Here is a 56,609-nt window from a genome sequence, read left to right as displayed (position 1 = left end):
ATCTCGGCGGCAACGCGGGTGTAGGATGGGGCCCGATCGGGAGGAGGCATCCATGAAGGCCGCGGCCGCGCTGGTGAAGGACATTCGCGAGGAGCTCCGTCGTATCGACGACGAGCTGAGGGCTCACCCTTATCCGGACGCCATCGCGCGGGGCGAGGTCACGCTCGAGGTGCTGAAGGCCTTTCCGGGCCACCAGCACCACGTGGCGCTCAGCGATCTGCGCTCGATGGCGATGATGCTCCAGCGCTTCGCGGACACGCCCTGGCGCGATTTCTGGAGCGGCGTCCTCCAGGGCGAGCTCGCGGCGCCGGGCGGGATCGCCGCCATCGGCCAGAAGCTCGGCATGACGAGCGACGACCTGGATCGGTACGAGGTCACCCCGGAGGGGTTCGCCTACGCGACCCAGATGGCCTGGGCGGCGGCCAACGCCTCCGCGGCCGAGATCGCGTGCGCCCTGCTCATCAACTTCCCTGCCTGGGGGTTCAACTGCGGCAGGATGGCCAGCGCGCTGCGCGACCGGTACGGCTTCGGCCCGGAGCACACCGCCTTTCTGGACGCGTTCGCCGCGCTGCCGTCGTTCGAGGACACCGCGATCGCGATCGTGCAAGACGGGCTGGATCGCGGCGTGGAGCCCCGGGCGATCCGCCGCACGACGAGGCTCTTCCAGGCCTATGAGAAGATGTTCTGGGACGCGATGATGGCGCTCGGGACGCGCAGGACGAGCTCCTAGTTCCACCCTCCAGCAGTCCGGCCATGGATCCGGATAGAGATTTCAACGCAAAGGCGCAAAGGCGCCAAGACGCAAAATAATAATAAATGCATGGATTTTGCGCCTTTGCGCCTTTGCGTTGAATCTCTCCTCTCGCGAGGCAGATCCCTGGCAGGACTTCTGCCCCGCGGTTCCAGCCGCGCGGTCACGACGGAGTCGCGCTAGGCTTGGAATGCCCGGGCGTCGCCCCGTCACCCCGCACGCGGCGCAGCAGCACCTCCACCGGCTCGTGCTTCCGGCCCTCGCCGCGGGCCAGCTCCGCCTCGGTGGGGACCAGCTCGCCCGAGAACGCTCTGGCCAGGATGGCCTGAGGGAGCTTGTCGGCCCGCGCCCTGGCCATGGCCACGCGCTCCTCGATGGTGTCGGCGAGCGCGAAGAGCGCCTGCGCGCGGCGCACGATCTCCGCCTGCTCCTCTGCCGGGGGCAACGGAGCAGGGATGCCGTTGAGCGCCGCCTGCGTGAGCTTCGGCTGCGCGGAGCCGGTCACGTGGTGCTGAAGATCGAGCGAGTTCAGGAGCATCTCGAGGTATTCGAGGGCCACGCCTGCCTTCGGCTGGACGACATGAGCGTGGTTGTTCACCCAGAACCTCCCGCGCGCCGGGAATGCCACCGCGGTGGTCCTGGACAGGAGATTGGCGCCGTCCTCGGCGATGAGCAGGTAGTCTCCGTCGAACAGATACCCGTCGATCGAGTCGATGATCCCTGACGCGCCGTAATACGGATACGGCCCCCGGCGCCGCTCTCGATCGGCGGACTTCACCGGCACCCGGCCGCCATCGTGGTTGTCCACCAGGGCCCCGAACGGGCACACGACCCATGACGCGGGCAGGCGACGCCTCGACCCCTCGTCTCCGTCCGACCCCGGCGCCGCCGGCGCCGCGCCCGGCGCGGTCTCCGCCGGCCCGGCCGCTTGTGGCGCGGCGACCGACGCGCGGAGGTCCTCGGTCAGCCTCCCCGAGCACGCCGCCGCAAGCACGGCCTGCCGGAGCCGCTCGAGGACGAGCGACGCCCTGGCCAGCCGCGCCTTCGCCGCGCTCACCTCGGCGAGCAGCGCCTCGACCTTCGCGACGATGCGGCGCTGCTCGGGGAGGGGAGGCAGGCAGAAGGGGCGCTCGAGCGTCTCGCGCACCTTCACGAACGGCTGCGCGGAGCCGCCCTTCACCCAGAAATCCTCGTTGTTGAGGTGCAGGAACAGGTAGTCGAGATCGATGGCCCGCGGGTCCGGCCAGACCACATAGGTGTTCGCGATCGCCGACCACCGCCCGCGCGCCCTGAACGCCTTGCCGCACCGCGTCCCCACCGCGGAGACGACGAGCGCCTCGCCCTCGTGCTCCCAGCCGTCGCACCACACGTCGGGCCCCGAGGCGCTGAACCCCTGGTAACGCCCGGGCCGCCACGCGGCGTGGAGCTTCCCCTTGATGAGCTTCGAGCTCCCGCTCCGGTGCGCGCAGATCGCCGCGAGCGTCGTCTCCGCCCACCCTTCTGGCAGGCGCCCGCTCACGCCTCCGCCGCCTTCGCCCCGCCCTCGAGCAGCGCGAGCACGCGGTTCAGCGCGATGACCGCCCCCTCGAGCTCCTGGATCGCATCGCTCGCCAGCTCCTCCGGCTCGGGCAGCTCGCCCGCGTCGTCGAGCGACTCCTCCTTGAGCCACTTGAACCCGTCGAGCTTGAACTCCCGCTCCTGGATCTCGCGGAGCTCGAAGCTGCGGAAGCGGCCCTCCCGCGACGCTCCCGCCTCGCGCCGCGCCCGCCCGTCGGGGTCGTCGCCGTAGCACCGCTCGAACTCCGCGAAGTGCGCCGGCGAGAGCGGCCGGCTCTTCTTCGTGATCGAGGGCACGCCCGTCCGCGCGTCGTAGATCCAGACCCGCTCCGTCGCGCGGCCCTTCGTGAAGAAGACGACGTTGGCCTTCACGCCCGGGCTGTACGGCGTGAACGTCCCGCGCGGCAGGCGGAGCACCGTGTGCAGATCGCAGCCCTCGGCGAGGACCTTGAACACCTCGCCCGCCTGGTCCGCGAACAGGCAGTTGTCCGGCAGGACCATCGCCGCCCGGCCGCCGGGCCCGAGGATCGTCAGCGCGTGCTGGATGAAGTTGAGCTGCTTGTTCGCGGTCGCGACCGCGAAGTCCGCGCGGTCGGGCGCCCGGTGCCCGCCCTTGGTGCCGAACGGCGGGTTCGTGAGGACCACGTCGAACCGCTCGCAGGGCGGCGGGGCGTCGATCGAGTCGCCGAGGGCGATCCGCGGCGCGATGCCGTGCAGGTACAGGTTCATGAGGGCGAGCCGGCGCGGCCGCGCGACGAGCTCCTGGCCGAAGAACGCCCCGGCCTTGATCCGGCCCGCCGTCTCCGGATCGAGCGCGCCCCCCGCCTCGGATTCGAGCCACTCCCAGGCGGCGACGAGGAACCCCCCGGTGCCGCACGCCGGGTCGCACACGGCAAAGCCCGGCTTCCCCCGCGGATCGGGCCGCATGCACCGCACGATCGACTGGATCAGCGCGCGCGGCGTGAAGTACTGCCCCGCGCCCTTCTTGCCCTCGGCGGCGGCCTTCTCCAAGAGGCCCTCGTACGCCGCGGCCTTGATGTCCACGCCGAGGCCCGTCCACTCGACCTCGTCGATGAGGTCGACGAGGCGCCCGAGGTTCGCCGGGCTCTTGAAGCGCGGCTGCGAGCCCGCGTAGATCTCGCCGAGGACGCCGGGGGCCGCCTCGAGGGCCCGGAGGACCTCGGCGTACCTGTCGAGCAGCGCTTGCCCGCTCCTCGCGCGCAGCGCCGGCCAGGAGCAGTCCGTCGCCTCGACCGCGCCGAGGGGCGTCGTGCGCTCGACGCGCGAGAGGTCGAGGCCCCGCTCGGCGGCCATCTTCAGGAAGAGCAGGTACGTGATCTGCTCGATGTAGTCCCCGTGGTCGATGCCGTCGTGGCGGAGCGTGTGGCAGAACCCCCAGAGCTTTCCAGCAACGTCGGTCATGCGGCGATGGCCTCTTCGGGTCTCTTCGGGTGTGGACGTCGTCGATGCGCGGGAGGAGCCGCCCTTCGGCGGAGCCGCCTTACCACGGCCGGGCCCCTCGCGGGTCGCCGCGCTCCTCCACGGCGCTGGGACGCGCCGCCGTCGATGTATTACGCTCCCGGCCGTGCCGCGCGCCCTCCCCTCGCTGCTCGCGCTCCTCGCGCCGCTCTCCGGCCTCGCCTGCGCGTCGTCCTCGCTCCCCGACCCGAAGGAGGCGGTGCAGGCCTACGCCGACGCGGCCGCGCGCGGCGACGCCGACGCCATCCACGGGATGCTCAGCGAGCGCAGCCGCACCGCGATGTCGCGCGACGAGGTGCGGCGGCGCGTGGCCGAGGCGCGGGCCGAGCTGGCCGAGCAGGCCAGGAGCGTCACGGCGCCCGGGGTGGTCATCAAGACGCGCGCCCGCGTCCGCTACCCCGACGGCGAGATCGCGACGCTCGAGCTCGACGACCGCGAGCGCGCCTTCCGGATCTCGGCCGCCGACGCGCTGCCCGCGGGCGGCCGCACCCCCGAGCAGGCCCTCGAGCAGCTCCGCCGCGTCCTCGCGCGCCGCAGCTACGCCGGCCTGCTGCGCGTCCTCACGCCGGCCACGCGCAGCGCCATCGAGAGCGACCTCCGCTCGCTCGTCGAGGGGCTCGCCCAGCCCGAGGGCCTCGAGGTCAAGATTGCCGGCGACACCGCGACGGTCCAGATACCTGGCGGGCACGAGGTGAAGCTCCGGCGCGAGGCGGGCGTATGGCGGGTCGAGGACTTCGATTGAACCGGTGGATCGGCCTCGAGGGCGCGCTGCGGCGGCGCCGCCTCGGCGCCGCGGCGCTGGTGCTGGTGTCGGCGCTGCTCCTCTCGGCGATCCCGCGCCCCGTGCGCGCCTTCGGCGAGGAGGGGGCGTGGAACCCGCGGCCGCTGCTCACGGGCAACGCGCGCTGGGAGGGCGTGCGCGCCACGGCGCCGGCGCGCTGGTCGTTCGAGCTGGAGCGCCGGACGAGCGCGCCCGCGCGTCGCAACCCGACCACCGTGCGCGCCGACGACCCCGCGCTGCTCGCCGAGCCGTTCGCGCTCTGGGGCGGCGAGGGCGACCTCCCGCCGCTCACCGAGCGCGAGGTCTTCGGCCTGCGCCGCTTCCTCGCGCTCGGCGGCGTCCTGTTCGTCGACGACTTCTCCCCGGGGAGCGGCGCCTTCGGCCGCGCCGCGCGGCGCGAGCTCGCCCGTGTCCTGCCGGAGGGCTCGCCGATCCCCATCGGCACCGAGAACGTCGTCTTCCGCTCGTTTTACCTGCTCCCGCGCGCCGTCGGCCGCGTCGAGGGGCCGCAGAAGCTCTCGGCGATCGTGCGCGGCGGCATGCCGCAGGTGATCTTCTCCGACCACGATCTCTCCGGCGCGCTGGCCCGCTCCGACGGCGGCGGTCCGAGCGTCGAGGTCACGCCCGGGGGCGAGGCGCAGCGCGAGCGCGCGTTCCGCCTCGCCGTGAACATCGCGATGTACGTGCTCTGCTCGAACTACAAGGACGACCAGGTCCACGCGCCGTTCCTGATGCGCCGCCGCGCCATGGACGACGGGCGGCCCCGCTCCTCGCCCGCGCACCCCGGCGCGCCGTGAGCTGACCATGACGGATCGTCTCACCCCCGCGCCGAAGCCCACCCCCGCGCCGAGGACGGTCTGGCAGGACGACCACTACACGGTCCTCGTCGACGAGCCGCTGGGCATCGTCTGGAACGTGCGCACCAGCAGGCCGTTCGCCTCCGTCGAGGAGCTCGAGGCCGTGAAGGCGACGCTCTGCCGTGTCCTCGATGGGCTCGGCCGTTCGCGGTACGCCCTCCTCGTCGATGTCCGCGCCGCTCCCGGCCGGAACGACCCCTCGTTCGAGGCCGCCCTGGAGCGCATCCGACCGCGCTGGCTGCGCGGGTTCCGCAGGGTCGGCGTGCTCGTGCAGAGCGTCGTCGGCGCGATGCAGATCCAGCGCTACGCCAGGCAGGACGGGATCGAGCGGCTGATCACGACCGACGAGGCCGCGCTCCTCCGGTACCTCACGGAAGCAGGCTGACCGGCGCGCCACCGCGCCATTCGGGCGCGGCGCTCGGACGAGGCGGACCGGGCCGTCCCCGGCGGGATTCAGGACACGCGAGCTACCGCCCCGCGTGACGGAGCGCGTACGCGATGCCGCTCTGCAAGGTGCTCAGCGTCGTGATGCCGGCGAGATCCACGCCGAGCGTGACCAGGGTCTGCGCCACCTCCGGGCGGACGCCGGTGAGCACCACGCGGGTGCCGAGGAGCTGGGCGGCGCGCGCGGTCCGCGTCAGCGCGTTGGCGACGAGCGTGTCGACGGCGCGCACGCCGGTGATGTCCAGGATCGCTGTGTGGGCGCGCTGGCTGCTGATGCCGGCCAGCAGCGTCTCCATGATGAGCTCCGCGCGCGCCCCGTCGATCGCCCCCACCAGCGGCATGGCCACCACCCGGTCTGCGAGCGGGATGAGCGGCGTGGACAGCTCCCGGAGGGCCGCCTGCTGCGCGGCGATGATCGTCTCCTGGAGCGCGGCCCGCTCGGCCTCCGCGCGCCTCAGCGACGTGATCTCGGTCACGATGCCGCCGAGGCCGATCGGCTCGCCCCGCTCGTCGTGGATCGGGAACTTGACGGTGAAATAATGAAGGTGCGTGTCGCCGACCGGAAGGACCTCTTCGAACTGCATGACCTGACCGCCTGCGATCACCTCCCGCTCCTTCTCCGCGAGCATCTCCGCGATCTCGGGCGGTATGGCGCTCTCCAGATCGCCTGCGCCGATGAGCTCGATGACATGCTTCTGCAGGGTCTGCGCATAAGCGCGGTTGGCGAAGACGTAGCGTCCCGCCATGTCCTTGACGAAGATCGAGCTGCGCGCGTTGTCCACGAGCTGAAGGAGCATCTGGTACCGTCCGTGGACGGTCTGCGCTCGCCGCAGCCGGTCGCTCATGTCATCGACGATCGCCGCGATCTCGCGCACGTCGCCTCGCTCGTCGCGCAGCACGGCGTAGGTCCACCGGCAGGCGAGCGGGTGCCCGTCCTTCGTACTGGCCTCGCTCTCAGCCGCGGCGAACCGGCCCTCGGAGCGGGCGAACTCGAACGCCTGCGCCGCCGCTGGCGACACGGGATCCGCGGCGACGAGCTCGGCGAGCTTGCGACCGAGCGCCTCGCTCTCGCTCCAGCCGAAGATGCGCTCGGCGGCCTCGTTCCAGCGCGTCACCGTGCCGTCGGGGCGCCAGTGGATCACCGCCGGCAGCGCCGTCGGCAGCCACTCGGGCGCGCCGTGCGCGCCTTCGCCCGGCGCGGCGCCATCCGGCGCGGCGCCGTCCAGCAGGCGCAGCGGCGCGGCGCCGTCCAGCAGGCGCGGCGACGCGGCGCCGTCCGGCGCGCCTCGCGCCGCCCCGTCCTCCTGAACCGGCGCGCGACCGTCGAACCGGCCTGCCAGCGCCTTCTCCAGCGCCTCGACGCGGGCCCGCAGCGCCGCATTCTCAGCCCTCAGCCGAACCGCTTCCGTCTCACCTAGCTCGTCGCGCACCATGGGCCAGGTAACCGAGCGTACGCGGAGCGCGCGCGGCGTTTCAAGGTTGTTGGCCGCGCTGTCCAGGGTTGTCCGCGGTCGCAGAGACGGCGCTTTGCTGGGACACGCAGCCCCGATGTGCCGGGTGAGCGCCGGGGTGGGACGCCTCGCCTCGATGTACTAGGCTCCGGCCCGTGCCGCGCGCCCTCGACTCGCTGCTCGCGCTGTTGCTCTCCCGCTCCGGCGCCGCCGGCGAGCCTCCCTCTTCTCCCGCATTCCCTCCTGTTCCCGCGCCCCTGGAGCGGCCGTGACACGGAGCCTCGCGCCCTCGGGCGATCTCTCCTCGCCGGTCGTCGCCGTCGCGTGCATCGTCGCAGCGCTGAGCTTCGGGCTGCTCCTGCTCGAGCTCATCCGCGCCCGCGGCCGCGGCGCGACGGCGGGGGGCGGCGCTGCGTCCGCGCGCGCGGCGCTCGGTACGGCGCTCACGGGCGCGCTCGCCGTGCTCGGCCTGCTCGCCGCCATCCTCCGCCCCGTCGCCGTCACCTCGCGCGGCAGCCTCGTGGGCCCGAAGGTCGTGGTGCTGATCGACGGCTCCCGATCCATGGACCTGCCGGGCCTCGCGGGCACCCGCCGCGACAGCGCCGCGCAGGCGCTCGCCGAGCTCGGCAAGCGCGCCGACGTCCGGCTCTCCCGTTACCTCTTCGGCGAGGGCGCGCCGGTCCCGGCCGACGCGCGGACGCCGGACGAGGCCGCCGCCACGACACCGCCGCCGGGCGCGAGCGCCGCGGCGAGCGCGGGCGCCGCGGCGGCGCCGGCCGGGGGCGCGGACGCAGGCGCGGCGGCGCCCGCCGCGGCCCCGCCGCCCGCGCGGGCCCGGGCGCAGCGCCGCTCGGACCTCAGCGCCGCGCTCGAGGCGCTCGCCCGCGCCGCCGACGAGCGCCCGTCGGCGTTCGTCGTCGTCTCCGATGGCCGCCTCGACCGCCCGGGCCCCGACGACACCGCCGCGGCGACGCGGGCCGCCCTCGAGGGGCTCGACGTCCCGGTGCACACCGTCGCGGTGGCGACCGAGTCCGCGCGCGACGCCGGCGTCCGCGCGGTCCGCACCTCGGGCGCCGCGGTCGCGCACCAGCCGCTCTCGCTCCGGATCGACATCGGGTGCAGCGGCGGCCTCGCGTGCGACGCGGTCCCGGTCGTCGCCCGCGAGCTGCGCGAGCAGGGCGCGCCCACGACGCTCGCGACGGGCACGGCGCACGTCGAGGGCGGCGTCGGCACGGTCGAGCTCGGCGTGACGCTCGACCGCGCCGGCACGCGCATCCTCGAGGTGGCGATCGACGCGCCGGACGGCGACGAGCTCCCCGAGAACGACGTCCGGTACATCACCCTCGACGTCGCGCGCGACCGCATCCGGGTGCTCCACGTCGCGGGCCGGCCGACGTACGACGTGCGCGCGCTGCGGATGTGGCTCAAGGCCGACGCCTCGGTCGACGTCGTCGCGTTCTTCATCCTGCGCACGCCGGGCGACGAGGTGAACGCGGCGTCCGACGAGCTCGCGCTGATCCCCTTCCCGGTGGACGAGCTCTTCAGCGTGCACCTGTCCAGCTTCGACGCGGTGGTCCTGCAGGACTTCGACGCCGCGCCGTACGGCCTGACCAAGCACCTGCCGGCGCTGGCCCAGTACGTCGACAAGGGCGGCGGGCTCATCATGGTGGGCGGCCCGAACGCGTTCGTGCAGGGCAACTACGCGCGCACGCGGCTCGCCCGCGTGCTGCCGGTCGATCTCGACATCGGCCGCGCCCCCAAGGTGGACCTCGGCGCCTTCGTGCCGCGCATCACCGCCGCGGGGCGCGCGGCGCCGGTGCTCGCGCCGCTGCTCGCGCTGATCGGCGACGAGATGCCGGAGATGCCGGGCACCAACGTGGTCGGCGATCCGCTCCCCGGAGCGACGGTGCTGATGACGCACCCGACGCGCACGACCGCCTCGGGCGCGCCGATGCCGGTGCTCTCGCTGGGCGAGCACGAGAGCGGCCGGACGATCGCGCTGACCATCGACGGCAGCCACCGCCTGCTCTTCAGCGCTTTCGCCTCGAGCTCCGCCGGCCGCGCGCACGGCGCGTTCTGGGACGCCCTGCTCGGCTGGCTCATGCGCGACCCGCGCTTCGAGCCCGCGTCGATCGAGGCGCGCGGCGGCTGCCTGGCGGGCGAGGAGACGACGCTCGTGCTGCGCCCGCTCGCCGGGCAGGGGGGCGAGGCCCGGGTGACGATCGCGCGCCTCGGCAGCGGCACGGTCGTGCGCACGCTGACGGCCCGCGTCGGCGACGGCGGCGAGCCGGTCGAGCTCGCGGCCGGCCGCTTCGAGCCCGGCGGCTACGCGGCCACGGTGGAGATCGTCCCCGCCGCGGGCGCCGCCGGCGACGTGAAGGGGGCGACAACGCGGCGCGATTTCGCGTGCGAGCGCGGCGGCGATGAGTGGGCCGACCCGCGCCCTGACGTCGCCCGCCTGGAAGAGATCGCCCGCGCGACGGGCGGCGCGTCGGTGCTCCCCGCGGCGGCCGGCTCGTTGCCGCTGCCGGCCGCGACGCAGGTGGCGGCCGAGCGCCACGTCGCGCCGCTCCTGCCCCCGTGGGCCTGGACGCTCGCGGCCGCCGTCGCGCTCGGCGCGCACTGGATCGTGCGCCGGCGCAGCGGCCTCGCGTGAGGCCGGGACGCCCCCCGTCGCGCCGTGCGCTCACGCGCTCACGCGCTCACGCGCTCACGCGCTCACGCGCTCACGCGCTCACGCGCTCACGCGCTCACGCGCTCACGGGCTGCCTGCCTCGCTTCAGGGCAGCCACGGCTTCTCGAGCGGATCTGCCCTGTCGCCGACCGGGACCTTCAGCACCGCGAAGTTGTCCGCGTTCCCGCTGAGGAGCGCGTGGTTCACGATGAGCAGCGTCTTCTTCGCGTCGTTGAAGGCGACGTTGGCGGGGGCGTCGAGGGGAATCTCGTCGCAGGGCGAGCTCTCGATGCGCGACGCCTCGACCCCGTCCTCGTCGAGCACCGAGATCGCGTTGGTGCCGGCGAGCGTGACATAGAGCTTCCCCGACCTCCCGAACGCGAACCCGTCGGGCGCCTGGCCGCCGGCGTACTCGTGGACGAGCTCCAGATCGGCCTCGTCGGGCGCGTCGACGAGGGGGATCCGGTAGATCGACCCCACGCTCGGATCCGCCAGGGAGAAGGTCACCGAGACGTAGACATGTTCGCGCAGCGGATCGAGCCGGATCCCGTTCGCGCCGAACGGCTGGGGTCCTCCTCCGGCGAGCGCCTCGCTCTGGAACCAGATCTCCGGCGCGCCGCCCCCGGGCGCATAACGGAAGATCGTCGCCTGGAACGAGTCGGTCACGTAGGCATAGCCGTCTTCGTCGAAGGCGATGTCGTTCGGGATCGGCGGTAGATCGAAGGGCGTCGGCGAGCACGCCTCTCCGGGCGAGGCCGCCGCGCACGCCGGCAGGTCCGGCAGGGGAGCGCCGTAGCTCTGCTGGACATATCCATGTCCAGCCTTCGTGAAGCGCAGCAGCCCAAGCTGCGTGCTGAGCGCGTAGACCCGCCCCGGGCCGTCGACAGCGATGCAGCTCAGCGCATGCTCGGCCCCGAGCGCCTCGCCCGCGACCGTGATGGTGCTCTTCAGGTCCTCGCTGTTCGTGCCATAGACGAAGATCTTCGACGGACCCGTGCCTGCGGTGCCGAACGTCGCCGGGCCAGACACATAGACGCGATTGCCGTCGACCGCGATCCCCTCAGGGAACCCGGGGTTCGCCGGGGTCCTGGCGAATGTCTGGATCCCGCCCCGCCGGCTCCCCTCTGCCGGAGCCGCGATCAGCGCCGAGGCGGCGGAGAGGAGCACCAGGGCGCCGTGGACAAGCCCCCTTCCGCTGGAGCGCGATAGTTTTGACAGCACAGAATGCAGCATCGAGCCCTCCTGTGTCCGCGAGGCGCGGACCGGGGTTGCTGAAATGAACGGTGTTGGAAGCCAAGGTGCGAGTGGCTCGCCTCATCAAGCTCAAGCTGTGTTCGTGAGGGTGGGAGTATATGCCAATGAGTTAATTGGCTGTCGAGCTAAATCTCCCTGGCTCCTGAAATCCCCACGAGGGAGTCGGCGCGCGCGGTTCGTGCTCGTGAATTGCGTTGTCCTATCGCCTGGTTGCGAGCCTGCGTCCTTGTCGGATTGCGTGTCGCGAGCGCGCGGTGGCGCGCTTGTTGCTCGGTCGTTGATAGCGACAGCTGGCAATCGCGTGGTGCAGGCGGGTGTCGCCCTGTTATCGATTGTGATTGAAGCGCGCGTGGAGCGGTGCATATCGCGCGGCTCGGCTCGGCGCGCCGCGCCGGCGTGAGCCCGCGCGCGCGATGCCATGTCGCCGAGCGGCCCTGCGACGCGCCGATGCGCGCGGCGGGCCGGCGCGATCACGCGCGCGTCGGCGGTCAGGAGATCGGGAGGAGCGGGAGCGCCGCCCCGAGCCTGGCCAGCTTGTCGGGATTGCGCATGATCCAGATGGCGTCGACGCCGGCGGGCGAGACGTCCAGGCCGATCGCGGTCGCGAGGCGCGCCCCCTCGTAGACGAGGAGGGCAGGTCCGCCGTTGACCGACGCGATCCGGGCGGTCGCGCCCGCGCCCTTCTGCCAGAGGCCGATGACGTAGCGCGTGACGCGATCGCGGCCGCTCAGCACCCGGCGCGCCGCGCTGGCCTTACCGCCGGAGTCGGGGGTCACGCTCGCGCCCTCGGCGAGCATCGCGGCGAGCGCGCCGGCGTCGCCGCGCGCCGCGGCCTCGAGGAACGCCTCGAACAGACGCCGTCGCTCGGCCTCGGTCGCGCGGAACCGCGGCTGGCGCGCGGCCACGTGCTCGCGCGCCCGGTGCACGAGCTGCCGGCAGGCCGCAGGCGAGCGGCCGAGCGCCGCCGCGATGGCGTCGAACTCCCAGTCGAACACGTCGCGCAAGATCAGCGCGGCCCGCTCGAGCGGCGACAGGCTCTCGAGCACCACGAGGAACGCCATCGAGATCGACTCGACCCTGTCCATGCGCGCCGCCGGGCTCTCCGCGCCGCCGAGCGCGTCCGCGTACTCCGCCGCGGCCCCGTCGCAGTCGACCAGATCGCCGGTCGGCACGGGCTCGGGGAGCCACGGCCCCACGTACGCCTCGCGCCGCGCGCGCGCCGACTTCAGCACGTCGAGGCAGAGGCGCGTCACGATCGTCGCGAGGTACGCCGCCGGCGCCTCGGGCGCCTCCCCGGCGGCGCGCGCGCGCAGGTAGGCCTCCTGGACCACGTCCTCGGCCTCGGCCGCGCTGCCGAGCATCCGGTAGGCGAGGCCGAACAGCGAGCGCCTGTGCGCCGTGAAGCACGCGGCGCTCACCCCCGCCGCCACGCTCATGTCGCCGCACCGGACGCGAGCCGCCCGCCGCCCGCAGGGTCGAGGGCGCCCTGCGGCCTCGGCGCCGGCCCGGGCGCGCCGCTGCGGTGGGGGCGGAGCTGCTCGAAGCGGAGCACCGCGATCGTGAAGCGGCAGACGAGCTCCTTGGCCCACGCGCCCGCGCGGCCGGTGAGCACGCGCTCGAGCGGCCGGTCCATCGGGTCCACCCGCTGGATGAGCCCGCGCCGCCGGCCGAGGCTGATGCACTGGACGGCGAACGCGAAGCGGAACGGCGCGGGCGGCGCGTCGCCGGCGAGCGCGGCGACGATGCTGTCCGCCGCGTACGCCGCCTGCGGCAGCGCGGTGGCGCACCCCATGCGCAGCGGCGCGCCGTCGCCGCCCCGCGCGGCCGCGGCGTCGCCGGCGCCCCAGATCTCCGGGTGCGCGGGCGCGCGGAGCCGCCCATCGACGGCGAGCCGCCCTCCGGCGACGGTGGCGAGCCCGGAGCTCCCGGCGAGCGCCGCCGGCCGGAAGCCCGCGGCGAGGACGACGATGTCCGCGGCGAGGCGCTCGGGCAGGGCCTGCGGCTCGGCCGCGCCGGCGCCGGGCGCGGCCGCCGCGCCGTCCTTGCGGGCGACGAGGAGGCCGCTCGCGTCGACCCGGGTCGCGCGCGCGCGCTCGACCGTCGCGACGCCGAGCTCGCGGAGCGCCTGGGCGACGTACGCGCGCCCGCGCTCGGACAGCCCCTCGCCGACGCGCCCGCGCGTCGCGAGCGCGACGCGCAGCGCGGGGAACGCCTCGGCGATCTCCGCCGCTGCCTCGATCGCGGTGAGCCCGCCGCCGACCACGACGACGCTGCCGCCGGGGCGCGCGGCGCGCAGGCGATCGCGCAGCGCGCGCGCGCTCGCGGCGTCCGCCACCGAGAGCGCGTGCTCGCCGCCGCCGGGAACGACCTCCGGCGCCGCGGCGCTGCCGGGGGCATACAGGAGCGCGTCGTAGTCGAGCCGCCGCACCGGCGCCGCCGCGTCGTCCGCCGCCGCGGCGCCCTCGACGGCGAGCTCCACCTCGACCGCCCGCGCCGCCGCGTCGATCCTGCGGGCCCGGCCGACCACGAGCTCGATCCCCCGCGCCCCGAGGAGCCGCCCGAGCTCGATCCGGCGCGGCGCCCTGCCGGCGGCGAGCTCGTGCAGCCGGATCCGCTCCACGAAGAGCGGCGACGGGTTCACCAGCGCGACCGAGACCGGCACGCGCCGGCGCGCCGCCTTGCCGGCGATCCGCAGCGCCGCCGCCGCGCCCGCGTATCCGCCGCCGATCACCACGACCCGGGCGCGCCCGGGGCCCTCCGGTCCGCCCTGCTTCCTCTCGTCCATGCGTGCCTCCCGCCCCGGCGATCGGGGCTCGGCGACAAGACGAGAGGGCCGCCCTGCTTGTGACATGGCCCTCGCGAGTCGCGGTCGAGGGGGCGCCTACTGCCGCGCCGGCCAGGCGACGGGCGTCGGCACGAGCCGCGGCTCGATCGTCCCGTTGCCCAGCTCGCCGTTCTTGTTGTCGCCCCAGCAGAGCATCTCGCCGGTGCGCTTCAGCGCGCAGCCATGGTCGTCGCCGAGCGCCAGCTCGACGACGTCGGTCAGCCCGATCGGCTGCGGGGTGAAGCCGGTGTCCTGCGTCCCGGTGCCGAGCTGCCCCTTCGCGTTATCGCCCCACAGGAGCGCCTCGCCGCTGGCCAGCACCGCGCCGGAGTGCCGCGCGCCGAGCGCGAGCCAGCGCACGTCCACGAGCTCGGGGATCTGCCGCGGCACCGCCTCGGTGTTCACGACGCCTGTCCCGAGGCGGTACTGCGCCCCCTTGCCCCAGCAGGACGCCACGCCCTGCGCCGGCGCCGCGCAGGTGTGCAGGGCGCCCGCCGCCGTCAGCGAGACGCCGGTGAGGCCCACCACGGCCGTCGGGGTGGTCTTCGGCTGGAAGCCGCCGACCCCGAGCTGGCCGTCCTGGTTGTGGCCCCAGCAGCTCATCGTGCGCTGGCCCATCCGCTCGATCATGCCCGCGCAGGTGTGCGAGAGCCCGGCGCTCACCGAGGCCACGTCGTCCAGGATCACGGCGGGCACGAACAGATCGGCCTCGTCGCCGTACCCGAGCTGGCCGGAGCTGCCCTCGCCCCAGCACCAGAGATCGTGCGACGTGGTCACGGCGCACGTGTGGGTCCCGCCGACGGCGACCTGGGTCGCGCCCGTGAGGTCCCTCGCGCGCACCGGGGAGAGGGCGTTCATCGCCTCGTTGTCGCCGAGCTGCCCGCTGTTGCCGGCGCCCCAGCACGCCACCGCGCCGTCCGTCAGCACCGCGCACGTGTGCGTGCGCGCCGACGAGAGGCTCGCGGCGACCCGGTCGGCGGCGCCGCCGAGGCCGTCGACCTGCCGGGGGATCGGCCGATCCTGCTGGAGCGTGCCGTCGCCGAGGTTGCCCCAGGTATTCCTGCCCCAGCACCAGACCGTGCCGTCGCTGAGCACCGCGCACGTGTAGTCCGTGCCCGCCGCGATGTGCTTCGGCACGACGCACGCGCCCTGCACGCACTGGCCGCTGCACGGCTTGTCGCAGCTCCCGCAGTGCGCGGTGCTCGTGAGGAGGTCCACCTCGCAGCCGTTCTCGGGGCCCTTGTCGCAGTTGCCGCGGTTCTCCTCGCACGCCGGCGACTGGCAGACGCCCTCGACGCAGCTCGGCGTGCCGCCGAACGTCGAGCAGGCGACGTCGCACGCGCCGCAGTGCTCCGCGTCCGTCCTCACGTCGACGCACGCCCCGTCGCACGTCACCTCGTCGCCCGGGCACCCGTCGCCGCCGCCGGCGCCGCCGGCGCCGCCGCCGCTGCCGCCGGTGCCGCCGGTGCCGCCGCCGGTGCTCGAGCTCGTCGGCGTCATGCCGGGCGGGCGCGCCGTGAACTCCTCGCCGCACGCGCCGGCGGCGAGGGCGCCGGCGACGGCGGCAGCCACGTACGCCGCCGCGATGGGCAGCGAGACGAACGGGAGCCGGCTGGCCCGAGGTCGATGCGTGAAAGCCATGAAGGCGCTTTTCCTTGCGTTGTGGCGCGGCAGCGCCGTGGGCGCGCGACGGCGCGGGCTGCATTCTAGACGAATTCGCGCGACGGGATCCCTCGCCCGCGCTCGCGCCCCGTCCGCCTGTCGCCTCGATCAGCCCGCGGCGACGAGCAGGTCGTCGATCGGCGGCACCTTCTCGAGCACGCCGAGATCCACGAGCTGCTTCGCGAGCGTCTCCCAGCGCTCGCGGGTCATCGCGCCGAGGCCCTTCTCCTTCACCTCCGGGGTCTCGATGAGCGGCCGCTGCGCCTCCGCCGCGGCGACGAAGGTCTCCGCGTCCATCGACGTGTTGAGCTTGGCCATGACCGCGTTGGCCCGGGCCGGATCGTGGAGGTACGCGCGCCAACCCTCCCGCGTGGCGCGGACGAACGCGCGGACCCGCTCCGGGTTCTCCTTCCAGAGCGCCGCGCGCGTGATCACCACCACCACGTACGGGTTGAACCCCTCGGAGGCCACGAGGAACGTGGCGGGATCGCTGCCCTTGCGCCTCGCCGCGATCGGCTCGGCGGTGATGAAGCACTGCTGCGAGAAGTCCTTGTCCGCGACGAAGCGCGCGACGCCGCCGTCGTACGGCACGACCTTCACCTTGTCGAACCCGTACTTCTTCTTGAGGTACGCGGCGTAGGGCAGCCCCGGCTCGATGGCGAGCGTGCCCGACTTGAGCACGTCGGCGATGCCCTTCGCGCCGCGGCTCTCGTGGGTCATGATGGCCTGCGGCGAGGTCTGGAACACGGCGAACAGGGGGAGCACGTCCGCCCCGCGGGCGCGGGCGGTGAGCACCTCGTCGGCGCCGGAGATGCCGAAATCGACCTGCCCGCCGGCCACCATCTGGACGACCGGCACGCCGGCGCCCCCGCCGAGGATCTCGACGTCGAGCCCCTCCTTCGCGAACGCGCCCGCCTCGCGCGCGGCGTAGAACCCGCCGAACTCGGGCTCCGGGACCCAGTTGAGGGCGAGCTTCACCTTCGCGGCCGGCGCGCCCTCGGCAGGCGCGGCCGGCGCGCTTCCCGGCGCGGAGGCGGCCGGCGCGCTCCCTGGCGCGGAGGCGGCCGATGAGCGCCCGTCGCCCTCGGGCGCCTGAGAGCGCGAGCAGGCCGGGGCGAGGAGGGGGACGGCGATGAGCGAGGCGAGGCGCTGGAGGAACAGCCGGCGACTGTCGGGGGAGTGCATCAGCGATTGATCTCCGAAGGATGCCAGCGCCGCAAGAGCCGCTTGCCGGCGAGGTCGACGGCGCCGAACAGCGCGAGGCCGAGCCCGGAGGCGAGCAGCACGGCGGCGAACAGCAGATCCGTGCGAAGCTGGCGGTACGCCGAGAGGACCAGGATGCCGAGGCCGGCGGCGTCCTCCGAGAAGCCGGCGACGAACTCCCCCACGATGGCGCCGATGACGGCGAGGCCCGCCGCGATCCGGAGCCCGGTCACGATGTGCGGGAGCGCCGACGGCAGCTCGAGCTTGCGGAGCGTGGCGAGGCGGCGGGCGCCGTAGAGCCGGAAGAGGTCGCGCAGCGCGGGCTCGACGGAGCGCAGGCCGGTCAGCGTGTTCGCGATGACCGGGAACACCGAGACGATGAACGCCGAGACAGCGACCGCGCGCAGGCCGGGGCCGCACCAGAGCACGAGCAGCGGGGCGATGGCGACGATCGGGACGGTCTGCAGGAAGACGGTATAGGGATACAGCGCCCGCTCGAGCGGCCGCGACGAGGCGAGCGCGATGGCCGCGAGCACGCCGACCGCGGCGCTGAGGCAGAAGCCGGCGAGCGCGGCCTTCGCCGTCGTGAGCGCGCCGGCGAGCAGGGTGGCGGCGTCGCCAGCGCCCGCGCGCGCCACGTCCGAGGGGGGCGGCAGGAGGTAGGCGGGGATGCTCAGGGCGCGGGCGAGCACCTCCCAGAGCACGAGCAGGAGAACGAGCGCGGCGAGCGGCGGCGCGACGGTGTGGAGGAGCGTGGGTCGCACGGCTGGGGGCCTTAGCGCGAGGCCGCCGCGCCAGGAAGGTGGGAGACGCGCCGCGCGGCGACGCGCGCGGCTCGTCGGGACTGGGCTACTTGCCCTTCTTCGCGGGCGCGGCCGGAGCAGGCGTCGCCTTGGCGGTCGCGGCTGCCTTCTTCTGGTTCTTCTCCGCCGTGTCCTGCTTCTTCTGTCGCTCTTTGGCCTTCGGAGATTTGTCACCCATGGAGCACCGCCTCGGTGGATGCGTTGGTAAAACTAAAACTCCACCTCGGGCGAGGCTACCACCGCCTCCAGCGCCGAGGTCACGAACTTTGTACTGCGCCGTCGATGGTATCGAGGCGATTCAGGGGCGCCTCGGTCGGATCGATGTGCGTGGTGTCGCCAGGTCCCTGGCCGGTCAGGCTGCCTCGGGCGGCGCCCTCCTCGTCATGGCCGCGGCGGCGAGCGCCGAGTCTGTCCTGGTCATCTTCCGCGAGGGCGCCGCCACGGCGGCGCTGCTCGCCGCGTGGGCGATGGGCTCGCTTGTCGGCATGGAAGGGCGACGCTACGAACGCGCGGCGTGTTCAAGGCCATCCTCTGGGACAACGACGGCGTCCTCGTCGACACCGAAGGGCTCTACTTCCAGGCCACCCGCGAGACGATCGCGTCGGTCGGGGTGGAGCTCACCGTCGAGGACTATCGCCAGCTCTTCCTCGTGGAGGCGCGCGGCGCCTGGCACCTCGCCAGCGCTCGCGGCGTCGACGACGCGGGGCTGCGGTCGCTGGCCGACGCGAGGGATCGCCGTTACCTCGAGCTCATCGCGGGCGGAGACACCTTGCTGCCAGGCGCGCGCGAGGTCGTCGCGGCGCTCGCCGCGCGCTTCCGCATGGCCATCGTCACGAGCAGCAAGCCCGAGCCCTTCCACCGCGCGCACGCGACCACCGGCCTCCTGCAGTGGTTCGAGTTCGCGCTCACGCGCGAGCAGTACGCGCGCGCCAAGCCGGATCCCGAGCCGTACACGGTCGCTCGCGAGCGGCTGGGGCTCGCCGCGCGCGACGTCCTCGTGATCGAGGACTCCGAGCGCGGGCTCCGCTCGGCCAAGGCGGCAGGCCTGACGTGCTGGGTGGTCCCGTCGCCGCTCACCGCGCGGTCGGACTTCACCGGCGCCGACGCGCAGCTCGGATCGCTCCGCGAGGTGCTCGCCCGGCTGGAAGATGCCCGGGCATGACCTCGGCAGGCCGTGCAGGATGAGGTAGCTCACAGCGCACCTCCCACGCACCATGTCGGCGGACGATTTTTACACCGCCACGGACGGGGCGATGCACGTGCGTCTGGCGGCGCGCGGACGGTTCGTGGCACCTTCCGCCCGTGGCTTCCGGTGGCGGCATCTCGTTCATCGAGCTCGTCGTCCTCGGTTGGTCCTCGGCCGCCGCGACGCCGGCGCCGATCCCCATTCGCGTCGACTTCGACGCCCCGCCGGATTGCTCGACGGCGGAGCAGCTTTACGAGGGCATCCGGGCCCGGTCGGAGCGCGTGCAGCGGGCCGCGGAAGGCGAGGAAGGCTGGGAGGTCCGCGTCCGGCTGCGGCGCGTCGGGTCCCGCGTCCGCGGCGAGCTGCGTGTGATCTACGAGCGCGGCGCGACGGACACCCGGACCGTCGAAGGCACCTCGTGCGACACCGTGGTCCAGGCGCTGTCGTTCACCGCGGCGCTCGCGCTCGACAAGGTGGCCGCGGAGACGGAGCCGCCGCCGGCGCCGGCGCCGGCGCCGCCCGTCGTGCCGCCGGCGTCGCCGCCCGCGGTCGTCGCGCCGGAGCCGGAGCCGGAGCGGCCGCCGTTCCGGCTCGAGCTCGGCGCACAGATCCTCTTGACGCAGGTCGTCTCGCCCGGCGTGAACCTCGGCGGCGCGCTCGTCGCCCGGTTGACCCAGCGCACCGGCGGCGCGCTGAGCCCTTCCTTCGGCCTGTCGCTGATCCACGCCCGCAACGACCTGATGCCGGGCGCCGACCGAGCATCTGTCCAGTGGACGTCTGCCACGCTCACCGCATGCCCGCTGCGCTGGGAGATCGCCCACGCCGTCAGCGCAGCGCCGTGCATCACGGCGTCCGGCGGCTGGCTCGCGGCGACTGGACAGGGGATCACGAGCCCGGAGTCCGCCGCGCGATCGTGGTGGAGCGCCGGAGGCCTCGCGCGCGCCGCGTTATCGCTCGGCGAGAGCACGGCCCTGGAAGTCGAGGCGGGCCTCGCCGTGCCGCTGTTTCGTCGTCGTTTCACCATCGGGTCTCCGGCGGAGACGATCGCTGAAACCCCTGTGATTTCGCCGCTCGCGAGCGCCGGGATCGTGCACACCTTCTGAGCCGGGCTTCTGGTGATCACTTTGACGCGCGGCGGGAATCATAGCGCATCATGGACGGCACCCCGACGCTGGGCCGCAAGCGCGCTGCCCCTCACGACCCGCGGCACCTGCGCCGGTCTTGCCTTGACTGGTCGTTTTTCACGAAGAACTCCTGTTTCCCGATGTCATGCCTTGCCTCGTGGTGAGGGTAAGCATGGGCGTCGGGGTGATGACGGCGGTGGCTTTGCCTGACACGGATCCGGCGGACAAGGCACCATCGGCCGCGCGCGTGAGCCAGCGAGATGCGCGTCTGCGGCGGATGGTCGACGCACATCTCGATTTCATCGGCCGGGTGCTCCGCAACGCGGGCACCCCCGCCGCCGAGATCGATGATGCGGTGCAGCGTACCTTCATTGCCGCCTCCCAGCGGCTGGATGACGTCCGGCCGGGCGCGGAGAAGAGTTTTCTGCTCCAGACGGCGCTCAACGTGGCCGCCCACGCCCGACGGAGCGCGGCGCGCCGGCGAGAGGTCCCTGCGGCCGAGCCGCCGGAGGTGGTGGACGCAGCGACACCGGAGCAGCTCACGAGCCAGAAGCGAGCCCGACAGATGCTAGACCAGGTCCTCGACCAGATGGAGCCGGATCTGCGGACGGTGTTCGTGCTGTACGAGTTCGAGGAGATGAGCATGGTGGAGATCGCCGGTGTGATCGGGATCCCACAGGGCACCGTGGCCTCGCGGCTTCGGAGGGCCAGGGCAGATTTTCGCGAGCGCGTACGCGCGCTCGAGCTCGTCACGACGAGCGAGGTGAGACGATGACCGAACCACGTCGCCTGCTGGAAGAGAGCGACAGCCCGCTCGAGCGCGCGCTGCTCAGCGCCGGCACTTCCTATCCCACGTCCTCGGAGACGCGCGCCAAGACGCTGGCCGCCCTGGGCCTCGCCGGCGCGGCCGCGCTGTCGAGCGCCGCTGCGCCCGCGGCGCTCTCCGCGGCGGGGGCCGCTTCGGCGTCGTCGCCCGTGGTCGCGAAGCTCGGCTGGACCAAGATCCTGATCGCGCTCTCGACGGTGGGCGCGCTGGCCGGGATCCCCGCCGGGTACCTCGCCTGGCGCGGGACTCAGGCGCCGCCGCCCGCCGCTGTCGACCGCTTCGCCGGATCGCTCCCGGGCCCGATCGCGAGGGCGATGCCGCAAGCGGCGCCGGCGCCCGTGGAGGTCGCCGAGGAGCAGACCGCCGCCCCGGCGCCGGCGCCCAGCCCCCGCGCCGCAGCCGCCACGAAGCCCGGCGCGAAGGCGACCCCGGCGAGCGCGGAGAGCGCCGCCCTCCAGGCCGAGCTCAATGCCCTCGATGCGGCGCGCTCGACGCTCTCCAGCGGGAACGCACAGGGCGCACTCTCGCTGCTGGACGCCTATACGCGGGAGCATCCGCGGGGCCGGCTGAGCCTCGAGGCCGAGGTCCTGCGGATTGACGCACTCGCGAAGAGCGGCCGGACCGACGCCGCAGCGCAGCGCGCCGAGGCGTTTCTGCGCCGGCACCCGAACAGCGTGCTTGCCTCCCGGGTCCGGCGCTATGTAAACGACTAAGCTTCGGGTCATGCGCTGCCCCGTTCCCCTCCGCCGGCTCCTCGGAGCGTCCCGCATCGGCTGTGCGTGTGCGGCGCTCTGCGCGCTGCCGGCGTGCGTGACGACGGTGGACTGGCTCGGCGGCAGCGGCACCAACGGCGGTGCGGGCAGCGCCGGCGGCACGGGCAGCACCGGCGGCGCGGGCAGCACCGGCGGCACGGGCGGCGCGGGTGGCACCGGCGGCGGCGAAGGTGGCCTGAGCAGCGACGATCTCCGCCCGCTGACCGGCCCGGAGGCGTACCCCAACGTGCTCCGCGACGTGCTCGGCAAGACGGACGAGGAGATCGCGGAGAAGCTCGAGGACAGGTTCAACCAGCTCTTCTACGGCGATCCGTACACGGAGGCGATCTACTACCCGGTGCTCGGTACCACCGATCAGGCCTTCATCTACGATGTCCTGCACATGGATGTGCGCACCGAGGGCATCGGCTTCGCGATGATCATCACGGTCCAGCTCAACAAGCGCTACGAGTTCGACCGGCTCTGGCAGTACGCCAGGACGGAGCTCCGGTACACGACCGGGCCCAACGAGGGCTATCTCCGGTCGTGGTGCGACATCCCCAGCGGCAAGGCGCCCTGCGTCGACCCGTTTGGCCAGCAGCAGATCGCGATGGCGCTGCTCTTCGCTCATGGCCGGTGGGGGAGCGACACGGGGAGCATCGATTACGGTGCGGACGCGCTCGCCCTGTTCGATGTGATGCGGCACAAGGAGGAGCAGAACGGGGGCGTCGTCTCCGGCGTGACGAACATGTTCGACGCGGAGACGAAGCTGGTCTTCGACATTCCGCACGTCGCGGCGGCGAACACCACCCGTCCCTCCGTCGAGATGCCCGCGTATTACGAGCTCTGGGCGCAGGCCACGGGGGACCCGTTCTGGTCCGAGGCCGCGGCGAGCGCGCGCGCGTACTGGAAGCAGGTCGCCCACCCGCGCACCGGGCTCATGCCGGTGCGCGCCGACTTCGACGGCACCCCGCTGCCCGGCTCGGACGACTTCGGGTCGCAGGCCTACCGCACGCCGCTGAACATGGCGCTCGACCACGTCTGGTTCGGGGTCGACCCGTGGCAGGTGGAGGAGGCGGACCGGCTGCTGGCGTTCTTCTCGGAGCAGGGCATCGACGACTATGGCGGGGCGTACACGCTCGAGGGCGAGGCATCCACCGTCCCGGTGAGCCGTGAGGCGGCGCTCATCTTCATGAACGGCGTCACGGGCCTCGTCGCGGAGAACGAAGATCGCGCCGCGTACATCGAGGCGGCGTGGTCGATGCCGCCGTCGACCGGGACGCCGCGCTACTACCCGGGGCTGCTCCACCTGCTGTCGCTGCTGACGCTCAGCGGTCAGTTCCGCGTGTACTGAGCCGCTCGCGTCCGCGGCGGCGCTCATTCGAAGCGCAGGTGGAGGATCGACGACGCGCGCTCGCCGCGGAGCAGGCGAGACACCCTGTTCACGCCGCGCAGCGCGCGCTCCAGCGCCGGCGTCACCTCGCCGTCGCCGATCGGCCGCAGCCGCGGATAGCGCGCCACGGCGCCGTCCGCCGTCGGGATCTCCAGGCACGCGCGCAGCCGCGGCGGCGTCCGCAGCGGCGGGTGCGCCTCGTGATCGAGGATGAGCTCGGTGCCCTTCGCGAGGCGCGCCGAGGCGCGCGTGAAGAAGGCGTCGACGAGCCCGGGCGGCTGCCGCTCCAGCGCGCCCTCGGCGATGAGGAGCGTGGGCACGTCGCCCGCGCCGCGGAGGCAATCCATCCAGCCCGTGCAGGCGATCGAGCAGCTCCTCGCGATCGCGTGGCGGTCCGACGTCTGCCACAGGCGATGGGCGCACTTGAACTCGGCCACGTGCGGCGGATCGAGGTCCACCCAGCGGAGCCTCCCGTTGTCGACGCGCGAGAAGCGCGTGCAGAGCCCGGCATTGAGCGCGATGGCGAGGCCGTCCGGGTTCCGCTCGAAGTAGTGCCGGACGAGCCCGTCGACGACCATGGTGCGCACCGCCGTGGTCCGGAGCGCGCGGTCGTCGAAGCCCTCCGGATCGACGTCGAGCGTGGCCAGCATCGCCTCGGCCCACGGGTCAGCGAAGCCGAGGTCGGGGAACCGCACGCGCGCCGCGGCGCGCCCGACGAGCGAGAGCACCGCGTCCCTGGGGACGGTCCTGGAGCTCATATGCCCTCCGTGCGGCGCGGGGCGCGAGGTCGCGCGGGCGCGCGCGTGCCCCGAAGCCGGCGGGTCACGACGCCACCCCGCCGCTGCCCCGGACGACCTCGTCGACGAGCGCGCGCTCGAGGCGCAGCACCGTGGACGCCTCCGGGAGCCTCGCCGTGAACAGACCGTCGAGGAGCGCCGCGAGCTTGTCGTAGTCGGGCGCCTGCGCCTTCCAGTTCTCGATCGGGTACGCCTCGTAGAGCCCGCGCGTGAGCCGCGACGGCGTCAGCACCGAGACGCGCGCTTCCGGGTGCCAGAGCTGCAGGTGCCAGAAGCCGCGCGCGACGAAGTACTCGAACTTCCGCCCGACGAAGAGGCGCACCTCCCACCCCGCGACGACGAGGGCGAGCTCGCGCTCGCGAGGATCGTGCGGCGGCGGCGGCCAGCCCTCGCCGCCCGCGGGCTGCACGAGGCGCCTGCCGTCGGCGCCCGGAGGGCGGCCATCGGCGGAGAGGATCGCGCGCGCGTTCACGAGGCGTGTTCCTCGTGCACGTCGGACCAGGGGAGAGCGGCAAGCGCTGCGCCGCAGGACGGGCTCGGGGCAGGGGGCATGGTTTGGCTCACGTGGGCTCCGTTGTTGATATTGAAAGTGATGTTCAACTTCGATACGTGGAGCTCCACGAGGTGTCAAGAAAAACCGGCACCGGCGGCGGCGAGCAGGTCGGGCAGGGGAGGGCCGCCGGGAGGCGACATCGGGGATAGAATGCGCGTCCGATGAAGCCTCTTCGTGCGGTACGTCCGCCCCCTGTCGCGCGTGGGTCTGTCGTGGCCCTCCTCCTCGCGCTGGCGGCGGCGACCAGCGGCGTGGGCTGCGGCACAGCGGACGGCACGGCGAGCCACGGAGGCGGCGCGCCGGCCGGAGCGGGCGGCGGCGAGAGCCAGGGCAGCGGGAGCGTCGCCGAGGGCAGGGCGGGCGGTGGCAGCGCGGAGGCTGGCGGCGTGGGCGCAGGCAGCGTGAGCGGCGCCGTGGACGCGGGCGTCGAGGTCGGCGGCCCGAGCGCGGGCAGCGTGGTCGGCGCCGCGGACGCGGGCATCGAGATCAGCGGCCCGAGCGCGGGCAGCGTGAGCGGCGCCGCGGACGCGGAGCTCCGCGTGGTCAGGATCATCGCCATCGGCGACACCGGCGAGGGCAACCTCGCGCAGCACCAGGTGGCCGACCGGATGAGCGAGAAGTGCATCGAGGTCGGAGGCTGTCACGCCGTGATCATGAACGGCGACAACTTCTATTCTCACGGCGTGACCGACACCAACGATGCGCAGTGGGGACCGAAGTTCGAGCAGCCCTACGACAGACAGGGCCTGAACGGACTGCCGTTCTACGCGGTGCTCGGCAACCACGATCACGGCCCGAGCAGCAGCGGCGTGCGGCAGGCGCAGATCGACTACTCGCAGCTGCCCGTGGGCGTCGGGCCGGGCCAGCGGATGAGCGACAAGTGGCACATGCCCGCTTCGTATTACGATGTTCGCATTCGCCACGTCCATCTCTTCGGGATCGATACGGTCGACTTCACCTCCAACGAACAAGCGGACGACATGAGCGCGCGGGTCGCCGCCTCGGACGCCACGTGGAAGATCGTCTTCGGCCATCACCCACGCTACACGTCGGGAGAGCACTTCTTCGACAACGACACGTTCGGGAACTCCGGGATGTACGCCATGCAGCGGGCGATCTACTGCGGGGCCGACATGTACATGGCGGGCCATGATCACAACCTCGAGCTCATCGACAAGGGGCGCGACGTGGGCTGCCCGAACACCTATTTCGCCATCAGCGGCGCCGGCTCGAAGACCCGACCGGCGTTCTCCGTCCCGGCCGACCCGCGGCAGCTCTTCTACACGGACGCGATCGAGGGCTTTGCCTACCTGCGGTTCGAGGGCGACTCGCTGCTCTACGAGTTCATCGACAAGAACGGCGCGCTGCTCTACGCGAAGGGGATCACGAAGTAGCCGGGCGCCGCGCCCGGGCCGGGATCAGCGCCGCTCGCGGTCGTCCGGCGCGCCGGCGCTCGCGCCGTCGTCGGGGCGCCTGCCGAAGGAGATCGTGCTCTCGGTCCCGGCGAGCATCCGCCGGATGTTCGGGGTGTGCTTCAGCCAGATGAACGCCCCGAGGAGGAGCGAGAGGCAGAGCACAGGGGCGTGCCGCTCGCCGAGGAGCCAGAGGAAGAGCGGCAGCGCGAGCGCGCCGGCGAGCGAGCCGGCGGAGACCATGCGGGTCGCCCGCACGACGACCGCGAAGACGGCCAGCGCGGCGAGCGTGGACCGCGGCGCCAGCACGAGCAGCACGCCGCAGGACGTCGCGACGCCCTTGCCGCCCCGCAGGCCGAGGAACACCGTGTAGTCGTGCCCCAGCACGGCGGTGAGGCCGCCGGCCGCCGCGACCCACCCGCCCGGCGCGGCGGTGAGCCATGACGCGAGGGGCCCGGCGACGAGCGCGCCCTTCGCCATGTCCGCGGCGAGGACGGCCAGGCCGGGCTTCCAGCCAAAGGCGCGCAGGACATTGGTGGCGCCGATGTTCCCCGAGCCCACCGCGCGGATGTCGATCCCTTTGACGAACCGCGCAAAGAGGTAGCCTGTCGGGATCGCTCCGAGGAGGTAGGCGAGGACCAGGTAGATTGCCGTCATCGGGCGCCTCCGTGCCCGCGCGCTCCGGGGATGTAGCATGGCGCCGCGGCCGCGCGACGCGGCGAGCGCGCTTCAGGGCCGCTCTGGCGATCGCGACCATGGTACTCTGCGAGCATGGCCAACCTTCCGCCCGCTTCGACCCGGAACGGCCGCGCCCCCAAGATCGCGCTCGTGCTCGCCGGCGGCGCTGCCCGCGGCGCCTACGAGGTCGGCGTCGTGCAGCACATCCTCGAGGAGGTCTCTCGCGACATCGGCCGCGACGTGCCGCTCGACATCCTGTGCGGCACCTCGGTCGGCGCCATCAACGTCTGCGGCCTCGCGGCGTTCGCGGACGAGTCGCGCAGCCGCGCCCGGCGGCTCGCCGCGGTGTGGACGCGCCTGCGGATCGACGACCTCGTGCGGCTCGACGTGCGCGGCGTGCTCGCGGTCGGGCACGATCTGCTCCGCGGCGGGGCCGCGAGCGCGCCCGCGAGCGGCGCCCGCACCGCGCTGCTCGACACCTCGGGCCTCGAGCGGCAGATCGCGGAGGCCGTGCCGTTCGAGCGGATCGACGAGCACCTCGAGCGGGGCCTCCTGTCGGCGGTGACGGTGTCGACGACCCTGGTGAAGTGCGGCCGCACGGTCGTCTTCGTCCACCGCCGCGAGCCCGGGCTGCCGCCCTGGAGCCACGATCCGACGATCGCCCCGCGCGCCACCGCGCTCCGCGCCCAGCACGCGCTCGCCTCGTCCGCGGTCCCGATCCTGTTCCGCCCGGTGAGCATCGACGGCGAGCTCTACTGCGACGGCGGTCTGCGCCAGAACGTCCCGCTGTCGCCGGCGCGGCGCCTCGGGGCCGACGGCGTGATCGTCGTCAACCCGCGGTACATCGAGCCCGCCTCGTCCACGGCCGATCGCGAGGCGCCGGGCTTCCCGGGGCCCCTGTTCCTGCTCGGAAAGACGCTGAACGCGCTGATGCTCGACCGGATCGACAACGACCTGGCGCGCCTCGAGAGCATCAACGGGATCCTCGAGGCGGGGCGGCGCCGCTATGGCGACAGCTTCGTCGACGAGCTGAACGACGAGCTCGGGCTCCCGCCGGGGCGCTCGCTCCGGCCGCTCCGGTCGCTGCTCATCCGCGCTTCCAAGGACATCGGCAGCCTGGCGGCGGAGTTCGTGAGGTCGCCGGCGTTCCGCGCGCGGACCACGAGCGTGCTCGGCCGGGTGATGCGCCGCCTCGCCGAGGGGGACGAGCGGCGCGAGGCGGACTTCCTGTCGTATCTGCTGTTCGACGGGGAGTTCGCCGGGAGGCTCATCGAGATCGGCCGCGCGGACGCGCGCGCGCGGCACGAGGAGCTGTGCGCGTTCTTCGAGAAGGCGCTGAGCCCGGGCGGGTTCGACGCGCGGGCGGGGTGAGCTCGGGAAGCAGCTCGGCGCGCGCGCCGACCTCCGCGCGATCTCCGGGCGGGGCCGGCGGTGTAGACTCGCGCCGCGAGCATGGCACCTTCGGATCCCTTCGGCTGGGTGGGCGCGACGATCGGCGGCAAGTACCGGCTCGACGCCGTGATCGGGGAGGGGGGATTCGGCGTCGTCTACCGCGGTCATCACCTCGGCCTCGACGAGCCCGTCGCGGTCAAGTGCTTGAAGTTGCTCAGCAATCTCGCCCCGGCCGAGCGTGAGTCGTTCCAGCGGATGCTCCTGAACGAGGGCAGGCTCCTCCACCGCCTCTCGCGGGCGAACGCCGGCATCGTGCAGGCGCTCGACGCGGGCGCCGCCGTCTCGCCGTCGGGCGAGTGGACGCCGTACCTCGTGCTCGAGTGGCTCGACGGCGCGCCGCTCGACCGCGACATCGCCGAGCGGCGCGCCCGCGGCGAGGCGGCGCGGCCGCTCGCCGAGGCGGTCGCCCTGCTCGCGCCCGCGGCGCACGCGCTCGAGGCCGCGCACGCGCAGGGCGTCGCCCACCGCGACGTCAAGCCGGCCAACCTGTTCCTCGCCGAGATCGGCGGCCGGCCGACGATGAAGGTCCTCGACTTCGGCATCGCCAAGGTGCTCAGCGAGCTCTCGAGCATGACGCAGGCGATGGCCCAGACGGGGAGCGCGCTCCGGGCCTTCACGGTGCATTACGGCGCGCCGGAGCAGTTCCACCACCGGTTCGGCGCGACAGGGCCGTGGACCGACGTCTTCGCGCTCGCCCTGGTGCTCATCGAGGTCGCGTCGGGCAACCGCGCCCTGCTCGGGAGCGACGTGACGCAGCTCTACATCGCCGCGACCGATCCGGCGTTCCGCCCGAGCCTGCGCGGCGCGGGCGCGACCGCGCCCGAGGCCGTCGAGGCGGTGGTGCGCCGCGCGCTCGCGGTCGACCCGCGCGAGCGCTACCGCACGGCGGGCGAGCTCTGGGCAGCGCTCGAGGCCGCGATGGCGGCGGCCGCGTCCGCCGAAGCCGGCGCGCTCGCTGCGGGCGGTCCGCCGGCCGGCGCGGCGCCCGGTGCCGGGGCGCACGTCCTGACGGGTGCGGCGCACGTGGCCACGGGCGCGGCGCACGCGGCCCCGGACGCCGCCGCGCTGGGCCTGGCGGGCACGGCGCGCGCGCCGGCTGCGATGTCGACGGCCGCCGGCGCGCTGCCCGGGCCCGCGCCGTCGCTCACCACGATGCGCGGCCTCACCGCGAGCGCCGCGCCCCCGGCCGCCTCGCATCCGGCGCCGCCCCCGGCCGCGCCCTCGGCCGCCCCAGGCGCTCCGCGGCGGCGCCTGCTGCTCGCGCTCGGCTCGGCGGCCGCGCTGGCCGCCGTCGCGATCGCCGTCGCGCTCGTCCGGCCCCGCGCCCGGGAAGCCGCGCCGCCGCCGCGCGCGCGCGACGGCCTCGCCGCGCCGCCGGTCAAGCCATCGCCCTCGCCCGACATGATCCGGGTGTCGGCGGGCCGGTTCACGATGGGCAGCGCCAAGGGGGGCAAATCCGAGCGGCCGCCGCACGAGGTGACGCTCACCCGCGCGTTCGACCTCGATCGCACCGAGGTGACCGTCGCCGCGTACCAGCGCTGCGTCGAGGCGGGCCGGTGCACGCCGAGCGGCCTGCACGGCCCCCGCGCGAGCGACGCCGACGTCGCGCAGCGCGGCGCGCTCTGCACCGCGGCCGATCCCGCGAAGGCGCAGCACCCGGTCTCGTGCGTCGATCAGGCGCAAGCGGCGGCGTACTGCGCGTTCGTCGGCAAGCGGCTCCCGACCGAGGCCGAGTGGGAGTACGCCGCGCGCGGCGCCGACGGCCGCGAGTTCCCGTGGGGCAACGACCCGCCGGGGTGCGCGCAGGCCGTCGTGTCGCGGTCCCCCGCGCAGGCCTGCGGCGGGCGCGGCACGCAGGCCGTCGGCTCGGCGAAGGCGGGGGCGAGCCCCTCGGGCGCGCTCGACATGGCGGGCAACGTCTGGGAGTGGGTGGCCGACGGCTGGGACCCTGGCGTTTACGCGAAGGGCGCCCGGACCGATCCGCTCGTCCCGGCGACCGGCAGCAAGGGCGTGCTCCGCGGCGGCTCGTGGGACTTCTCGGCGAGCACCGCCCGATCGACGTACCGGCTGGCGTTCGATCGTGAGGCAGGCGACGTCTCGACCGGCTTCCGTTGCGCTCGCTCGGCCGACTGAGCGCGACCCGCCCTGCGCCGAGAGGCCACCTTCCTGCCGCGCCGGAGATAGGGTATCTGTGAGATTGCACAGGAGCCCATGCAAGAACCCGAGAAGATGATCTCCTTCGAGGAGCGCCGAATGCAGCGCGTCATCAACGCGGTTGCGCTCGCGTCCGCGGGAGAGATCGAGCTCGCCTTGAAGCTCCTCGATGGTGTCGCGCAGGACTCCTTCGGGGTGGTCGAGGAGGCGCTGCGCGTCTTCCTCTCCGAGCTCTCCGAGGCCACGCAGCAGAACACCCAGGCGCTCGCCGCGCTCGCCGCCTCCAAGCGCGAGCTCGAGAGCCAGCTCGAGACGATCCAGCGCCAGGAGCGCGCGATCCGGGAGCTCTCGGTGCCGATCATCGACATCTGGCACGGCATCCTCACGCTCCCGCTCGTCGGGCTGTTCGACTCGGTGCGCGCCGTCGAGGTCACCGAGCGGCTCCTCGCGCGCGTCGCGGACGACAGCGACGTCGAGTGGGTGATCCTCGACCTCACCGGCGTGACGGTCGTCGACACGATGACCGCCCAGCACCTCATCAAGCTGGCCCAGGCCGTGCAACTCCTCGGCGCGCGCTGCATCCTCACCGGGCTGGGCGGTCACGTCGCGGGCACGCTCGTGACGATCGGCGTCTCGCTCGACGAGCTGAGCCCGATGCGCAGCCTCCGGGAGGGGCTCAGGTTCTGCCTGGCGCAGCGCAAGACATACGACCTCACCGAGGTCATCCGCCGGAGCGCCGAGCGGATGGATGTGTCGCGCGAGACGGACTCCTGACCGTCGAGACGTCCAGCGGAGAGCGCGCCGTGAGCGACACCACCGCTCACGCGCTCGCGCCTGCGCTCGCCGGGCGCCCTGCGCGCGGCGCGCCTTTGCCGAACGCCGGCCGTGTGCCAAGGCATTCGAACCCGCCGCATGAAGCACCCGCCGATCCCTGCTCGTTTCCAGGACACCGCAGAAGCCCGCCGCCGCTTTGGTGATCAGCTCGATCGCCTGGCCCCCTTCCTGCACCGCGTCGATCCGGTCGCCGACGCCGTCGTGGACGCGTTCGCGTCGATGCCGTCGGGGCAGGGCTTCCGCCAGCTCGAGGCCGCCCTCGCGCGCGGCATCGACGCGGTGCCCGACGCCCCGGCCGAGCTGCGCGCGCTCTTCGCGGCGGTCGATCACGTGCCGCTCTGGGTCGACTGGGAGGCCGTGAACCGCGGCGGGACGGCGTTCCTGCGCACGGGCATGCTCGGCGGCATCCTGCTCGCGATGCAGGCGCTCATCCTCGGGTACGCCTCGCCGGGCGGGAACAAGCCGCTCGTCTTCTCGGGGAGGCTCCGCGAGCAGGCCCCGCGCCGCCTCGGCGAGACGAGCCGGTTCGTCCACGCCGTGAGCCTCGCGGGCGGGATGCGCCGCTCCGGCGAGGGCTTCGCGATCACCGTGAAGGTGCGCGTCATGCACGCCCAGGTGCGGCGCCTCATCCGCGCGAGCGGCCGGTGGAAGACGGAGCTCTGGGGCGAGCCGATCAACCAGCACGACATGGTCGCGACCGCGCTGCTCTTCTCGGTCGCCGTGCTCGACGGCTTCGACAAGCTCGGCTACCACATCCCGCCCGCGCAGAAAGAGGACCTCGTCCACCTCTGGCGCTACGTCGCCCATGTCATCGGCGTCGAGCCGGAGCTCATCCCCGGGTCCTGCGCCGAGGCGAGGCGCCTCGCCGAGATGATCTTCCTCACGCAGGGCGCCCCGGACAACGACTCGCGCCTGCTCGTGAGCGCGCTGCTCTCCCACGGCATCAACAGCGGGTGGACCGAGCGCCAGCGCCGTCGCGCCGAGCAGCTCGTCGCCGTCTTCTGCAGCGTCTCCCGCAGCGTGCTGGGCGAGGATCTCGCCGATCAGCTCGGGGTGCCGCGGCAGAGCTCCCTCCTCACCGTCCCGCTCCTCCGCGCGATCGCCGCCGCCTCGAGCCGCGCGCACGCGCTGCCGTCGCTGCAGGACTTCGCGCTCGACCTCGGCGATCGCTACTGGCAGCGCTCCGTCGCCATCGCCCTGGGCGGCCGCCCGGCCGACTTCGCGCCTCCGGAGGGGTTCGTCGGCAGGAGGACGTGACGGACGGCCGCCGCGCGGCCAGCCGAGCGCGATGCGGAGCTCCCCGAGGCAGCGCCCGGGGGGCGCGCCACGGGAGGTCGGGGTTGAAGCGCGCTCCGGTTCTGCGGTACGGACCTCCGTCATGGAGATCATTTCCTACGGTGGTTGGAAGCGCGCTGCGCGGCTCGTCTGCGGCGACACGGAGCTCGTCGTCACCCTCGACATCGGCCCGCGGATCATCCGGTATGGCGTCGTCGGCGGTCCGAATGAGCTCTCCGAGATCCCCGAGGACATGGGCGCGACCGGCGGGACCAAGTACAGGTTCTATGGCGGCCACCGGCTCTGGATCGGCCCCGAGGACGCGCAGCGGACGCTGCAGCCCGACAACGATCCGGTGGAGCACCGGGAGGAGAACGGCGCGCACGTGTTCCGGTCCCCGGCGGACAGGTACGGAATGCAGAAGGAGATCCGGATCACGGCGGATCCCGCGGCGGGCAGGTTCGTCCTCGATCATGCGATCGAGAACCACAGTGCCTATGCCGTCGAGTTCACGCCGTGGGCGCTCACCGTGATGGCGGGCGGCGGCGAGTGCCTGTTCCCGCACGCCCCGTTCTTCCCGCACCCCGACCGCCTCCTGCCCGCGCGGCCCCTCGTGCTCTGGCCGTATACCGACATGGCCGATCCCCGGTGGACCTGGGGCAAGCGCGTGCTCCGCCTCCGGCAGGTGGCCGGCAAGGGCCCGCAGAAGGTGGGTATGCTCCTGAGCCAGGGCTACGCGGCGTACGCGAACCACGGGAACGTGTTCCTGAAGCGGTTCCCGTTCGTCGAGGGCGCCACCTACCCGGACATGGGGGTCAATTTCGAGACCTTCACGGACCAGAACATGCTCGAGGTGGAGTCGCTCGGCCCGCTGCAGCGCGTGGCGCCGGGCGCCCGCGCGCAGCACCGGGAGGCGTGGTATCTCCTGAAGGGCGCGCAGCCGCCCGCCGACGACGGCGCGTGCGCGGATTGGCTCGAGGCGGCCGCGAAGCAGAGACCGCTGTGAGCCGCAGATCCTGAGTCCACCGCCGCGCGATCAGCTCGGCTCACCGCCGCGCGGCGAGCTTCACGTCGCCGAACATCACGCCCCGGGTCATCGGCCGCGCCAGGAAATCGTGCGGGAAGCCGAGCTCGACGGCGCTGGCCTGCTCGAGCCGGGCGCGCTGGCCGTCCGTCAGCCGCACGTCGAGCGCGCCCAGGTTGTCCTCGAGCTGCCCCAGCGTCCGCGCGCCCATGATCGGCGCGGTCACGGCCGGGTGGAGCAGCGCCCAGGCGAGCGCGATCTGCGCCGGCGTCTTGCCGCTCTCGGCCGCGACCGCCTTCACCACCTCGGCGATGCCGAGGCCCCGCTCCGTCAGCGAGCCGTTGGCGGCGGCGACGTTCTTGCGCGTGCCGGAGGCGGCTGCCGTGCCGCCGCCGGCGTCCAGATCGGCCCTCGTGTACTTCCCGGTGAGCACGCCGCTGCCGAGCGGCGACCACGGGATGACCCCGAGGCCCATCTCCTGCGCCATCGGGATGAGCTCCCGCTCGACGGTGCGCTCGATGAGGCTGTATTCGATCTGCAGCGCGACGAGCGGCGACCACCCGCGCAGGTCCGCGATCGCCTGCATGCGGGAGACCTGCCAGGCCGGCGTGTCGGAGATGCCGACATAAAGCACCTTGCCCGCCCGGACGAGATCATCCATCGCGCGCAGGATCTCCTCCACGGGCGCGGTTCCATCCCAGGCGTGCAGGTACAGGAGATCGATGTAATCGGTCCTGAGCCGCCCGAGGCTCGCCTCGACCGAGCGCACCATGCTCTTGCGGTGGTTGCCGCCCGAGTTGGGATCTCCCGGGCGCATGCTCAGCGTGTACTTGGTGGCCAGCACGAGGCGCTCGCGCCGGTCGCCGACGAGCTCGCCGAGGAGCCGCTCCGACGTGCCGTTCGTGTACTTGTTGGCCGTGTCGATGAAGTTCCCCCCTCGGTCGAGGTAGGCATCGAGGATGCGCCTCGACTCGTCGCTGTCGCTGCCCCAGCCCCAGTCGGCGCCGAACGTCATCGTGCCGAGGGCCAGCGGGGAGACGCGGAGGCCCGAGCGCCCCAGCATCCGGTAGGTGTCGAGAGAGAGAGCGTTGGTCATGGTTGGCTCCACAGGTGCGGCGGGCGCGTCAGGCGCCCTGCCTGGACCCGGACCTTACGGCGCTGGCTCCCGGCAAAAAATCCTACATGATCGAACGAGCCTGTTAAGCCAGGGGTACACAATGCGCGGGAGAGAGTTCGCCGATCTGACAGCGTTCGCGGCCATCGTGGAGCACGGCAGCTTCGCCCGCGCGGCGGCGCACCTGCGCGTCTCGCCGTCGGCCCTGAGCCAGACGATCCGGGGGCTGGAGGAGCGGCTCGGCGTGCGCCTCCTGAATCGCACCACGCGCAGCGTCGCGCCGAGCGAGGCGGGGGCGCGGCTGCTCTCGCGGCTGGCCCCGGCGCTGACCGAGCTGGACGCGGCGGTCGCCGACGTGAAGGCGCTCGGGGACAGGCCCGCGGGCGTGCTCCGGATCAACTCGGCGCGGGTGGCCGCGGTCTGGGCGCTCGCCCCCCTGTTCGGCCGGTTCCTCGAGGCGCACCCGGACATCGTGCTCGACGTGGTGGTCGAGGACGCGATCGCCGACATCGTCGCGCGCCGCTTCGACGCCGGCGTCCGGCTGGGCGAGCGCCTCGAGAAGGACATGGTGGCCGTGAGGCTGAGCGGTGATCTCACGATGATGGCGGTGGCGTCGCCGGGCTATCTCGCGCGCCACGGCGTCCCCGCGACCCCGCGCGACCTGCACCGGCACCGCTGCATCAACACGCGGTGGCCGACGGACGGCAGCCTGTATCGTTGGGAGTTCGAGAAAGGGAAGCAGTCCCTCGAGGTCGCGGTCGACGGCCCGCTCATCGTCAACGACGTGGACCTCGCGCTGCGCGCCGCGGCGGACGGCGTGGGCATCGCCTACGTGTTCGACGAGCAGGCGAGGCCGCTGGTCGAGGCCGGGAAGCTGACGCAGGTCCTCTCGTCCTGGTCGCCGTCGTTCCCGGGCTTCTATCTGTATTACCCGAGCCGCCGGCAGACGCCGCCGACGCTGCGCGCGTTCGTCGACTTCGTTCGCCGCGCGGGCCCGCCGGAGGCGAGGGCGCGGCGCGCCCGCCCCGCCGTCAGAGCGAAGGGGTAGAAAGACCCGAGGGAAGCGGCACCAGGGCGCCGCGAGGCCGTGGACCGCGCCGGCGCGGCGGTGGTAGGAGGAGAAATGGTGAAGAGGCGCGCAGCATGGATGTGGGCGGCGTGGACGCTCGCAGCCGGCGGGTGCACGACGCTCGCGGGGCTGGACGACCCTTACCACCCGGTGGAAGAAGCGGGCGGCGGGTCGGGCGGTATGTCGTCGGTCACGGCCAGCGCGGCCAGCGGCGGGGCGGGCGGGGGCGAGCCGGTCGGCTCCACGGACGTCGATCTGATCGACGACATGGAAGACGGCGACGGCGCCATCGAGAAGGCGGGCGGCAGGGCCGGCTACTGGTACAGCTACAACGATGGGACAGGCACGCAGACTCCCCCGGTCTCCACGGAGGAGTTGCACGTCGGGTTCCTCCCGGAGGCGCTCACGCCGCCGCGCGGCCAGAGCACGATGGCGATGCACACGTTCGGGTCCGGCTTCACGGACTGGGGCGCCGGGGTCCGCTTCCCGCTGAACCGCCCCGACATGGTCGCGCTCGCCTACGACGCGTCGGCGTACACCGGCATCGTGTTCTGGGCCAGGCTCGGCGACGCGGGCGCGACGGCGACCATGAAGGTCAACATCTCGGACACTGTCTCGGAGCCCGCGGGCGGGATCTGCGATGAGTCGGCGGGCGTGGGCGATCCCGATCGGTGCTACGACCACTGGTCCTACGCGACGAGCCTCGGCGCGGAGTGGTCCCAGGTCGTGATCCCCTTCGAGGAGCTCGCGCGCGAGGGCTGGGGCGCCGAGCCCACCGCCCAGGCCATCGACCTCGCGGCGCTCTACGCGATCGAGTTCCGGTTCGCGCAGGGCGAGGACTTCGACGTCTACATCGACGATATCAGCTTCACCAGGTGACCGCCGGGAGGCGCGGGGCCAGGCGCGGCTCGACGAAAGCCCCGGTCAGGGTGAGAATCGGGCGATCAGGTTGCCGAACTCCTGCGCGACCACCTCGCTCAGCGGATCGAAGGAGACCCCTTCCGTCATGCGGAAGTCGCGGACCCACACGAGCTCCGTGCGATTGCCGCAAGCCCGGAGCGTCAGCGTAGATTCGAGCTCCTCGATCCGACGCAGGAGCACTCTCCTCCTGCTCCACGCTGCACGCCCGCGCATGAAGCCGGCGCGAACCAGTCCGGCTCTCCGCTGCCCGGGAACCGCGCGATCAGCCGGCCGAAGCTCACGTAGTAGTCGCCGTGCCCGTCTCCTGTCACCGACGCGTCGAGCGCGCGCGGTATCAGCAGGTTCGACCACTCACCCACCTTGTCCACACCCGCCTTGGTCACCCGGTACAGCGCGCCGCACGCGCCGATGAGCACCGCGTCGGCGCCTGGATCGATCGCGCGCGCGGCGGGGCAACCGGCGACCTCCGCGTGCGCCGTGAGCGCCCAGTCACCCCGCTCGTCGCGCTCGATCCGGTAGACCGTCGTCCGCCGCGCGCACGCCTCGCCATGGCACAGCCCGGCAACCCCGATGAGCCCGAACGGGACGCGTGAGATCCATCGGATCCGCTCGTCCAGCGCCGCGTCGACCCGGCGTCCTCGCGTACCCGTCTTGTCGACCCAGAAGAGACCCGCGCCGAACTCCCCTTTGTCGACCGCGACCAGCCAGCCATCGTCCACACCGATGACACGACGCGCAGCGCCGGCAGGGACGCTGGAGCGAAGCTCGGCTGGCAGCTCGACAGGGAGGGGGTCCACGACGGGGCCCGACGTGTCCACCTGGACAGGGAGCACCCGTCCCACGTCGTCGCGCCGGAGACCCCACACGGGTGCCGACATCTGCCCGGCACACTCGATATCGTCCGGGCGGGTTCGTGGGTCGGGGACAGCGATCCAACCGGGCCACGGAGCCCCACGCCCGGCTCCCTGCCCGGCGGAAGCGCCTGTGGCCGGCGAGCGGATGCCATGGTCTGCCTTCGTCGGCGCCGCTTCTCTCGCGCCGGTGGCTGCGCAGGAGCAGAGACCGAGCGTCGCGGCAGCGACGCCGCCGAACCAGTGCAACCATGTCATCCGCATGAAGACCTCATCCTTGCAGCGCCCCGAGCGGAGCGTCCTCTGGTGACGTCGTTCGATGCTACAGGATCCGTCAGAACGAGCAACCGAGATGCGAGGTGATGTTCGTCGCGGGGTCGTATCTGTACCCGCAGCCATCGCTGCACGCCACGAAGTACATGCGGTTGGCGGCCTCAGCGTCGTCGATGTCCTCGGGGCTGAACTCGGGCTCAACCCCTGCGGGGTGCGTATGATAGTAGCCGACGACGCTCTCGCCCGCAGCGAGCGAGATGCCCGCCGAGCAGAACGTCTGGGAGTTCTGCGTCACCGGCGATCCGGCGCGGTACTGACCGTTGGCCTTGCGGACCACCAGGCCGCAGTATTCCCGATTGTTTCCGTTCGCCCTGGTCAGGTTCTGAGCGGCGTGCAACGCCAGCACGCCGCTCCCCACGAGCTGCGGGCTGTCGTAGAGCGGGCTCGAGATCTCTTGTGTCTCTTCTTCCTCGGCAGCTTCGTAGATACAGCCTGAAGAAACGACGGATGCCAGAAGCGCGAGAGCCGTACCACCGAGCGCCCTCACGCGTGCCTGTTTCGGTGCCATGAGCAGGTCTCCTTGATAGATGAGTCCACCAAACGCCGGCTGCGAACCAGCGAGCATGGCTCTCCGAGCCGTCACGGAGCGCGGCGCCTCGTCCGATGACCTCATGGACGACGGGAGCGGGCTCCGGTGACGCCCGTACAGCACATGTCCGCCTTCTTCAGCCGGACCGAGGCCAACGTACTTGCGCAGGAGTGTGTGGGTCAACGCTTGTAGGCGTTACATTTGTGCTGCGAGCTCTCGCTCGATCCGGACGAGGGTCGCCACGAGGACTACGGCGACGAGCGCGCCCGGGCGCCGGCCTGCGCGCGCCGTCAGGGGGAGAAGCGGGCGATCACGTTGGCGAACTCCTGCGCGACCACCTGGCTCAGCGGATCGAAGGAGACCCCCTCCGTCATGCGGAAGTTCCGCACCCAGACGAGCTCCGTGCGGTTGCCGCAAGCGCGGAGCGTCAGGCTGGATTCGAGCTCCTCGATCCCGAGGGACGGCTCGATCAACCGATAGTCGAACCGGTGCTCCTGATGGTCGCGGGTCACGACGAGCAGCCGGATCAGGCCACCGTCAAGGATGAAATTGAGCTCGTCGCCCACCGACTTGCCGTTGCCAACGACCCAGTGCAGGTCCGTGGCGTGCGGCAGCGCGATCTCGAAGAAGCGCTCGAGAGAACCTAGCTTGGCCCAGGCTTTCCCGACCGGAGCGTCGAGCAGGACCTGTTGCTCAACACGATAGCGGTCCGGCCCAGTGACGGTGATGACCGATTCGGTGGGGAGGTCGCACGCGCACTCGAGCGCGAACGACTGTTCCGCCGTTTCCTCCGCGGTCGCCTCCAGGGCGCAACCCGTGACCAGCAAGCTCCCGCCAATGATGCCCGCCACGCAGGCGGCGTTCTTCCGTCGTGAAATCACTGTGATACTCCCTTCGATCTCGAACGCTGCGCCATCGTGACCCCACGGGTCACGATGGCGCTCGTACCGGGTACGGCCCCTGGCTACATCGCGCGCCGGGCCACGGCGGCGCGTGTAGACCGAGGTCTCCTTGGCATTTTAAGGACTATTAAGAATCGGGTGTGAACGGTAACATGTGGAAAGCATTGCGCAATACCTGAACGTCTGACGCGGCGGACACATCCCACCTCCTGCCTCCCGCCTACTCGGCTTCCGGGCGCAGTCGCAAAGCGACCTCACGGCGGCGCCGGATCCGTGCCTGTGGAGGCGCCGTGGCGCGCTACGGATCGCCAGGACTGCCAGGCGCAGCGCTCCCGGGTCGCGCGGCCGCGCGCCTCAGGAATCCCTCGATCGCCAGCGCGGACGCCTCCGGCGCGAGCTGCAGCACGAGGTGCGGCGCGTCCACGGTGACGCACTCGAGATCGGGCCGCAGGCGGCGGAGCTCGCGCAGCACGCGCGGCGGCACGAGCGCGTCGCCCGCGGCGCTCAGGTAGAGCAGGGGCACCGCGCAGCGCTGGAGCAGCGCCCGCGCGTCCACCGCGAGCACCTCGCGCACACGCGCCGCCATCACCGCAGGATCGACCGTCTCCACGTTCGCGGCCACGCGCTCGAGCCAGTCGGCGGACGCGCGCGCGCCGACGAGGTAGCGCCGCGAGACGAGCTCCGGCGCGCGCCGGCGGAAGAGCCACGGGCCGACGAGGTGCTGCGCGAGCGACGGGACGAGCCACACCGGGTTCCTGACGAAGGTCGCCACGAGCACCACGCCGACGAGCCCTCCGGGGCGCCGGCAGGCCAGCCGGAGCGCGAGCGGCCCCGAGAACGACTCGCCGAGGAGCGCATACGGCCCGTCCGCGGGGAGGCGCTCCGCGACCAGCGCCTCGAGGGCGTCGTAGTCGAGCGCCCGGTCCGCGGGGTAGGAGACCACCTCCGGCGCGATCTCGCCGGACAGCGCCGAGAGGAAGGGCTCGAAGAGCGCGCCGGTGCCGTCGAGGCCGGGGAGGAGCAGCAGCCGGAGCGGCGCGTTCACGGCCGCGAGCATCCCCGAGCGCCACCCGCGCGGCAATCCGGCCGCAGCGCCTCGCGCAGGGCTTTGCTCGTCCCGCGCGCTCGGCTATGCGGAGGCCCATGCCGCTCCACCCCCTCGCGGGCCGTAAAGCCCCGCCCGACGTGCTGATCGATCCGGACAAGCTGCGCGCGCAGTACTACAGCGAGAGCCCCGACCCGGGCGACCCGCAGCAGCGCGTCGCGTTCGGCACCTCCGGCCACCGCGGCTCGGCCGCGCGGCGCAGCTTCAACGAGGCGCACGTCCTCGCGGTCGCCCAGGCCATCTGCGAGTACCGCGCGAAGCAGGGCACGACCGGCTCGCTCTACCTCGGCATGGACACGCACGCGCTCTCCGAGCCGGCGCAGCGCTCCGTCATCGAGGTCTTCGCCGCCAACGGCGTCGACGTGATCTTCGCCGAGCGCGACGGCGTCACGCCGACGCCGGTCATCTCGCACGCGATCCTCACCCAGAACCGCGGGCGCACCTCCGGGCTCGCGGACGGCGTGGTGATCACGCCGTCGCACAACCCGCCCGACGACGGCGGCATCAAGTACAACCCGCCGAACGGCGGGCCCGCGGACACCACCGTCACCGGCTGGATCGAGGATCGCGCCAACGAGCTGCTCCGCGGCGGCAACGCGGGCGTGAAGCGCATCCCCTACGAGGCCGCGCTGCGCGCGCCGACGACGCACCCGTACGATTACATCGGCTCCTACGTCGCCGATCTCGGCAACGTCGTGGATCTCGAGGCCGTGCGCGGCGCGAAGCTGCGCATCGGCGTCGACCCGCTCGGCGGCTCGAACATCGCGTACTGGGGCCCGATCGCCGAGAAGTTCGGGCTGGATCTGACGGTGGTGAACCAGGCCGTCGACCCCACCTTCAGCTTCATGCCCCTCGATCACGACGGCAAGATCCGCATGGACTGCTCGTCGCCCTACGCGATGGCGAACCTCATCGCGCTCAAGGACGACTACGACCTCGCGTTCGGCAACGACGCCGACTCGGATCGCCACGGCATCGTCACGCGCAGCGCCGGGCTGATGAACCCGAACCATTACCTCGCGGTGGCAATTTTCTATCTGTACCAGAACCGCCCGCACTGGCGGTCTGACGCGGCGGTGGGCAAGACGCTCGTCTCGAGCAGCATGATCGACCGGGTGGCGAAGCACCTCGGCCGGCCGCTGCGCGAGGTGCCGGTCGGCTTCAAGTGGTTCGTCGACGGGCTGCTCGACGGCTCGCTGGGCTTCGGCGGCGAGGAGAGCGCGGGGGCCTCGTTCCTGCGGCGCAACGGGCAGGTGTGGTCGACGGACAAGGACGGCATCATCCTCGACCTGCTCGCCGCCGAGATCCTCGCCCGCACGGGCCGCGACCCCGCCGAGCACTACCGCGACCTGACCGAGCGCTTCGGCGCGCCGCTCTACACGCGGATCGACGCGCCGGCCACGCCGAGCGAGAAGAGCGTGCTCAAGAAGCTCTCCCCCGAGGCGGTGCGCGCCACGACCCTCGCGGGCGAGCCGATCACCGCGAAGCTCACCCGCGCGCCCGGCAACGGCGGCGAGATCGGCGGGCTCAAGGTCGTCGCCGAGAACGGCTGGTTCGCCGCGCGGCCCTCGGGCACCGAGGACGTCTACAAGATCTACGCGGAGAGCTTCAAGGACCAGGCGCACCTCGATCGCGTGCTCGACGAGGCGCGCGCGATCGTCGCCGACGCGCTGTCGGCGAGGTGAGCTCTGGCGCGTCCGCGCGGCGCCGCGCGTGCGCGGCGCCGTGGGACCCGGCGGCAGCTCAGAACAGCGAGAGCTGCCGCTTCGCGCCGGTCATCGCGTCGAAGTCGGGCCCGCCCAGCCACCGCAGCACCGAGTCCGCGATCGGCCTGAGCTGCTGCGACACGTAATGATCGTAGTCCGGCGGCGCCGTCGTGTGGCCGACCGGCTCGGGCCCCGCGCGCGTGATCACGTACGCCACGATCCGCCCCGCGTCGCCGGTCAGCTTGCGCGCCGCCTTGACGTGCGGCGGCGTCGTCTTCGTGTAGGCGCCGAGCGGCTTCCGGAGCGCCTTCTTGTAGACGAGCTCCGCGTCGAAGCGGCCCGAGCGCAGATCGGCCACGAACGTCCGCACGAAGGCCTCGACCGGGCGATCGTGGAACACCAGGTCGAGCAGCTCCCGCTGGAAGCGCCGCGCGACGGCGCTCGCGTCGCGCCGGACCGCCTCGAGGCCGACGATCTCGAGCTTGTCGCCGTCCCCGGCGACAAGGCCCGCATACCGCTTCTTGCTGCCCTGCGCGGCGCCGCGCAGCTCGGGCAGGAGGAAGCGCGCATAGACCTTCTCGAACTCGAGCTCCAGCCGGCTCTCGCACCCGAAGGTCCTCCCGATCTCGCCGGCGACGGAGGCCGCGACGGCGTCGCGGAGCTCCTCGGCGCGGGCGAGCGCGCGCGCGGCGTCGGGCTCGCCGATATCGACGAAGAGCGAGTCGGTGTCGCCGTAAAGGACCCGGTGCCCGGCCTTCCGGACCGCCTCGGCCGTCAGCCGGATGACGTGCTGGCCGGCGCTCGTGATCGCGTTCGCGACGGCCGGGGAGAACAGGCGCGACGCCTGGGAGCCGAGCACGCCGAAGAGCGAGTTCATGAGGATCTTGATGGCCATCGCGCCCCGCTCGTCGCCCGCCCGCCGGGCGTCGGCCCGCTCGTCCCAGAGGCGCGCGACGAGCTCGGGGAGGATGCCCGGCTCGCCGCGCCGGAACGCCGCGCCGCCCGGCGTCACGATGAGCGCCTCGGGCGGCGCGCCGTCCCCGGCGACGAACGTCAGCGGGTCGATGTTGAAGGTGCGAATCAGGCTCGGATAGAGGCTCTTGTAATCGTATACAACGATGTTGCGGAAGAGCCCGGGCACCGGATCGAGCACCAGGCCGCCGGCGATCTCGACCTCTCCGTCGGGCGCCTCGCTCGACACCGACGGCGCGACCTTGCCGCGGGCGCGGAGCGCCGGCAGGTACAGCGAGTCGATCGCGGCGATCTGCGCGCCCACGCGGTCGACCTGCATGCCGGTGAGCAGGCTCCTCCGCACCGACAGCTCGACGAGGCCGGTCTTCGCCAGCAGATCCCGCACGAGGCGGGCGTCCTCGAGGTTGTACGCCGCGAGCGTCGCCGGGTCGTCGCGGTACGACGCCTCGATCTGCGCGCCCCGGTCGTCGGACCCGAACAGCTTGCCGCGCCCGAGGATCGTCTGCGCCGCGGTCTCGAGGCGGTAATCGTCGAGCCGCATGAAGGCGCTGCGGAGGAGCGCGAGCCCGTCGAGGACCACGCGCCCCGGGAGGATGGCGCGCGCCTCGCGCGTGAAGCCTGGGTCGCGCAGGATCGCGATCTCGTCCGCGCCCCGCCCGAGCGCGCACGGCAGCCCGGCGCGGCGGCAATAGCGCTGGATCGCGGGCAGATCGAAGTCCGGGATGTTCCAGCCGGTGAGGACGTCGGGATCTACCTCCGCGACATAGGCGAGGAACCGCTCGAGGACCGCGCGCTCGTCGGGGAGCTGCTCGACATAATCGGGCAGGCCGCCGGGCACGGGCGCGTCCCGGACGAGGAGGCAGCGCTCGCCGCCTGCGCCCGCGAGGCCGATGCAAAAGAGCTGTTCGCCGTCGAGGCTCGTCTCGATATCGAGCGACAGCACGCGCAGCTCCGGGACGAAGGTCGCGGGGGCGAGCTCCGGGTTGCGGTACACGCGCCCCACGCCCGGGCGCAGCTCGAACGGCCCGGAGACCGCGAATGCCCCGCGGATGCCGCGATCGATGAGGAAGCGGTAGGCGAAGCGCACGTCCGCCTCGAGGCAGTCGGCGCCGGCCTCGACGAGCCGGTCGCGCAGCGCCGCGGCGTCCCGGGGCAGCGTGGCGTCGACGCGCACGACCGGCTCTCCGTCGAGGGTCTCGAGCGCCGCGGGGGAGACCCGGTTGCCCGCGATCCGCCGCGCGATGTCCTCGTCGCGCGCGCGCACGAAGAAGTAGGGCCTGAACCTGTCCTCGATGACGAGCGCCGGCGCGCCGTCCTCCATGACCGCGTAGAGATGGATTTCCGGGCATCCGGAGACGACCCGGGTCGTGGGCGTGAGGATGAAGCCGCGGTCAGGCATGGTCGAGCGCGTGAGCGCCTCCGGACGAGCTCATCGCCAGAGGGCGGGGCGGACAGCTCCGCGCCGAGCTCCACTTGACCACCGGGGCCGGCCTCCCGCAAGGCCTCTTTCCCCCGCGCCGACGGGGATTTCCGGGGATCGCGCGCTCTCTGGGCGCCACGGCTCCGCCGGAGAGAGCGTCTTTCGCGGAGGCGATCTCGACTCCGCCGGTCGCTGCGCCAGGCGGCGCGGCGTCGGCCCTTGACGCGAGGCCCTGAGGCGCCGCGCCGTCGGTCTGCCCGGGTGCGCGGCCACTGCCCTTCCTGCGCCTCGCCGCGCGCCGAGATGAGCAGCGCGGTCCCGCCGATTCCGTCGAGAGCGGGTCCGCCGATTGCTTAACAGCTCCGACGTAGTGACCCGCGGGCGTCCATGGATTTCTCCGTGAATCGCTCCGCGGAAACCAGGGAAGGGAAACACCCATGATGCGCCATCATTTCAAGCATCGCGTCGCGGTGCTCGCCGCGCTCGCCGCGAGCGTCGTTGGCAGCTCTGCGCATGCGTATGGCCGGGGCGGCTACGCTCAGCAGCGCGCGCAGCTCTCTCCGCAGCAGCAGGTGGGCCAGCAGCAGGTGGGCCAGCAGCAGGTGGGCCAGCAGCAGGTGGGCCAGCAGCAGGTGGGCCAGCAGCAGGCGCGCCCGCAGAGCCCGCAGATCCAGGTATCGGACGGCGCGCTCGCGGCGGTGATCTCGGCCTCCAACCAGCTCGAGATCACCCAGGCGATGATCGGGCGCAGGCAGGCGCGGTCGCGCGAGGTCAGGGAGTTCGCGCGGGAGATGCTGGAGTCCCACAGCCAGTCGGAGCGCCGTCTCGGCGCGCTCCTCGTGCGCCTCCGGATCAAGATGGAGCCGACGCGGGTGAGCTCGATGCTCGTCGGTCATTCCTCGCTCGTCGCCGCCTATCTCCGCCGCCGGCCTGCCAGGGAGTTCGACCAGGCGTTCATCGCAACGCAGGTGATGACGCACCGCTACACCCTGCGCATGCTGGACGAGCAGGTCCTCCCGAGGGCGAAGAACGAGTCCTTGAAGCAGGAGCTCCAGCGCATTCGCGGCGAGGTGGTCACCCACCTGAAGCGCGCGCAGCAGATCCAGGCCTCGCTGGCCAAGCAACAGACCGCCTCCGAGCAAGGTCGTTAGCTCGCCGGTCCACCCCCCAGATCCACCGTTGGCCTCCGGCGAGGGAGCTCCCTCGCCGGGGGCCGGGCGCCTCAAGGCGCGAACACGGCCCGCATGCACCCCTGCGCGCGCTCCTCGAACAGCCGGTATCCTCGCGGCCCGTCGTCCAGGCACATCCGGTGCGTCACGAGGTACGAAGGATCGATGTCCCCCCGCTGCATGAGATCGAGCATCCTCGGGATGTACCGCGGCCCGTGCTGCTGGCCGGTCCTCACGATGAGCCCCTTGTTCATGAGCGCGCCGAGCGGGATCTTGTCGGCGAGCCCAGAATAGACGCCGATGATCGACACCGTACCTCCCTTGCGGCACGCCATGATGGCCTCGCGCACCACGAGCGGCCGGTCGTTCTGCAGCCGGAGCGCCTGCTTCACCCGGTCGACCGCGTGCTGCAGGCCCGCGCCGTCGGCCTCCATGCCCACCGCGTCGATGCAGGCGTCGGGCCCGCGCCCGCCCGTCATCTCGCTGAGCGCCTCCAGCACGTCGACCTCGTCGTGATTCAGGACGTCGGCCCCGCCGTGCGCCTTCGCCATCGCCAGGCGATCCGGGATCCGGTCGATCGCGATGACGCGCTCGGCGCCGAGGAGATAGGCGCTCTTGATCGCCATCTGACCCACGCCGCCGCACCCCCACACGGCCACGACCTGGCCCGGGCGGATGTCGCAGAGCTCGGCCCCCATGTAGCCGGTCGTGAGCGCGTCGGACGCGAACAGCGCGCTCTCGTCGCGCACCCCGTCGGGCACCTTGAACGCGCCGTGATCCGCGAACGGCACGCGCACGTACTCCGCGTGACTCCCTGCGAACCCGCCGAACGCGTGCGAGTAGCCGAAGATCGCCGCCGTCGTGTCCCCGAACACCCGATCCTCCACCGCGTGGTGCGGATTCGAGTTGTCGCAGAGCGACCACAGCTCGCTCTGGCAATACACGCATTGCCCACAGCCGATGATCGACGACACCACGACCCGGTCGCCCCGCCGGACCTTCTTCACGTCGGCGCCCGTCTCCACGACCTCGCCGAGGAACTCGTGCCCGAGGATATCGCCCGCCTTCATGGTCGGGACGTACCCGTGGAGCAGGTGCAGGTCCGAGCCGCAGACCGACGAGAGCGAGACGCGGACGATCGCGTCCTGCGGGCTGAGGATCCTCGGCTCGGGCACCGACTCCGCGACGACGTCATTCACCCCGTTCCAGCAGATCGCTCGCATGGTCACGTCCTTTCACGGCCTGTCCGGCCGGACGGTTGCCCCACCGTCGTCGGGATCTCGCCGACCTCGATCCATTGCCTCAGCCGCCGCATGTCGCCCCGCAGCCGCCGCCTGGGCAGCTCCGCCATCAGCCTGGCGGCCACGCGCGCGATGGCCCCTCTCGGCCGCGCGCCGGGCAGCACGGCCTTGATCTCCGTGCCCCGCTCGCCCGGCGCGCCGGCGAGCGACACGAGCCCTGTCCTCCCCCGCGCGCGCCCGCCCGGGCCCGCCGCCCAGATCGCGGCGTCTCCCTCGCCCGCGCCCATCTCCACGCTCCCGACGCCCTGCGTGAAGCGCCGGACGCCCTCGGCGTCGTGCAGCGCGCGCAGCACCGCCGCGCGCGGCCTGCTCACCGTGAGGCTGCTCGCGACCCGCGGCTCCGGGACCCCGAGCGCCCGCAGCACCGGCGCCGCGATCTCGGCCCCGAGCGCCGGCCGCTCCTCGGACAGCCCGGTGACCCGCCCGTAGGCGCGGTAGACCGCCGTCTCCACGCGGCTCCAGAGCCGCCGCGCGACTCCTCTCCTCGCCGGCAGCGGCGCGCACGCCGCGCGCTGCCCTGCCGCGGAGCCCTGACCTCTCGGCGAAGCTGTCTCCCGCTGCGCCGGGGGCGCGCCCTCGCGCCCGCCCCGCGCCCGGTCCGCGGCCTGCTCCCCCCGCTGCGCGGCCTGCTCCCCCCGCTGCGCGGCCGCGCGCGCGCGATGGATAGCCTTCGCTCTTCCCATCTTTCCTCCTTCGAGCCTCGTCCCGAGTGCCCGCGAAGGCATGTTGCAATCAGACGGCCACTCGCGATGATCCAGCCGCTCACGTCCAACGACGCTCCGCGCGCTCCATCGCCGCTGCGAGCGACCACAACCAGGACTTCGCCGCGAAAGCGCGCTCCACGGCGCGCGAGGAGCAAGGTGGATTGCAGTGAGGAGAGAAGAAGGTTGCGATGGCTGAACTTCCAGGCGATACTCGGCGCGCCAGGACGCTCTTCAACTTCAATCACATGATGTCCGGCATAAGGCGACTCCTGATTAGCCTACGTGTACATACGGAGATAACGTATGAAGAATAGAATTTTCCTGCGTAGCTTGAACTTGGTGCTCTGTGGTCTGGCGGTCGCGGCGTTCGTGGCCTGCGGCGACGACGGCGACGGGGGATCCGGGGGCGCGGGCGGCGGCACCGCCAGCGGCGCCACCACGGGCACCGGGGGCGCGACGTCGGCCTCCTCGGGGACGACGGAACCGTCCACCTCGACCTCCTCGACGTCGGCCTCTTCGACCTCCGCGTCGACGGGTGCGGGCGCCGGCCCGCAGACGATCGAGATCATCGACGACATGGAGGATAACGACAACGCCATCAACGCCGCCGGCGGCCGGGTCGGGTACTGGTACACCTTCAATGACGGGACGGAGGGCGCCACGCAGGAGCCTCCGCCCGATCCGGAGGGCACCGGGGAGACGCCGTTCACGATGACGGCGCTGGAGCCGGCGCGCGGGCAGAGCACCTACGCGGCGCGCTCGTGGGGCTCCGGCTTCGAGGAGTGGGGCGCCGGGTTCGGCTTCGATCTGAACAGCCCCGAGGGCGAGAAGGCCTCGTATGACGCCTCGGCGTACACGGGCATCACCTTCTGGGCCAAGGGCACCGCGAGGGGGGCGACCGTCATGATCTCGGACCCGGGCACGGATCCGGCCGGCAGCGTCTGCACGGATGAGTGCGACAAGTGGCAAAAGTCGCTGACCCTCACCGAGGAGTGGCAGCAGTTCACCATTCCCTTCGCGGACCTGAAGCAGGGCGGCTGGGGCACTCCGGCGGGCGCCGACCAGATCGACGCGTCGAAGCTCTACTCGATCCAGTTCCAGGTCGGCGTCGCGCCCGAGTTCGACGTCTACATCGACGATCTCGGCTTCTACAACTGAGCGCCCTCCCCACCTCCCGGGGGCCCTCGTCCTGAGGGCCCTCATCCACTCTGCGCCTGCAGCGTCTCCTAGCCAGCCCGAGCCACGGCCCGGGCCGCGCGGCTCCCGTCTGCCCCCACGAAATAATTGCTTGCATCTCGGGCGCGCCCCGGGCAAACGTGGCCGCGCGTCGCACCCGCTCACACGCCAATGTCTCTCCTCGAGCTCGCATCGATAACGAAGCAGTTCCCGGGCGTGAAGGCCCTCGACGGTGTGTCGTTCGACCTCCGGGAGGGTGAGATTCACGCCCTCTGCGGCGAGAACGGCGCGGGCAAGAGCACCCTCATCAAGACCCTGTGCGGCTACTACCCGGCCGGCACGTACGGCGGCGAGATCCGCCTGAACGGCCGTGTCGTCGAGTTCAGCAGCATGCGCAGCGCCGAGGAGCACCGGATCGCGCTGATCGCGCAGGAGCTCGCGCTCGTCCCCGAGCTCACGATCGCCGAGAACCTGATGCTCGGGCGCGAGCCGGTCCGCGGGGGGCTCATCGACTGGGACGCGGTGCGGACCGAGGCGCGCAAGGCGCTCGAGCGCGTGGGGCTCGACGTCGACCCCGAGCGCCCGATCAAGGACCTCGGCATCGGCCAGCAGCAGATGGTCGAGATCGCGAAGGCGCTGCTCAAGGACGCGAAGATCCTCGTCCTCGACGAGCCCACGGCGGCGCTCACCGACTCCGGCGTGAGGACGCTGCTCCGCCTGCTCGACGACCTGCGCGCCCGCGGCGTCTCCTGCATCTACATCAGCCACCGTCTCGAGGAGGTCTTCGAGATCGCCGACCGCATCACGGTGCTCCGGGACGGGAAGTCGATCACGACGCAGCCGAGGACCGACCTCACGCCCGACAAGGTCATCTCGTACATGGTCGGCCGGGAGGTGACGAACCTCTATCCCTGCCCGCCGCCGCCGGACGGTCCGGTCGCGCTCTCGGTCGAGCGCTGGTCGGTCGAGGACGCGGGGCACCCCGGCCGGTTCGTCCTTCGAGACGTGAGCTTCCAGGTGCGCGCCGGCGAGGTGCTGGGCATCGGCGGCCTCATGGGCGCCGGGCGCACCGCGCTGGTCTCGACGCTCTTCGGCGCGGCCACGAGCCGCGTCACGGGCTCGCTCTCGGTGCGCGGCGGGCCCGCCACGACGCCGTTCACGTCGCCCGCGCAGGCGATCGCCGCGGGCATCGCGCTCGTCAGCGAGGATCGCAAGCGGTACGGCCTCGTCCTCGAGGGGACGCTGCTCGACAACATCACGCTCGCGACCCTGCGGCGCTTCGTGAAGGGGCTCTTCCTCGATCACGCCGAGCGGGAGGTCACGGCGGTCGAGCAGATGAGGGCGCTCAGGACGAAGGCGCCTGGGCCGCTCGCGCTCGCGAACCAGCTCTCGGGCGGCAACCAGCAGAAGATCGTGATCGGCAAATGGCTGATGACGGGGCCGCGCGTGCTCCTCCTGGACGAGCCGACGCGGGGGATCGACGTCGGCGCGAAGGCGGAGATCTACCAGCTCATCCACAAGCTCGCGGTGGACGGGCTGGCGGTCGTGCTCGTCTCCTCCGATCTGCCGGAGCTGCTCGGCATGAGCCATCGCGTGCTGGTCCTCACCCAGGGAAGGATGACTGCCTGCCTTGATCGGCAGGACGCCACGGCCGAGCGCGTGATGGCCGCAGCAACGAGGAAGGTGACGGAATGAGCGAGGCCAAGCTTCGCGTGCGTATCCCCTGGCGTGCCCTCTCGATGGTGGGCTCCCTCATCGCGATCTGGGTCGCCTTCTCGATCACGACGGACGGGACGTTCGTGACGCCGCGCAACCTGACGCTGCTCGCGCGGCAGATGTCGGTGACCTCGATCCTGGCCGTCGGCATGGTGATGGTCATCGTCGCGGGCCAGATCGATCTCTCGGTCGGCGCGCTGGCCGGCCTGCTCGGCGCCACGTCGGCGATCATCTACGTGAACCTCGGCTGGCCGCTCCCGGCCGCGTTCCTCCTGCCGCTCGCGCTCGGCGCGCTGCTCGGCTTCGTGCAGGGCGCGCTCGTGGCGCGCCTGCGCATTCCACCGTTCATCGTCACGCTCGGCGGGATGCTGATCTTCCAGGGGGCGATACTCGGCACCACGGGCGGCGTATCCATCTCGCCGGCGCGTCCTTACCTGTTCGTCGGCCAGGCGTACGTGCCGCACGCGCTCGGCTGGGCGGGCGCCGGGCTCCTCTGCGTGGTGCTGCTCTACAAGGCCGTGCGCGCGACCGGCCCGGCGCGCCTCCCGTGGATCGGGCTCGCCGCGTTCACGATCGCCTTCGCCGCGCTGATGAACGCGTACCAGGGTGTCCCGTTCCCGGTGCTGCTCGTGCTCGTGCTCGCGGCCGCGTTCACGGTGCTGGCGAAGCACACCGCGTTCGGCCGGCACCTCTACGCGATCGGCGGCAACCGCGAGGCGGCCTTCTACTCCGGCATCAACATCAACCGTCACCTCATCGCCGTGTTCACGCTGATGGGCGTGATGGCGGCCATCGCGGGCATCGTCCTCACCGCCCGCGTCGGCTCCGCGACCTCGGACGCCGGCCGCATGATGGAGCTCGACGCCATCGCCGCCGCCGTCATCGGCGGCACGTCGCTCCTCGGCGGCCAGGGCACGATCTGGGGCGCCCTGCTCGGCGCGCTGGTGATGGCCTCGCTCGACAACGGCATGAGCCTGATGAACACCGAGAGCTTCTGGCAGCCGATCATCAAGGGCATCATCCTCATCCTCGCCGTCGGCATCGACATGGCGAGCCGCAAGGGACGAGGCCACTGAGGCGCCGCCCGCTGCACAGAGTCCACGGCGGCGCTCCGACGAGGAGCTGAGCCGCCGGGCCCCCGAGGACGCCAGGGAGAGCAACTCTCCTGGCGTCCTCGGCGTTTTGTACACGCCTAGAACTTCATGCCCGAGTTGACGCGGAACGTGGTCATGCCGTGCTCACCCAACCCGAAGCCCATGGGCTCATCGATCGGGATGAGGACCCCGGCCCGCATGAAGAGCTCGAAGATCGTCATATCGAAGTTCACGAAGGGCTCCAGCGCGACCTGCGCCATGTCCGGCTCGGTGAGGAGGAACGCCTCCTGGACCCGCAGCCCGGCGCCGAACCCCTGGTATCCGAGCTGCAGCTCGTTGCCCTGCTCCACGACCAGCTCGGTGGAGTCGCTGCCGAACGAGAGCGCGAGCGAGGCCGTTAGATCGGTGCGGAAATCGACGATCTCCTCGAGGTTCATCTCGGCGCCGCCGCGTACGCGCAGCGGCAGGTGATTCAGGAATGTCCGGTGCGTATCGAAGAACGCTCGTGTCATCAAGGCCACGTCCGCGACCTCGATCTCCCGCGCGTTGGGCCCCCAGGTGAGCGGCAGAGACACCGACGCCCCGGCATACACGACGAGCTCGGGGAGCAGCTTCCTGGCGAGGTGGCCGCCGGCCGTCAAATTGCCCACCAGGAACACCGGTCTGGTGTCCCTGGTGCTCTCGCCGTGTCTCAGCATGGGCGCCTGTCCGAGGAGGAGGGGGAGCCACGCCTCGACGTACGTTCCCTCCGCGAGCGCGACCTGGCCACCGAAGCTCACGACGGTGACGAGGGCCCGCGGCGTTTGCCCGTACGGGGCGACGTACCCTTTCCGACTGAGCACGTCGATCTCGCCGGAGATCCGGTTCGTCATCGATCTCGCCCAGACGCCCTTGTCCGCCCATCCCGACTCGGAGCGGGCGCGTGGGCTGACGGAGAGCGTGAGGGCGAGGGCCGCGACGGCGGCCGCTGCGGTGCGCATGCGCCGAGCTTATCCAGTTTTTCGGCCAGAGTCCCGCGACGCGCGCCCCCTCCACGCATCCAATCGCCACCTGCGCACCGGAGATCGGGCAGGAGGATGGGGAGGACGCATGGCCGAACAAGGCAAGAAGGGCGGGAGCCCGGGGATCAACGCGCACAGCAAGATCGATAGCCTGGAACCTCACCGCGAGGACCTGACCGGCACGGTCCTCTCGACCGACCAGGGCATCCGGATCGACAGCACCGACGACGCGCTCAAGGCAGGGGCCAGAGGGCCGACGCTCCTCGAGGATTTCCATCTACGCGAGAAAATTACGCACTTCGACCATGAGCGCATCCCGGAGCGCGTCGTCCACGCGCGCGGGTCGGGGGCGCACGGGTACTTCCAGGTCTACGAGTCGATGGCCGAGTACACGAGGGCGGCGTTCCTGCAGGATCCGAGCGCCAGGACGCCGGTCTTCGTGCGGTTCTCCACCGTGGTCGGCTCGCGCGGGTCGGCGGACACGGTCCGCGACGTGCGCGGCTTCGCGACGAAGTTCTACACGCCCGAGGGGAATTTCGATCTGGTCGGCAACAACATCCCGGTCTTCTTCATTCAGGACGGCATCAAGTTCCCGGATGTCGTCCACGCGATCAAGCCGGAGCCAGACCGGGAGATCCCACAGGCCTCGTCCGCGCACGACACCTTCTGGGACTTCGTCTCGCTGATGCCGGAGTCGACCCACATGATCATGTGGCTGCTCTCGGATCGCGCCATTCCGCGGAGCTTCCGCATGATGGAGGGCTTCGGCGTCCACACCTTCCGTTTCGTCAACGCGCAGGGCAAATCGCGCTTCGTCAAGCTGCACTGGAAGCCGTTGCTCGGCGTGCACTCCCATGTCTGGGACGAGGCGCAGGAGCTCGCCGGCAGGGACCCGGACTATCACCGCCGCGATCTCTGGGACGCGATCGAGCGGGGGGATCACCCCGAGTACGAGCTCGGCGTGCAGATCATCGAGGAAGACGACGAGTTCGCCTTCGACTTCGATCTGCTCGACGCGACGAAGATCGTGCCGGAGGAGCTCGTGCCGGTGCGCCGCATCGGCAAGCTGACGCTGAACCGCAACCCGGACAACTTCTTCGCCGAGACCGAGCAGGTCGCGTTCCACACGGCCAACGTCGTGCCCGGGATCGACTTCACCGACGATCCGCTGCTCCAGGTCCGGAACTTCTCGTACCTCGATACCCAGCTCCTGCGGCTCGGCGGCCCGAACTTCCCGCAGATCCCGATCAACCGCCCGCTGGCTCCGGTGCACAACCAGAACCAGGACGGCTTCATGCAGCAGCGGATCAAGCAGGGCCGGGCGAATTACGTGCCGAACTCGCTCGCCGGCGGCTGTCCGATGACGGCGTCGTGGGAGTCGGGCGCCTTCGTGCACCACGCCGAGCGGGTCCTCGGGCTCAAGGCGCGCCTGCGGAGCGACACCTTCAAGGATCACATCACGCAGGCGAGGCTCTTCTGGAACAGCCTCTCGGCGCCCGAGAAGAAGCACCTGATCCGCGCCGCGCGCTTCGAGCTCGGCAACGTCGCGACGCGGCACATCCGCGAGCGCATGGCCGCGCGGCTCGGCGAGGTCGACATCGACCTCGGCAGGCTGGTCGCCGAGGGCATCGGCGTCGCCCCGCCCGCGGGCCAGCCCCAGGCGCCTGCGAAGGGCGGGTTGACGGGCAAGCGCTCCGTGGACGCCTCGCCGGCGCTCAGCATGGAGAACACGGTGAAGGACACGGTGAAGAGCCGGCTCGTCGCCGTGCTCGCGGCCGACGGGTTCAGCGGCGCCGAGCTCGCCGCGGTGAAGGCGGCGCTCGAGGCGGCGGGGGCGCACGCGCAGGTGGTGTCGACGCGCCTCGGGGCGATCCACGGCGACGACGGCAGCGCGGTGGAGGCGGAGAGGTCGCTGCTCACGGCGAGGTCGGTCATGTTCGACGCGGTCTACGTCCCCGGCGGGCGCGCCAGCGTCGAGGCGCTCGCGGCGACGGGCGAGGCCGTCCATTTCGTCAACGAGGCCTTCAAGCATTGCAAGGCGATCGGCGCGACGGGCGACGGCGTGGCGCTCCTCTCGTCGTCGCTCATCCAGGGCGTGGCGCTGGCCGGCGCGCAGGGCGCGGGCCCGCTCCTGTCCGACAAGGGCGTCGTCACGCTGCGCGACCCCGCGGGGCTCGTGCCGTTCAGCCACGAGCTGCTCCGGGCGATCGCGCAGCACCGCCACTGGGATCGCGAGGACATCGCGCAGATCCCCGCCTGACGGCGAGGTCGGCGGGGCCCCACCCCGCGCGACGAACACCCTCTCTGGGGGCTCGCGAGGCAGATCCCTGGCAGGATCTCTGACCCGCGGTGCTAAGGCGCCCCGAGCTCCGCGATCTCCTGCTCGAGCTGCTCCCACTCCGCCATGAGCGCGTCGATCCGCGGCCCGAGCGCCTCCTCCTCGGCGTTCAGCGCCGCGACCTCCGCCTTGCCCGTGCGCTCGAAGAACCCGTCGCTGCAGTACAGGTCGTGGATCGCCTTCTTCCGCGCCTCCGCCGCCTCGATGGCCGCGAGCACCTTGTCGCGCCGCGCCGGCAGCTCCTTCTGCCGGTTGCGCCGCCGCTTCTGCTCCTCCCAGGAGCCGCCCGCCTCCGGCGCCGCCGCCGCCTTCTGGTGCTCGCGCTTCGCCTTGAGCACCACCGTGTCGGCGTCGAGGTGATCGTCGCCGCAGCCGGCCAGGTACTCCTCGTACGTGCCGGGGAAATCGCGCGGGCCCGTGGGCGTGACCTCGAGGATGCGCGTCGCCAGCTCGGACACGAAGAAGCGATCGTGCGAGACGAAGATCACCGTCCCCTCGAACGCCTTGAGCCCCTCGACGAGCCCGTGGATCGCCTCGAGATCGAGGTGGTTCGTCGGCTCGTCGAGCACGAGCACGTTGGGCCGCTCCACGATGATCCGGCAGAAGATGAGCCGCGCCGCCTCGCCGCCGGAGAGCGAGCCGACGCTCTTCTCCACCTCGTCGCCCGAGAACAGCGCCTTGCCGAGCTGGCCGCGGACGTAGCTCGGCGACTCGTCGGGGCACGCCGCCCACAGGAAGGAGAGCGGCGTCATCGACCCGTCGACGAGCAGCTCGCGGTGGTCCTGCGCGAAGTAGCCCACGCGGGCCTCGTGACCCCACGACGCGCCGCCGGCGTCGGCTTCTAGCCGGCCCACGAGGATCTTGAGCAGGGTCGACTTGCCGAGCCCGTTCGGCCCGATGACCGCGACCCGCTCGCCCCGCCGCACCGACAGCGACACGTCGCGCAGCACCTGCTTCGCGCCGTACGCCTTCGAGATCCCCCGCGCCTCGAGCACGTCGCGGCCGCTCGGCCGCTGGACGGCGAACCGGAACGCCGGCGTGCGCCGCGACGTGTCGGCGAGCTCCTCGACCTCGATCTTCTCGATCTGCTTGAGCCGGCTCTGCGCCTGGCGCGCCTTGGTCGCCTTGGCGCCGAACCGCTCCACGAACGCCCGCTTGTCGGCGATGATCTTCTCCGCGCGCGCGATCTCGGCCTGCTTGCGCTCGCGGATCGCCTGCTTCTCGACGACGAAGGCGGCGTAGTTGCCCGTGTAGAGCGTGATCGTCTCGTAGTCGACGTCGAGGATGTGCGTCGCGACGTTGTCGAGGAAGCGCTGGTCGTGGGAGATGACGACCGCGCAGCCCTTGTAGCCGGCGAGGAACTTCTCGAGCCAGCGGATCGAGAGGATGTCGAGGTGGTTCGTCGGCTCGTCGAGCAGCAGCACGTCCGAGCCGCCGAGGAGGACCTGCGCGAGGAGCACGCGCAGCTTGAAGCCGCCCGACAGCGTCGAGAGCGGCCGCCGGTGCGCCTCGACCGGGATGCCGAGCCCCTCGAGGACGGCGCTCGCGCGCGCCTCCAGCGTGTAGCCGTCGTGGGCGCGGATGCGGTCCTCGAGGTCGGCGACCCGGCCGGGATCGCCGCCGCCGCCGTCCTCGGCGAGGCGGCGCGACTCGACGAGCGCCTCCCACACGACGCGATCGCCCATCATCGCGAGGTCCAGGATGATCTGGTCGTCGCTGAGGAACCGGTCCTGCCGGAGCACGCCCACGCGGGCGTCCTTCGGGATGCTGACGTTCCCCTCGGTCGCCGGCTCGTCGCCGGCCACGATCTTGAGGAAGGTGGTCTTCCCCGAGCCGTTGGCGCCCACGAGGCCGTAGCGGGAGCCCGGGTTCAGCTTGAGCGAGACGCCCTCGAAGAGGGTCCGATCACCGAAGGATTTCGCGAGGTTCGATGTTCCGAGCATGGCGCTGTGGGGGCTCTTGTCGCGCGGCGCGGCGGCGGCCGGAGC

At 72.4% G+C, this 56,609-nt stretch carries 50 protein-coding genes; 24 read left to right on the top strand and 26 right to left on the bottom strand.

The genetic code is table 11. From position 1 onward, the window contains the following. Positions 1-52: 52 nt before the first annotated feature. Positions 53-730, top strand: coding sequence for a hypothetical protein (locus WME96_RS30070; protein ID WP_437285034.1), 678 nt, complete (start codon positions 53-55; stop codon positions 728-730). A 184-nt stretch (positions 731-914) separates the two neighbouring features. Here WME96_RS30070 and WME96_RS30065 read toward each other — a convergent pair whose 3' ends face one another. Together WME96_RS30065 and WME96_RS30060 are read right to left on the bottom strand one after the other, a co-directional pair. After that, positions 915-2,270: a restriction endonuclease subunit S gene (locus tag WME96_RS30065; RefSeq protein ID WP_437285033.1), complete on the bottom strand. Its 1,356-nt coding sequence runs from the start codon at positions 2,268-2,270 to the stop codon at positions 915-917. Further along, positions 2,267-3,730, bottom strand: coding sequence for a type I restriction-modification system subunit M (locus WME96_RS30060; protein WP_437285032.1), 1,464 nt, complete (start codon positions 3,728-3,730; stop codon positions 2,267-2,269). Before WME96_RS30060 ends, WME96_RS30065 begins: the two co-directional genes overlap by 4 nt. A 163-nt stretch (positions 3,731-3,893) precedes the next feature. Here WME96_RS30060 and WME96_RS30055 point away from each other — a divergent pair, with 163 nt between their 5' ends. From WME96_RS30055 to WME96_RS30045, 3 genes are read left to right on the top strand one after another with little or no spacing between them, the layout of a single operon-like run. Beyond that, positions 3,894-4,529, top strand: a complete 636-nt coding sequence (locus WME96_RS30055) for a hypothetical protein (RefSeq protein WP_437285031.1) — start codon at positions 3,894-3,896, stop codon at positions 4,527-4,529. Next, positions 4,526-5,365 carry a DUF4159 domain-containing protein gene (locus WME96_RS30050; RefSeq protein WP_437285030.1) on the top strand — a complete coding sequence of 280 codons (840 nt, stop codon included), beginning with the start codon at positions 4,526-4,528 and terminating at the stop codon, positions 5,363-5,365. Before WME96_RS30055 ends, WME96_RS30050 begins: the two co-directional genes overlap by 4 nt. Positions 5,366-5,372: 7 nt before the next feature. Next, positions 5,373-5,810, top strand: coding sequence for a hypothetical protein (locus WME96_RS30045; RefSeq protein ID WP_437285029.1), 438 nt, complete (start codon positions 5,373-5,375; stop codon positions 5,808-5,810). A gap of 82 nt (positions 5,811-5,892) precedes the next feature. Here WME96_RS30045 and WME96_RS30040 read toward each other — a convergent pair whose 3' ends face one another. Next, positions 5,893-7,302: a PAS domain-containing protein gene (locus tag WME96_RS30040; RefSeq protein ID WP_437285028.1), complete on the bottom strand. Its 1,410-nt coding sequence runs from the start codon at positions 7,300-7,302 to the stop codon at positions 5,893-5,895. Between the two features lie 286 nt (positions 7,303-7,588). Between WME96_RS30040 and WME96_RS30035 the strand changes: the two genes are divergently transcribed. Continuing rightward, a complete protein-coding gene (locus WME96_RS30035; protein ID WP_437285027.1) occupies positions 7,589-9,976 on the top strand; it encodes a glutamine amidotransferase in 2,388 nt (795 codons plus the stop codon). Positions 9,977-10,099: 123 nt separating this feature from the next. Here WME96_RS30035 and WME96_RS30030 read toward each other — a convergent pair whose 3' ends face one another. The 8 genes from WME96_RS30030 to WME96_RS29995 all read right to left on the bottom strand — a co-directional run bounded on the left by WME96_RS30030 (position 10,100) and on the right by WME96_RS29995 (position 18,227). After that, positions 10,100-11,227 carry an SMP-30/gluconolactonase/LRE family protein gene (locus WME96_RS30030; RefSeq protein WP_437285026.1) on the bottom strand — a complete coding sequence of 376 codons (1,128 nt, stop codon included), beginning with the start codon at positions 11,225-11,227 and terminating at the stop codon, positions 10,100-10,102. Between the two features lie 509 nt (positions 11,228-11,736). Then, positions 11,737-12,684 carry an RNA polymerase sigma factor SigJ gene (gene sigJ / locus WME96_RS30025; protein ID WP_437285025.1) on the bottom strand — a complete coding sequence of 316 codons (948 nt, stop codon included), beginning with the start codon at positions 12,682-12,684 and terminating at the stop codon, positions 11,737-11,739. Then, positions 12,681-14,033, bottom strand: coding sequence for an FAD-dependent oxidoreductase (locus tag WME96_RS30020; protein WP_437285024.1), 1,353 nt, complete (start codon positions 14,031-14,033; stop codon positions 12,681-12,683). Before WME96_RS30020 ends, sigJ begins: the two co-directional genes overlap by 4 nt. Before the next feature lie 96 nt (positions 14,034-14,129). Beyond that, entirely contained in the window at positions 14,130-15,713 is a 1,584-nt protein-coding gene (locus WME96_RS30015) for a hypothetical protein (protein ID WP_437285023.1), read from the bottom strand. A gap of 129 nt (positions 15,714-15,842) precedes the next feature. Next, positions 15,843-16,919, bottom strand: a complete 1,077-nt coding sequence (locus tag WME96_RS30010; protein WP_437285022.1) for an ABC transporter substrate-binding protein — start codon at positions 16,917-16,919, stop codon at positions 15,843-15,845. Then, complete coding sequence (locus WME96_RS30005) at positions 16,919-17,701, bottom strand: ABC transporter permease (protein WP_437285021.1); 783 nt, start codon at positions 17,699-17,701, stop codon at positions 16,919-16,921. The genes WME96_RS30010 and WME96_RS30005 overlap by 1 nt, the downstream gene beginning before the upstream one ends. A gap of 85 nt (positions 17,702-17,786) precedes the next feature. Continuing rightward, the gene (locus WME96_RS30000; RefSeq protein WP_437285020.1) at positions 17,787-17,918 is read right to left on the bottom strand and encodes a hypothetical protein; all 132 of its coding nucleotides are present in this window, start codon (positions 17,916-17,918) and stop codon (positions 17,787-17,789) included. Positions 17,919-18,092: 174 nt separating this feature from the next. Beyond that, complete coding sequence (locus tag WME96_RS29995) at positions 18,093-18,227, bottom strand: hypothetical protein (RefSeq protein WP_437285019.1); 135 nt, start codon at positions 18,225-18,227, stop codon at positions 18,093-18,095. A gap of 27 nt (positions 18,228-18,254) precedes the next feature. Here WME96_RS29995 and WME96_RS29990 point away from each other — a divergent pair, with 27 nt between their 5' ends. From WME96_RS29990 to WME96_RS29970, 5 genes are all read left to right on the top strand, one after another. Continuing rightward, positions 18,255-18,902, top strand: a complete 648-nt coding sequence (locus WME96_RS29990; protein ID WP_437285018.1) for an HAD family hydrolase — start codon at positions 18,255-18,257, stop codon at positions 18,900-18,902. Positions 18,903-19,042: 140 nt separating this feature from the next. Beyond that, positions 19,043-20,029, top strand: a complete 987-nt coding sequence (locus tag WME96_RS29985; protein WP_437285017.1) for a hypothetical protein — start codon at positions 19,043-19,045, stop codon at positions 20,027-20,029. 193 nt (positions 20,030-20,222) lie between these two features. Further along, a complete protein-coding gene (locus WME96_RS29980; RefSeq protein WP_437285016.1) occupies positions 20,223-20,825 on the top strand; it encodes an RNA polymerase sigma factor in 603 nt (200 codons plus the stop codon). Next, positions 20,822-21,589 (top strand): hypothetical protein, encoded by a 768-nt coding sequence (locus tag WME96_RS29975; RefSeq protein ID WP_437285015.1) that lies wholly within the window; start codon positions 20,822-20,824, stop codon positions 21,587-21,589. Before WME96_RS29980 ends, WME96_RS29975 begins: the two co-directional genes overlap by 4 nt. A 10-nt stretch (positions 21,590-21,599) precedes the next feature. Further along, a complete protein-coding gene (locus tag WME96_RS29970; protein ID WP_437285014.1) occupies positions 21,600-22,982 on the top strand; it encodes a glycosyl hydrolase family 8 in 1,383 nt (460 codons plus the stop codon). A 23-nt stretch (positions 22,983-23,005) separates the two neighbouring features. On the opposite strand, the gene WME96_RS29965 is transcribed toward WME96_RS29970, so the two are convergent. Further along, on the bottom strand, positions 23,006-23,779 hold the full coding sequence (locus WME96_RS29965; RefSeq protein WP_437285013.1) for a class I SAM-dependent methyltransferase: 774 nt from the start codon (positions 23,777-23,779) through the stop codon (positions 23,006-23,008). Between the two features lie 64 nt (positions 23,780-23,843). Beyond that, entirely contained in the window at positions 23,844-24,290 is a 447-nt protein-coding gene (locus WME96_RS29960) for a hypothetical protein (RefSeq protein WP_437285012.1), read from the bottom strand. A gap of 293 nt (positions 24,291-24,583) precedes the next feature. Between WME96_RS29960 and WME96_RS29955 the strand changes: the two genes are divergently transcribed. Then, the gene (locus WME96_RS29955) at positions 24,584-25,765 is read left to right on the top strand and encodes a purple acid phosphatase family protein (RefSeq protein ID WP_437285011.1); all 1,182 of its coding nucleotides are present in this window, start codon (positions 24,584-24,586) and stop codon (positions 25,763-25,765) included. Positions 25,766-25,789: 24 nt separating this feature from the next. Here WME96_RS29955 and plsY read toward each other — a convergent pair whose 3' ends face one another. Continuing rightward, the gene (gene plsY, locus WME96_RS29950; RefSeq protein ID WP_437285010.1) at positions 25,790-26,440 is read right to left on the bottom strand and encodes a glycerol-3-phosphate 1-O-acyltransferase PlsY; all 651 of its coding nucleotides are present in this window, start codon (positions 26,438-26,440) and stop codon (positions 25,790-25,792) included. Positions 26,441-26,554: 114 nt separating this feature from the next. Here plsY and WME96_RS29945 point away from each other — a divergent pair, with 114 nt between their 5' ends. From WME96_RS29945 to WME96_RS29925, 5 genes are all read left to right on the top strand, one after another. Then, on the top strand, positions 26,555-27,832 hold the full coding sequence (locus WME96_RS29945; protein WP_437285009.1) for a patatin-like phospholipase family protein: 1,278 nt from the start codon (positions 26,555-26,557) through the stop codon (positions 27,830-27,832). 81 nt (positions 27,833-27,913) lie between these two features. Next, entirely contained in the window at positions 27,914-30,046 is a 2,133-nt protein-coding gene (locus WME96_RS29940) for a bifunctional serine/threonine-protein kinase/formylglycine-generating enzyme family protein (protein WP_437285008.1), read from the top strand. A 78-nt stretch (positions 30,047-30,124) separates the two neighbouring features. Further along, positions 30,125-30,841: an STAS domain-containing protein gene (locus tag WME96_RS29935; RefSeq protein ID WP_437285007.1), complete on the top strand. Its 717-nt coding sequence runs from the start codon at positions 30,125-30,127 to the stop codon at positions 30,839-30,841. A gap of 138 nt (positions 30,842-30,979) precedes the next feature. Further along, on the top strand, positions 30,980-32,158 hold the full coding sequence (locus tag WME96_RS29930) for an oxygenase MpaB family protein (RefSeq protein WP_437285006.1): 1,179 nt from the start codon (positions 30,980-30,982) through the stop codon (positions 32,156-32,158). Positions 32,159-32,279: 121 nt separating this feature from the next. After that, positions 32,280-33,182 (top strand): hypothetical protein, encoded by a 903-nt coding sequence (locus WME96_RS29925; RefSeq protein ID WP_437285005.1) that lies wholly within the window; start codon positions 32,280-32,282, stop codon positions 33,180-33,182. Between the two features lie 40 nt (positions 33,183-33,222). Here the strand turns inward: WME96_RS29925 and WME96_RS29920 are convergent, their stop codons facing one another. After that, on the bottom strand, positions 33,223-34,296 hold the full coding sequence (locus tag WME96_RS29920) for an aldo/keto reductase (protein ID WP_437285004.1): 1,074 nt from the start codon (positions 34,294-34,296) through the stop codon (positions 33,223-33,225). A gap of 121 nt (positions 34,297-34,417) precedes the next feature. On the opposite strand from WME96_RS29920, the gene WME96_RS29915 reads away from it, so the two are divergent. Both WME96_RS29915 and WME96_RS29910 read left to right on the top strand, forming a co-directional pair. After that, positions 34,418-35,362: a LysR family transcriptional regulator gene (locus WME96_RS29915; protein WP_437285003.1), complete on the top strand. Its 945-nt coding sequence runs from the start codon at positions 34,418-34,420 to the stop codon at positions 35,360-35,362. Between the two features lie 78 nt (positions 35,363-35,440). Beyond that, positions 35,441-36,262: a hypothetical protein gene (locus WME96_RS29910; protein WP_437285002.1), complete on the top strand. Its 822-nt coding sequence runs from the start codon at positions 35,441-35,443 to the stop codon at positions 36,260-36,262. Positions 36,263-36,307: 45 nt separating this feature from the next. Here WME96_RS29910 and WME96_RS29905 read toward each other — a convergent pair whose 3' ends face one another. The 5 genes from WME96_RS29905 to WME96_RS29885 all read right to left on the bottom strand — a co-directional run bounded on the left by WME96_RS29905 (position 36,308) and on the right by WME96_RS29885 (position 39,964). Further along, the gene (locus tag WME96_RS29905; RefSeq protein WP_437285001.1) at positions 36,308-36,484 is read right to left on the bottom strand and encodes a hypothetical protein; all 177 of its coding nucleotides are present in this window, start codon (positions 36,482-36,484) and stop codon (positions 36,308-36,310) included. After that, positions 36,445-37,182 carry a hypothetical protein gene (locus WME96_RS29900; protein WP_437285000.1) on the bottom strand — a complete coding sequence of 246 codons (738 nt, stop codon included), beginning with the start codon at positions 37,180-37,182 and terminating at the stop codon, positions 36,445-36,447. The genes WME96_RS29905 and WME96_RS29900 overlap by 40 nt, the downstream gene beginning before the upstream one ends. A 307-nt stretch (positions 37,183-37,489) precedes the next feature. Then, positions 37,490-37,996: a DUF4329 domain-containing protein gene (locus tag WME96_RS29895; RefSeq protein ID WP_437284999.1), complete on the bottom strand. Its 507-nt coding sequence runs from the start codon at positions 37,994-37,996 to the stop codon at positions 37,490-37,492. A 311-nt stretch (positions 37,997-38,307) separates the two neighbouring features. Beyond that, positions 38,308-38,898: an SRPBCC family protein gene (locus tag WME96_RS29890; RefSeq protein WP_437284998.1), complete on the bottom strand. Its 591-nt coding sequence runs from the start codon at positions 38,896-38,898 to the stop codon at positions 38,308-38,310. Between the two features lie 319 nt (positions 38,899-39,217). Beyond that, positions 39,218-39,964, bottom strand: a complete 747-nt coding sequence (locus WME96_RS29885; protein ID WP_437284997.1) for an alpha/beta fold hydrolase — start codon at positions 39,962-39,964, stop codon at positions 39,218-39,220. Between the two features lie 98 nt (positions 39,965-40,062). On the opposite strand from WME96_RS29885, the gene pgm reads away from it, so the two are divergent. Beyond that, positions 40,063-41,709, top strand: a complete 1,647-nt coding sequence (pgm, locus tag WME96_RS29880) for a phosphoglucomutase (alpha-D-glucose-1,6-bisphosphate-dependent) (protein WP_437284996.1) — start codon at positions 40,063-40,065, stop codon at positions 41,707-41,709. Positions 41,710-41,767: 58 nt separating this feature from the next. Here the strand turns inward: pgm and WME96_RS29875 are convergent, their stop codons facing one another. Then, positions 41,768-44,101, bottom strand: a complete 2,334-nt coding sequence (locus WME96_RS29875) for a DNA polymerase II (protein WP_437284995.1) — start codon at positions 44,099-44,101, stop codon at positions 41,768-41,770. A 458-nt stretch (positions 44,102-44,559) separates the two neighbouring features. Here WME96_RS29875 and WME96_RS29870 point away from each other — a divergent pair, with 458 nt between their 5' ends. Then, entirely contained in the window at positions 44,560-45,273 is a 714-nt protein-coding gene (locus WME96_RS29870) for a DUF4142 domain-containing protein (protein ID WP_437284994.1), read from the top strand. A gap of 71 nt (positions 45,274-45,344) precedes the next feature. On the opposite strand, the gene WME96_RS29865 is transcribed toward WME96_RS29870, so the two are convergent. The 3 genes from WME96_RS29865 to WME96_RS29855 all read right to left on the bottom strand — a co-directional run bounded on the left by WME96_RS29865 (position 45,345) and on the right by WME96_RS29855 (position 47,865). Continuing rightward, on the bottom strand, positions 45,345-46,514 hold the full coding sequence (locus tag WME96_RS29865) for a zinc-dependent alcohol dehydrogenase (protein WP_437284993.1): 1,170 nt from the start codon (positions 46,512-46,514) through the stop codon (positions 45,345-45,347). Positions 46,515-46,516: 2 nt separating this feature from the next. Then, positions 46,517-47,275 carry a hypothetical protein gene (locus WME96_RS29860; protein ID WP_437284992.1) on the bottom strand — a complete coding sequence of 253 codons (759 nt, stop codon included), beginning with the start codon at positions 47,273-47,275 and terminating at the stop codon, positions 46,517-46,519. A gap of 299 nt (positions 47,276-47,574) precedes the next feature. Then, positions 47,575-47,865, bottom strand: coding sequence for a hypothetical protein (locus tag WME96_RS29855; RefSeq protein ID WP_437284991.1), 291 nt, complete (start codon positions 47,863-47,865; stop codon positions 47,575-47,577). 7 nt (positions 47,866-47,872) lie between these two features. On the opposite strand from WME96_RS29855, the gene WME96_RS29850 reads away from it, so the two are divergent. From WME96_RS29850 to WME96_RS29840, 3 genes are all read left to right on the top strand, one after another. Beyond that, a complete protein-coding gene (locus WME96_RS29850; RefSeq protein ID WP_437284990.1) occupies positions 47,873-48,454 on the top strand; it encodes a CIA30 family protein in 582 nt (193 codons plus the stop codon). Positions 48,455-48,643: 189 nt separating this feature from the next. After that, the gene (locus WME96_RS29845; protein ID WP_437284989.1) at positions 48,644-50,167 is read left to right on the top strand and encodes a sugar ABC transporter ATP-binding protein; all 1,524 of its coding nucleotides are present in this window, start codon (positions 48,644-48,646) and stop codon (positions 50,165-50,167) included. Beyond that, positions 50,164-51,264, top strand: a complete 1,101-nt coding sequence (locus WME96_RS29840) for a sugar ABC transporter permease (RefSeq protein WP_061615725.1) — start codon at positions 50,164-50,166, stop codon at positions 51,262-51,264. Before WME96_RS29845 ends, WME96_RS29840 begins: the two co-directional genes overlap by 4 nt. A 116-nt stretch (positions 51,265-51,380) precedes the next feature. Here the strand turns inward: WME96_RS29840 and WME96_RS29835 are convergent, their stop codons facing one another. After that, positions 51,381-52,262, bottom strand: coding sequence for a hypothetical protein (locus WME96_RS29835; protein WP_437284988.1), 882 nt, complete (start codon positions 52,260-52,262; stop codon positions 51,381-51,383). Positions 52,263-52,371: 109 nt separating this feature from the next. Here WME96_RS29835 and WME96_RS29830 point away from each other — a divergent pair, with 109 nt between their 5' ends. Beyond that, positions 52,372-54,543, top strand: a complete 2,172-nt coding sequence (locus WME96_RS29830) for a catalase (RefSeq protein WP_437284987.1) — start codon at positions 52,372-52,374, stop codon at positions 54,541-54,543. A 92-nt stretch (positions 54,544-54,635) separates the two neighbouring features. On the opposite strand, the gene WME96_RS29825 is transcribed toward WME96_RS29830, so the two are convergent. Continuing rightward, a complete protein-coding gene (locus WME96_RS29825; RefSeq protein WP_437284986.1) occupies positions 54,636-56,564 on the bottom strand; it encodes an ABC-F family ATP-binding cassette domain-containing protein in 1,929 nt (642 codons plus the stop codon). Between the last annotated feature and the right edge of the window lie 45 nt (positions 56,565-56,609).

It is taken from the genome of Sorangium sp. So ce406, from assembly GCF_051474675.1.
GTDB lineage: Bacteria > Myxococcota_A > Polyangia > Polyangiales > Polyangiaceae > Sorangium > Sorangium cellulosum_G.
Note: the sequence above shows the minus strand (reverse complement) of the source record. Positions and strands in the feature narration are given on the sequence as shown.

Bases quoted from the DNA above. Each gene is read 5' to 3' on its own strand.
- WME96_RS29965 (WP_437285013.1), bottom strand. From the start codon at position 23,779: ATGAGCTCCAGGACCGTCCCCAGGGACGCGGTGCTCTCGCTCGTCGGG.
- WME96_RS30030 (WP_437285026.1), bottom strand. From the start codon at position 11,227: ATGCTGCATTCTGTGCTGTCAAAACTATCGCGCTCCAGCGGAAGGGGG.
- WME96_RS29980 (WP_437285016.1), top strand. From the start codon at position 20,223: ATGGGCGTCGGGGTGATGACGGCGGTGGCTTTGCCTGACACGGATCCG.
- WME96_RS29895 (WP_437284999.1), bottom strand. From the start codon at position 37,996: ATGGCACCGAAACAGGCACGCGTGAGGGCGCTCGGTGGTACGGCTCTC.
- WME96_RS29840 (WP_061615725.1), top strand. From the start codon at position 50,164: ATGAGCGAGGCCAAGCTTCGCGTGCGTATCCCCTGGCGTGCCCTCTCG.
- WME96_RS30060 (WP_437285032.1), bottom strand. From the start codon at position 3,730: ATGACCGACGTTGCTGGAAAGCTCTGGGGGTTCTGCCACACGCTCCGC.
- WME96_RS29975 (WP_437285015.1), top strand. From the start codon at position 20,822: ATGACCGAACCACGTCGCCTGCTGGAAGAGAGCGACAGCCCGCTCGAG.
- pgm (WP_437284996.1), top strand. From the start codon at position 40,063: ATGCCGCTCCACCCCCTCGCGGGCCGTAAAGCCCCGCCCGACGTGCTG.
- WME96_RS29860 (WP_437284992.1), bottom strand. From the start codon at position 47,275: ATGGGAAGAGCGAAGGCTATCCATCGCGCGCGCGCGGCCGCGCAGCGG.
- WME96_RS29935 (WP_437285007.1), top strand. From the start codon at position 30,125: ATGCAAGAACCCGAGAAGATGATCTCCTTCGAGGAGCGCCGAATGCAG.
- WME96_RS29830 (WP_437284987.1), top strand. From the start codon at position 52,372: ATGGCCGAACAAGGCAAGAAGGGCGGGAGCCCGGGGATCAACGCGCAC.
- WME96_RS29865 (WP_437284993.1), bottom strand. From the start codon at position 46,514: ATGCGAGCGATCTGCTGGAACGGGGTGAATGACGTCGTCGCGGAGTCG.
- WME96_RS29835 (WP_437284988.1), bottom strand. From the start codon at position 52,262: ATGCGCACCGCAGCGGCCGCCGTCGCGGCCCTCGCCCTCACGCTCTCC.
- plsY (WP_437285010.1), bottom strand. From the start codon at position 26,440: ATGACGGCAATCTACCTGGTCCTCGCCTACCTCCTCGGAGCGATCCCG.
- WME96_RS29915 (WP_437285003.1), top strand. From the start codon at position 34,418: ATGCGCGGGAGAGAGTTCGCCGATCTGACAGCGTTCGCGGCCATCGTG.
- WME96_RS29900 (WP_437285000.1), bottom strand. From the start codon at position 37,182: ATGTCGGCACCCGTGTGGGGTCTCCGGCGCGACGACGTGGGACGGGTG.
- WME96_RS30010 (WP_437285022.1), bottom strand. From the start codon at position 16,919: ATGCACTCCCCCGACAGTCGCCGGCTGTTCCTCCAGCGCCTCGCCTCG.
- WME96_RS30020 (WP_437285024.1), bottom strand. From the start codon at position 14,033: ATGGACGAGAGGAAGCAGGGCGGACCGGAGGGCCCCGGGCGCGCCCGG.
- WME96_RS29875 (WP_437284995.1), bottom strand. From the start codon at position 44,101: ATGCCTGACCGCGGCTTCATCCTCACGCCCACGACCCGGGTCGTCTCC.
- WME96_RS29855 (WP_437284991.1), bottom strand. From the start codon at position 47,865: ATGATCTCGATCGTCTGCGGGCCGGCGCCCGCACCCGTCGACGCGGAG.
- WME96_RS29850 (WP_437284990.1), top strand. From the start codon at position 47,873: ATGGAGGATAACGACAACGCCATCAACGCCGCCGGCGGCCGGGTCGGG.
- WME96_RS30015 (WP_437285023.1), bottom strand. From the start codon at position 15,713: ATGGCTTTCACGCATCGACCTCGGGCCAGCCGGCTCCCGTTCGTCTCG.
- WME96_RS30045 (WP_437285029.1), top strand. From the start codon at position 5,373: ATGACGGATCGTCTCACCCCCGCGCCGAAGCCCACCCCCGCGCCGAGG.
- WME96_RS29845 (WP_437284989.1), top strand. From the start codon at position 48,644: ATGTCTCTCCTCGAGCTCGCATCGATAACGAAGCAGTTCCCGGGCGTG.
- WME96_RS29995 (WP_437285019.1), bottom strand. From the start codon at position 18,227: ATGCCGACAAGCGAGCCCATCGCCCACGCGGCGAGCAGCGCCGCCGTG.
- WME96_RS30070 (WP_437285034.1), top strand. From the start codon at position 53: ATGAAGGCCGCGGCCGCGCTGGTGAAGGACATTCGCGAGGAGCTCCGT.
- WME96_RS29945 (WP_437285009.1), top strand. From the start codon at position 26,555: ATGGCCAACCTTCCGCCCGCTTCGACCCGGAACGGCCGCGCCCCCAAG.
- sigJ (WP_437285025.1), bottom strand. From the start codon at position 12,684: ATGAGCGTGGCGGCGGGGGTGAGCGCCGCGTGCTTCACGGCGCACAGG.
- WME96_RS29970 (WP_437285014.1), top strand. From the start codon at position 21,600: ATGCGCTGCCCCGTTCCCCTCCGCCGGCTCCTCGGAGCGTCCCGCATC.
- WME96_RS29925 (WP_437285005.1), top strand. From the start codon at position 32,280: ATGGAGATCATTTCCTACGGTGGTTGGAAGCGCGCTGCGCGGCTCGTC.
- WME96_RS29940 (WP_437285008.1), top strand. From the start codon at position 27,914: ATGGCACCTTCGGATCCCTTCGGCTGGGTGGGCGCGACGATCGGCGGC.
- WME96_RS29930 (WP_437285006.1), top strand. From the start codon at position 30,980: ATGAAGCACCCGCCGATCCCTGCTCGTTTCCAGGACACCGCAGAAGCC.
- WME96_RS29825 (WP_437284986.1), bottom strand. From the start codon at position 56,564: ATGCTCGGAACATCGAACCTCGCGAAATCCTTCGGTGATCGGACCCTC.
- WME96_RS29920 (WP_437285004.1), bottom strand. From the start codon at position 34,296: ATGACCAACGCTCTCTCTCTCGACACCTACCGGATGCTGGGGCGCTCG.
- WME96_RS30040 (WP_437285028.1), bottom strand. From the start codon at position 7,302: ATGGTGCGCGACGAGCTAGGTGAGACGGAAGCGGTTCGGCTGAGGGCT.
- WME96_RS29870 (WP_437284994.1), top strand. From the start codon at position 44,560: ATGATGCGCCATCATTTCAAGCATCGCGTCGCGGTGCTCGCCGCGCTC.
- WME96_RS30000 (WP_437285020.1), bottom strand. From the start codon at position 17,918: ATGGGTGACAAATCTCCGAAGGCCAAAGAGCGACAGAAGAAGCAGGAC.